At 60.4% G+C, this 55815-nt stretch carries 55 protein-coding genes and 1 tRNA gene; 32 read left to right on the top strand and 24 right to left on the bottom strand.

Features of this window, described 5'->3' with window-relative positions:
- Positions 1 to 44 precede the first annotated feature (44 nt).
- Together NAV32_RS09785 and NAV32_RS09780 are read left to right on the top strand one after the other, a co-directional pair.
- Positions 45 to 120: transfer RNA gene (locus tag NAV32_RS09785), tRNA-Glu, on the top strand.
- A 209-nt stretch (positions 121 to 329) separates the two neighbouring features.
- Positions 330 to 779: an acyl-CoA thioesterase gene (locus tag NAV32_RS09780; RefSeq protein WP_256052603.1), complete on the top strand. Its 450-nt coding sequence runs from the start codon at positions 330 to 332 to the stop codon at positions 777 to 779.
- A 262-nt stretch (positions 780 to 1041) separates the two neighbouring features.
- Here NAV32_RS09780 and NAV32_RS09775 read toward each other — a convergent pair whose 3' ends face one another.
- Positions 1042 to 1287 carry a hypothetical protein gene (locus NAV32_RS09775; RefSeq protein WP_256052602.1) on the bottom strand — a complete coding sequence of 82 codons (246 nt, stop codon included), beginning with the start codon at positions 1285 to 1287 and terminating at the stop codon, positions 1042 to 1044.
- 110 nt (positions 1288 to 1397) lie between these two features.
- Here NAV32_RS09775 and dinB point away from each other — a divergent pair, with 110 nt between their 5' ends.
- The 20 genes from dinB (at position 1398) to ligD (ending at position 23588) form a co-directional block, all read left to right on the top strand.
- Positions 1398 to 2453, top strand: coding sequence for a DNA polymerase IV (dinB, locus tag NAV32_RS09770; RefSeq protein WP_256052606.1), 1056 nt, complete (start codon positions 1398 to 1400; stop codon positions 2451 to 2453).
- 345 nt (positions 2454 to 2798) lie between these two features.
- Entirely contained in the window at positions 2799 to 3722 is a 924-nt protein-coding gene (pilM, locus tag NAV32_RS09765) for a type IV pilus biogenesis protein PilM (RefSeq protein ID WP_256052601.1), read from the top strand.
- Complete coding sequence (locus NAV32_RS09760) at positions 3722 to 4327, top strand: PilN domain-containing protein (protein WP_256052600.1); 606 nt, start codon at positions 3722 to 3724, stop codon at positions 4325 to 4327. Before pilM ends, NAV32_RS09760 begins: the two co-directional genes overlap by 1 nt.
- Entirely contained in the window at positions 4320 to 4982 is a 663-nt protein-coding gene (gene gspM, locus NAV32_RS09755) for a type II secretion system protein GspM (RefSeq protein WP_256052599.1), read from the top strand. Before NAV32_RS09760 ends, gspM begins: the two co-directional genes overlap by 8 nt.
- Positions 4975 to 5307 carry a general secretion pathway protein GspB gene (locus NAV32_RS09750; RefSeq protein ID WP_256052598.1) on the top strand — a complete coding sequence of 111 codons (333 nt, stop codon included), beginning with the start codon at positions 4975 to 4977 and terminating at the stop codon, positions 5305 to 5307. The genes gspM and NAV32_RS09750 overlap by 8 nt, the downstream gene beginning before the upstream one ends.
- Positions 5304 to 6995 carry a pilus (MSHA type) biogenesis protein MshL gene (gene mshL, locus NAV32_RS09745; protein WP_256052597.1) on the top strand — a complete coding sequence of 564 codons (1692 nt, stop codon included), beginning with the start codon at positions 5304 to 5306 and terminating at the stop codon, positions 6993 to 6995. The genes NAV32_RS09750 and mshL overlap by 4 nt, the downstream gene beginning before the upstream one ends.
- 8 nt (positions 6996 to 7003) lie before the next feature.
- Positions 7004 to 7936: an ExeA family protein gene (locus NAV32_RS09740; RefSeq protein WP_256052596.1), complete on the top strand. Its 933-nt coding sequence runs from the start codon at positions 7004 to 7006 to the stop codon at positions 7934 to 7936.
- Positions 7933 to 9321, top strand: a complete 1389-nt coding sequence (locus NAV32_RS09735; protein WP_256052595.1) for a tetratricopeptide repeat protein — start codon at positions 7933 to 7935, stop codon at positions 9319 to 9321. The genes NAV32_RS09740 and NAV32_RS09735 overlap by 4 nt, the downstream gene beginning before the upstream one ends.
- A complete protein-coding gene (locus NAV32_RS09730) occupies positions 9318 to 11042 on the top strand; it encodes a GspE/PulE family protein (protein ID WP_256052594.1) in 1725 nt (574 codons plus the stop codon). The genes NAV32_RS09735 and NAV32_RS09730 overlap by 4 nt, the downstream gene beginning before the upstream one ends.
- 199 nt (positions 11043 to 11241) lie before the next feature.
- Positions 11242 to 12477 (top strand): type II secretion system F family protein, encoded by a 1236-nt coding sequence (locus NAV32_RS09725; RefSeq protein WP_256052593.1) that lies wholly within the window; start codon positions 11242 to 11244, stop codon positions 12475 to 12477.
- A gap of 217 nt (positions 12478 to 12694) precedes the next feature.
- Positions 12695 to 13171, top strand: a complete 477-nt coding sequence (locus NAV32_RS17640) for a type II secretion system protein (RefSeq protein ID WP_272890226.1) — start codon at positions 12695 to 12697, stop codon at positions 13169 to 13171.
- Between the two features lie 21 nt (positions 13172 to 13192).
- On the top strand, positions 13193 to 13642 hold the full coding sequence (locus tag NAV32_RS09715) for a type II secretion system protein (RefSeq protein ID WP_256052592.1): 450 nt from the start codon (positions 13193 to 13195) through the stop codon (positions 13640 to 13642).
- A 141-nt stretch (positions 13643 to 13783) separates the two neighbouring features.
- Entirely contained in the window at positions 13784 to 14254 is a 471-nt protein-coding gene (locus tag NAV32_RS17635; protein ID WP_336604866.1) for a type II secretion system protein, read from the top strand.
- Between the two features lie 28 nt (positions 14255 to 14282).
- Complete coding sequence (locus tag NAV32_RS09705; RefSeq protein WP_256052591.1) at positions 14283 to 14795, top strand: prepilin-type N-terminal cleavage/methylation domain-containing protein; 513 nt, start codon at positions 14283 to 14285, stop codon at positions 14793 to 14795.
- Complete coding sequence (locus NAV32_RS09700) at positions 14792 to 15262, top strand: prepilin-type N-terminal cleavage/methylation domain-containing protein (RefSeq protein WP_256052590.1); 471 nt, start codon at positions 14792 to 14794, stop codon at positions 15260 to 15262. Before NAV32_RS09705 ends, NAV32_RS09700 begins: the two co-directional genes overlap by 4 nt.
- A complete protein-coding gene (locus NAV32_RS09695; RefSeq protein ID WP_256052589.1) occupies positions 15262 to 16140 on the top strand; it encodes a PulJ/GspJ family protein in 879 nt (292 codons plus the stop codon). The genes NAV32_RS09700 and NAV32_RS09695 overlap by 1 nt, the downstream gene beginning before the upstream one ends.
- 118 nt (positions 16141 to 16258) lie before the next feature.
- Positions 16259 to 16630 (top strand): pilus assembly protein MshP, encoded by a 372-nt coding sequence (locus tag NAV32_RS09690; RefSeq protein ID WP_256052588.1) that lies wholly within the window; start codon positions 16259 to 16261, stop codon positions 16628 to 16630.
- A 4-nt stretch (positions 16631 to 16634) separates the two neighbouring features.
- Positions 16635 to 19973 (top strand): DUF6701 domain-containing protein, encoded by a 3339-nt coding sequence (locus NAV32_RS09685; RefSeq protein WP_256052587.1) that lies wholly within the window; start codon positions 16635 to 16637, stop codon positions 19971 to 19973.
- Between the two features lie 207 nt (positions 19974 to 20180).
- Positions 20181 to 21044, top strand: a complete 864-nt coding sequence (locus NAV32_RS09680; protein ID WP_256052586.1) for a Ku protein — start codon at positions 20181 to 20183, stop codon at positions 21042 to 21044.
- Positions 21045 to 21059: 15 nt separating this feature from the next.
- Positions 21060 to 23588: a DNA ligase D gene (gene ligD, locus NAV32_RS09675; protein ID WP_256052585.1), complete on the top strand. Its 2529-nt coding sequence runs from the start codon at positions 21060 to 21062 to the stop codon at positions 23586 to 23588.
- Positions 23589 to 23864: 276 nt separating this feature from the next.
- On the opposite strand, the gene NAV32_RS09670 is transcribed toward ligD, so the two are convergent.
- The 8 genes from NAV32_RS09670 to NAV32_RS09635 all read right to left on the bottom strand — a co-directional run bounded on the left by NAV32_RS09670 (position 23865) and on the right by NAV32_RS09635 (position 29959).
- Positions 23865 to 24266: an META domain-containing protein gene (locus NAV32_RS09670; protein WP_256052584.1), complete on the bottom strand. Its 402-nt coding sequence runs from the start codon at positions 24264 to 24266 to the stop codon at positions 23865 to 23867.
- On the bottom strand, positions 24266 to 24700 hold the full coding sequence (locus NAV32_RS09665; protein ID WP_256052583.1) for a hypothetical protein: 435 nt from the start codon (positions 24698 to 24700) through the stop codon (positions 24266 to 24268). Before NAV32_RS09665 ends, NAV32_RS09670 begins: the two co-directional genes overlap by 1 nt.
- A 226-nt stretch (positions 24701 to 24926) precedes the next feature.
- Entirely contained in the window at positions 24927 to 25721 is a 795-nt protein-coding gene (locus tag NAV32_RS09660; protein ID WP_256052582.1) for a dienelactone hydrolase family protein, read from the bottom strand.
- A 135-nt stretch (positions 25722 to 25856) separates the two neighbouring features.
- Positions 25857 to 26453: a cytochrome c3 family protein gene (locus NAV32_RS09655; RefSeq protein WP_256052581.1), complete on the bottom strand. Its 597-nt coding sequence runs from the start codon at positions 26451 to 26453 to the stop codon at positions 25857 to 25859.
- A gap of 10 nt (positions 26454 to 26463) precedes the next feature.
- The gene (locus NAV32_RS09650; RefSeq protein WP_256052580.1) at positions 26464 to 26946 is read right to left on the bottom strand and encodes a nitrate reductase cytochrome c-type subunit; all 483 of its coding nucleotides are present in this window, start codon (positions 26944 to 26946) and stop codon (positions 26464 to 26466) included.
- A gap of 11 nt (positions 26947 to 26957) precedes the next feature.
- Positions 26958 to 29462, bottom strand: coding sequence for a nitrate reductase catalytic subunit NapA (gene napA / locus NAV32_RS09645; RefSeq protein ID WP_256052579.1), 2505 nt, complete (start codon positions 29460 to 29462; stop codon positions 26958 to 26960).
- Positions 29463 to 29723 carry a chaperone NapD gene (locus NAV32_RS09640; protein WP_256052578.1) on the bottom strand — a complete coding sequence of 87 codons (261 nt, stop codon included), beginning with the start codon at positions 29721 to 29723 and terminating at the stop codon, positions 29463 to 29465. It lies immediately after the preceding gene.
- A 65-nt stretch (positions 29724 to 29788) separates the two neighbouring features.
- Positions 29789 to 29959, bottom strand: a complete 171-nt coding sequence (locus NAV32_RS09635) for a periplasmic nitrate reductase, NapE protein (RefSeq protein WP_256052577.1) — start codon at positions 29957 to 29959, stop codon at positions 29789 to 29791.
- A 333-nt stretch (positions 29960 to 30292) separates the two neighbouring features.
- Here NAV32_RS09635 and NAV32_RS09630 point away from each other — a divergent pair, with 333 nt between their 5' ends.
- Complete coding sequence (locus tag NAV32_RS09630) at positions 30293 to 31480, top strand: MFS transporter (RefSeq protein WP_256052576.1); 1188 nt, start codon at positions 30293 to 30295, stop codon at positions 31478 to 31480.
- A 6-nt stretch (positions 31481 to 31486) separates the two neighbouring features.
- On the opposite strand, the gene NAV32_RS09625 is transcribed toward NAV32_RS09630, so the two are convergent.
- From NAV32_RS09625 to NAV32_RS09610, 4 genes are all read right to left on the bottom strand, one after another.
- Complete coding sequence (locus NAV32_RS09625) at positions 31487 to 31981, bottom strand: SprT family zinc-dependent metalloprotease (RefSeq protein ID WP_256052575.1); 495 nt, start codon at positions 31979 to 31981, stop codon at positions 31487 to 31489.
- A 68-nt stretch (positions 31982 to 32049) separates the two neighbouring features.
- Entirely contained in the window at positions 32050 to 32751 is a 702-nt protein-coding gene (locus NAV32_RS09620) for a Yip1 family protein (protein ID WP_256052574.1), read from the bottom strand.
- 156 nt (positions 32752 to 32907) lie between these two features.
- Entirely contained in the window at positions 32908 to 33507 is a 600-nt protein-coding gene (locus NAV32_RS09615) for a Yip1 family protein (protein ID WP_256052573.1), read from the bottom strand.
- A 135-nt stretch (positions 33508 to 33642) separates the two neighbouring features.
- Positions 33643 to 34275, bottom strand: a complete 633-nt coding sequence (locus NAV32_RS09610; RefSeq protein WP_256052572.1) for a DNA-J related domain-containing protein — start codon at positions 34273 to 34275, stop codon at positions 33643 to 33645.
- Between the two features lie 86 nt (positions 34276 to 34361).
- On the opposite strand from NAV32_RS09610, the gene ttcA reads away from it, so the two are divergent.
- Together ttcA and NAV32_RS09600 are read left to right on the top strand one after the other, a co-directional pair.
- On the top strand, positions 34362 to 35186 hold the full coding sequence (gene ttcA / locus NAV32_RS09605) for a tRNA 2-thiocytidine(32) synthetase TtcA (RefSeq protein ID WP_256052571.1): 825 nt from the start codon (positions 34362 to 34364) through the stop codon (positions 35184 to 35186).
- Between the two features lie 453 nt (positions 35187 to 35639).
- Positions 35640 to 36788 (top strand): 3-deoxy-7-phosphoheptulonate synthase, encoded by a 1149-nt coding sequence (locus NAV32_RS09600; protein ID WP_256052570.1) that lies wholly within the window; start codon positions 35640 to 35642, stop codon positions 36786 to 36788.
- Here the strand turns inward: NAV32_RS09600 and NAV32_RS09595 are convergent.
- The 3 genes from NAV32_RS09595 to NAV32_RS09585 form a co-directional block, all read right to left on the bottom strand.
- Entirely contained in the window at positions 36755 to 38200 is a 1446-nt protein-coding gene (locus tag NAV32_RS09595; RefSeq protein WP_256052569.1) for an SLC13 family permease, read from the bottom strand. The genes NAV32_RS09600 and NAV32_RS09595 overlap by 34 nt on opposite strands.
- 306 nt (positions 38201 to 38506) lie before the next feature.
- Positions 38507 to 39859 (bottom strand): class II 3-deoxy-7-phosphoheptulonate synthase, encoded by a 1353-nt coding sequence (locus NAV32_RS09590; protein ID WP_256052568.1) that lies wholly within the window; start codon positions 39857 to 39859, stop codon positions 38507 to 38509.
- A 162-nt stretch (positions 39860 to 40021) separates the two neighbouring features.
- Complete coding sequence (locus tag NAV32_RS09585) at positions 40022 to 40453, bottom strand: Hsp20/alpha crystallin family protein (RefSeq protein ID WP_256052567.1); 432 nt, start codon at positions 40451 to 40453, stop codon at positions 40022 to 40024.
- Positions 40454 to 40684: 231 nt separating this feature from the next.
- On the opposite strand from NAV32_RS09585, the gene NAV32_RS09580 reads away from it, so the two are divergent.
- The 3 genes from NAV32_RS09580 to NAV32_RS09570 all read left to right on the top strand — a co-directional run bounded on the left by NAV32_RS09580 (position 40685) and on the right by NAV32_RS09570 (position 45741).
- Complete coding sequence (locus NAV32_RS09580; protein WP_256052566.1) at positions 40685 to 41434, top strand: spermidine synthase; 750 nt, start codon at positions 40685 to 40687, stop codon at positions 41432 to 41434.
- A 138-nt stretch (positions 41435 to 41572) separates the two neighbouring features.
- Entirely contained in the window at positions 41573 to 43735 is a 2163-nt protein-coding gene (locus NAV32_RS09575) for a methyl-accepting chemotaxis protein (RefSeq protein WP_256052565.1), read from the top strand.
- A gap of 329 nt (positions 43736 to 44064) precedes the next feature.
- The gene (locus NAV32_RS09570) at positions 44065 to 45741 is read left to right on the top strand and encodes a DEAD/DEAH box helicase (RefSeq protein ID WP_272890224.1); all 1677 of its coding nucleotides are present in this window, start codon (positions 44065 to 44067) and stop codon (positions 45739 to 45741) included.
- Between the two features lie 154 nt (positions 45742 to 45895).
- On the opposite strand, the gene NAV32_RS09565 is transcribed toward NAV32_RS09570, so the two are convergent.
- Genes NAV32_RS09565 through mmsB form a run of 3 tightly spaced genes read right to left on the bottom strand, consistent with a single transcriptional unit; the run spans position 45896 to position 49011 of the window.
- Positions 45896 to 47047 carry an acyl-CoA dehydrogenase family protein gene (locus NAV32_RS09565; RefSeq protein WP_256052564.1) on the bottom strand — a complete coding sequence of 384 codons (1152 nt, stop codon included), beginning with the start codon at positions 47045 to 47047 and terminating at the stop codon, positions 45896 to 45898.
- 15 nt (positions 47048 to 47062) lie between these two features.
- Complete coding sequence (locus NAV32_RS09560) at positions 47063 to 48118, bottom strand: enoyl-CoA hydratase/isomerase family protein (RefSeq protein ID WP_256052563.1); 1056 nt, start codon at positions 48116 to 48118, stop codon at positions 47063 to 47065.
- A 2-nt stretch (positions 48119 to 48120) separates the two neighbouring features.
- On the bottom strand, positions 48121 to 49011 hold the full coding sequence (gene mmsB, locus NAV32_RS09555) for a 3-hydroxyisobutyrate dehydrogenase (protein WP_256052562.1): 891 nt from the start codon (positions 49009 to 49011) through the stop codon (positions 48121 to 48123).
- A gap of 202 nt (positions 49012 to 49213) precedes the next feature.
- On the opposite strand from mmsB, the gene NAV32_RS09550 reads away from it, so the two are divergent.
- Positions 49214 to 49981 carry an SDR family NAD(P)-dependent oxidoreductase gene (locus tag NAV32_RS09550; protein WP_256052561.1) on the top strand — a complete coding sequence of 256 codons (768 nt, stop codon included), beginning with the start codon at positions 49214 to 49216 and terminating at the stop codon, positions 49979 to 49981.
- 78 nt (positions 49982 to 50059) lie between these two features.
- On the opposite strand, the gene NAV32_RS09545 is transcribed toward NAV32_RS09550, so the two are convergent.
- Positions 50060 to 50332 (bottom strand): HU family DNA-binding protein, encoded by a 273-nt coding sequence (locus NAV32_RS09545; protein ID WP_256052560.1) that lies wholly within the window; start codon positions 50330 to 50332, stop codon positions 50060 to 50062.
- Between the two features lie 303 nt (positions 50333 to 50635).
- Between NAV32_RS09545 and NAV32_RS09540 the strand changes: the two genes are divergently transcribed.
- Genes NAV32_RS09540 through NAV32_RS09530 form a run of 3 tightly spaced genes read left to right on the top strand, consistent with a single transcriptional unit; the run spans position 50636 to position 51702 of the window.
- Entirely contained in the window at positions 50636 to 51070 is a 435-nt protein-coding gene (locus tag NAV32_RS09540) for a YeeE/YedE family protein (RefSeq protein WP_256052559.1), read from the top strand.
- A 4-nt stretch (positions 51071 to 51074) separates the two neighbouring features.
- Entirely contained in the window at positions 51075 to 51494 is a 420-nt protein-coding gene (locus tag NAV32_RS09535; protein ID WP_256052558.1) for a DUF6691 family protein, read from the top strand.
- Between the two features lie 16 nt (positions 51495 to 51510).
- Entirely contained in the window at positions 51511 to 51702 is a 192-nt protein-coding gene (locus tag NAV32_RS09530; protein ID WP_256052557.1) for a YgaP family membrane protein, read from the top strand.
- A 43-nt stretch (positions 51703 to 51745) separates the two neighbouring features.
- Here the strand turns inward: NAV32_RS09530 and NAV32_RS09525 are convergent, their stop codons facing one another.
- From NAV32_RS09525 to NAV32_RS09510, 4 genes are all read right to left on the bottom strand, one after another.
- Entirely contained in the window at positions 51746 to 52126 is a 381-nt protein-coding gene (locus NAV32_RS09525) for a rhodanese-like domain-containing protein (RefSeq protein ID WP_256052556.1), read from the bottom strand.
- Entirely contained in the window at positions 52123 to 53907 is a 1785-nt protein-coding gene (locus NAV32_RS09520; protein ID WP_256052555.1) for a SulP family inorganic anion transporter, read from the bottom strand. The genes NAV32_RS09525 and NAV32_RS09520 overlap by 4 nt, the downstream gene beginning before the upstream one ends.
- Positions 53908 to 53932: 25 nt before the next feature.
- Positions 53933 to 54796 (bottom strand): MBL fold metallo-hydrolase, encoded by an 864-nt coding sequence (locus NAV32_RS09515; protein ID WP_256052554.1) that lies wholly within the window; start codon positions 54794 to 54796, stop codon positions 53933 to 53935.
- A 120-nt stretch (positions 54797 to 54916) separates the two neighbouring features.
- Positions 54917 to 55750, bottom strand: a complete 834-nt coding sequence (locus tag NAV32_RS09510) for a TlpA family protein disulfide reductase (protein ID WP_256052553.1) — start codon at positions 55748 to 55750, stop codon at positions 54917 to 54919.
- Positions 55751 to 55815 lie beyond the last annotated feature (65 nt).

Genomic DNA, 55815 nt, shown 5'->3' with positions numbered 1-55815 from the left:
ACGGTGATTTGCAGCAATACGGCAAGTCATTCATCGAAGGTTTCGTCCCCTTCGTCTAGTGGCCTAGGACACCGCCCTTTCACGGCGGTAACAGGGGTTCGAGTCCCCTAGGGGACGCCATTTTGATTGCCCGTTTTGGGCACCCAAGGGTCATTTCTTATGAAATGGCCCTTTTTGTTTTGCGCTGAACAAAGCCTGCCGGAAACCTTTCTGGTGCGGTAGGTGACAAAGTTCGCGAATGATCCTTCATACATGACTGCGACCGATGCGGCATGCAAGATAGGTCCATCTGGCCGTAATCTCGACGGCGCATAGCAGGAGAGGGATGCATGATCTGGGATCAGCCTGACGCCTTTATCATCGACATCAGGGTCGAGGCCGAGCACATCGACGAACTTGGCCATGCCAACAATGCGGTCTATGTAACCTGGCTTGAGCAATGCGCCTGGCAGCACTCGCAAAGCCTGGGGCTGGGTCTGGAGGACTACCAGCGGCTGAACCGCGCGATGGCGGTGCTGAGGCACGAAATCGATTACCTGGCGGCCGGTTACCAAGGCGATCACCTGCAGCTCGGTACCTGGATTTCCCAGTCGGATCAGCGGTTGAAGATGAAGCGCAACTTTCAACTGATCAGGTCTGCCGACAAAGTGACGCTGTTGCGCGCGCAGACCACTTTCGTCTGCATAGAAATGACCAGTGGCAAACCGAAACGGATGCCGCCGGAGTTTCTTGATGGCTACGGCAAGGCGCTGGTCGAGCCCTATCCATTGCAGCTGTAAGGTGAGACGTTCGTGGCGGAAGGCTTCACGGCTGAAGCTCCCACTGGTTTCGGGTGTGCGCGGGCTTTCGGGGGAGCGACTTCAGTCGCGAATGTGCTGAAGGGGTTTCTGGCCTGAAGCGATAGCTGCTGCAACCTGAATGTTGCAGTTGGTCGTTGCGTTGGTTTTGCTTGTAGTCAAAAAAGCTTCACGACTGAAGTCGCTCCCACAGTGCTCGTGCAATGCCTGTGAAGCGGCTTCAGCCGCGAATACTGGGAAACCGCTAACCGCCGGCCTCGGGTCTTTTCATGTCGCTTTCCTTGCGCTTTTCGGCATCTTCACGCCACTGCTCCTGTTGCAGCTTTTTCATGTGCTCACGCTTGGCCTCTTCGCGGGCTTCGATGTGGGGGTTGGTGGCCTTGTTCTGTACGGGGCGTTCGGTTTGCATCTCCTTGCCCTGGGTCTGCGCGAGGCTGGCGGAGCAGAACAGTGCGGCAAGAATCAATGTTCCAGCGTTCAGGATTTTCATGTGAACCTCCGAATGTTCCGGCTGCGGCTGGGAAAACCGCTCGACATCAGTATTGATGACAGATTGCATTCCTGCTTCGTTCCTTGCCGGTCGGGGCTGCAGTGAGCGATTTGCTCCCGCGCAAGATCATCCACATCGATTGCGACTGCTTCTACGCCGCCATCGAGATGCGTGACGATCCCGGCCTTGCCAATCGGCCCATTGCAGTGGGCGGGCTGGCCGAGCGTCGTGGCGTCATCGCTACCTGCAATTACGAGGCGCGTGCCTATGGCGTGCGCTCGGCCATGGCGTCGGGGCATGCGCTCAAGCTCTGTCCCGATTTGCTGATCCTGCGGCCACGCATGGAGGCCTATCGCGAGGCGTCGCGGGAAATCCACGGTATCTTTCGTACCTACACCGACCTGATCGAGCCACTGTCTCTGGATGAGGCATTTCTCGACGTGAGTGATTGCGAGCATTTTTCCGGCAGTGCCACACGCATCGCCCAGGACATTCGCCGGCGCGTATGGCAGCAGTTGCGTATCACGGTCTCGGCGGGTGTGGCGCCGAACAAGTTTCTCGCCAAGATCGCCAGTGACTGGAACAAGCCCGACGGCCTGTTCGTGATCACGCCTGCTCAGGTCGATGATTTCGTCAGTGAACTGCCGGTTTCCAGGCTGCATGGCGTCGGACGTGTCACCGCCGAGAAACTGAACAAAAGGGGCATTCACACGTGTGCCGATCTGCGTACCTGGAAGCGCCTGGAACTGATTCGTGACTTCGGCTCTTTTGGTGAGCGCCTGTGGAGTCTGGCCTACGGCATTGATGAGCGACCGGTACAGGTCGACAGCAGGCGCCAGTCGGTGAGCGTCGAAAATACTTACGAGCGCGACTTGCCGGATCTGGCTGCCTGCCTCGAACGGCTCCCCGAGCTGCTTGAGCAGCTTGCCAAGCGGATGGCCCGCCTTGATGACAGTTATCGCCCCGGCAAGCCCTTCGTCAAACTCAAGTTCCATGACTTCACCCAGACCACCCTTGAGCAATCCGGGGCCGGGCCGGAGCTGGAGGATTACGCTGACCTGCTTGCAGTCGCCTTTGCCCGCGGCAAGCGCCCGGTGCGGCTGATTGGCGTGGGCGTTCGACTGGTCGATCTGCGCAGCGGTTTTGAGCAGCTGCGGCTGTTCTGATGCCGCTGGTCGTCTTTCACTGAAACCGTTTTCAACGGTGCCCTTTCTGGTATGCCTGTTGCTCATATGCATGCAGCGGATGCTGCAGTGCCGGATTTTGGTCACCTGAGAGCATGGGCAGCTGATGCAGGCGGCCTGCATCGACAAATATCCAAAGGATGGCGTTTGTAATTTGACGGTTTTGCTTGCTGGTTGTTTGCGTGCCAAATATTGGACTCTTGATGGCTTTTTGCTAGAGTTGCGCCCATTCGGTGGCTAAACGCCATTAATGTTTCTGGGGTACTCAGGCCGGAATACCTATTCAATCTTTGTGGTGATTGCCGTACCGGCTGGAGAAAGTCTTCGATGGGGTTGTTTTTCAAACGTCGCAAGCGTGTCGATGAAGGCCTGCTCGGTATCGAAACCGGACCGCAAGGCCTTGCTTTGGCGCATATCCAGCGCGGCCCTTCAGGTACCACGCCCCGGCTGCTGCGCTGCGAATATCTCGAAGGCGCACCAGAGACACAGGCCGAACTGCTTCGGCAGACTGTCATCGATCAGGGCTTGAGCGGCATGCCGGTCAATCTGCTGCTGCACCCCTCCGTTTATCAGATGTTTCTCCTGGAGTCCCCCGAGGTCCCCGCAGAAGAACTGCGTGATGCCATGCGCTGGCGCGTCAAGGACCTGATCAGTGAACCGCTCGACGAGGTTGTCGTCGACTGCTTCCTGCTCCCAGAAGACGCCTACCGTGGCCGTACCCGGATGGTGTATTGCGTGGTGCTGCGCAAGACCCGAATGAATGAACTGGCCGAGCTGATTCGCCACGCCAATCTGCGGCTGGCGAGCATCGATATCACCGAGATGGCTTTTCGCAACCTCGGGCTTCTGGTGGGCGCCGAAGCCACCAACCTTGCCTTGTTGCGCCTGCGTACCAGCGAAGGCCTGATCAGTGTGCAGAATGGTGCTGACCTTTATATGGCACGGCATATCGAAAGCGGCCTGGCACGTGCCGATCAGGATCGCTCCAGCATGTCCCTGGAGATCCAGCGTTCGCTCGATTATTACGAAAGCCAGCTGGGCAAGGGCTACATCAGCCGCCTGCTGCTGTTGCCAATGAAGCAGGACGGCGAGCGCACCCATCAGGCGCTGAGCAGTGGCCTGGCGGTCAACCTGCAGCGACTCGATCTGCGCGAACTGTTTCCCGGTCAGCCTGCCGCAGATCTGCCGGAGTCGGGCCAGGCCTTCTGCATCGGCGCAGTAGGCGCCGCCCTGCGTCAGGAAGCCGCTTGATGCAGAACATCAATCTTTACCAGCGTGAGCGGCGGCAGAAGGGTGGTCCGCGCCCGCGTCAGATGCTGCTGGTCGCCGTTCTGGCCGTCTTGTTAATGCTTGTTCACGGTGCCTGGCAGGGCTGGCAGCTGCATCTGGCTGGTCGCAGCGCAGAACTCGCCGAGCAGCAAGCCGTCCAGGCAGAGGCTGAGCTGAATGTGGCGAAGGCCGATTTCCGCGAGCCGATCCTGGACCCGCGCCTGCCGCAGCAACTGGCCGAACAGGAAGCCGAGAACCGTGAGCTGCGTCGTCTGGCCGATCATCTGAAACGCCTCGATGCACAGCGCAGCAACGGTTTTGCAGCACTGCTCCAGGGCTTGTCCGACCGCCATCCGCCTCAGGGACTCTGGCTGACCGGGATCCGGCTGCACGCCGGTGGCGACCAATTGGCATTGCAGGGCCTCACGCAGGACCAGGAGTTACTGCCGCTTTATCTGCGCAGCCTGGGCCAGAGCAGCGCCTTCAGCGGTCGCAACTTTGCCCGCTTCGACCTTCAGCGTGACGAGGATCAGCTGCTGCGCTTCCAGCTGTCTTCCAGAGCGGGCGAGGAGGGGAACAATGAATAAGCTGCTCCAACGCTGGCAGGCCTTGGCGCCTCGCGAACAATGGCTGAGTCTGGGCGTCGGCCTGGCGCTGTTGATCATGCTTTACATGTTGCTGCTTGCCGAGCCGCTGGGGCTGCGGATTGCTGCCGAGCAGAGCCGCCAGCAGCTTGCCGAAGCCCGTCGAATCGAGGCGCAAAACAGCCTGCAGGATATCCGCAGGCGCTTGGCTGCCGATCCCAACCTGAGCTATCGACAGGCGCTGAAAGCCGCTCAGGCCAGCCGCGAGGAACTGCATCAGCGCATCGATGTGGAAACCAGCACCCTGGTGTCGCCGGAAAAGATGAAGGCCCTGTTGCAGGACCTGCTGCGCAACCAGGCGAAGCTCAAGCTGGTCGCGTTGCAAAGTTCCAGCGCGCCCCTGGAGTTGCCGGGGGCCGCGCCAGCTACCCAGGAGCAGCAAGCCTCGCCAGTGGTGTTCTATCGCCATGGTGTGCAGTTGACCCTCGAAGGTGGTTATTTCGATCTGCTGACTTACCTCAAGGCCATCGAAGCCAGTGGCTGGCGCCTGCACTGGGACCGGCTGGATTATGAAGTGGGCGAAAATGGCCATGACCGGGCGCGTGTCACCCTCGATCTGCACACATTGAGTCGCGATGCGGGGTGGGTCGGTGTTTAAGTCATTCACATTTTTCCTGGCTCTGGCGGCCACCCTTGACGTGGCGTCCGCGTATGCCATCGACCCCACACAGCCGCCCGCTGGTCGCGTCAGTGCCGCCGCCGTCGGCGAATCTGCGGCGGTGCTGCGGCTGCAGGCAATCATGGTCACGTCCCAGAGCGCGCATGTCGTGATCAACGGTAAGCGCCTGAAAGTGGGCGACCGCATCGGTGAGGTTCGCATTCTCGCGATCCGCCCGCATTCCATTCTGATCGACCGTGAAGGCAAGCGCGAAGAGCTGCGCCTGAGCGCTCCCATCATCCAGACGAGCCGTACCCCGTCATGATATCGACCCTGATGCCGCGCTTCGGCGTATTGAGCCTGTTCTGCCTGCTGGCTGCCTGCCAGACCTTCGAGGATGGCGACAAGCGACTCTATGAACAAAGCAATCGCCTGTTCGAGGAGAGCCTGGAGCAGAGCCAACCCAAGGTCGCACCCCCGGCTGCGGTGCAGGCGGGCCTTATCCCGCCGCTGCAGACCTTCAGCGGCAGTGCGGCAAGCAGCCCGCGTTTCGACGTGGCAGTCAGTGACATGCCGGCCCGCGAATTCTTCCTGAGCCTGGCCGACAGCGCCGGGCAGAACCTGCTGGTGCATCCCGGCGTGACCGGTGACATCACCTTCAGCCTGCGCAATGTCACCCTGGAAGAAACCCTGGCCGCTGTGCGCGACAGTTATGGCTATGACTACCGCCGTACCGCCTATGGCTATCAGATCCAGCCGAACCAGGCGATTACCCGCACCTACGATCTCAACTACCTCAACCTCCAGCGCCAGGGCATGACCGATACTCGCGTCAGCTCGGGCCAAGTCACCAGCAGCGATAACACGGGCGTAGGCGCTGCCGGAACGACCACCAGCAGCACCTCTTCGACGGTCAATGCCAGCCAGTTGCTGACCAGCAGCACCGTGGACTTCTGGGCCGAAGTGAGGGCGGTGGTCGAGATGATGATCGGCAGCGATGAAGGTAGCCAGGTGGTAGTCAATCCGCAGGCGGGTCTTCTGGTCGTGCGTGCGTCCAGCGCTGATCAGCAGGCGGTGGAGCACTTCCTCGCCCAGGCGCAGCGCAATCTGCAGCGCCAGGTGATTCTGGAAACCAAGATTCTCGAAGTGAACCTCTCGGATGGCTTCCAGGCGGGGATCAACTGGAGTTTTCTGCAAGGCCAGAAGGGTATCGGTCTGGGCAGCTTTACCACCACCACCGGCAACAACGCGGCGGGTTTGCTTGAAAACGGCATCAACGGCGTCGGCGTGCAGAGCGGCCTGCCGCGTGGCGTGAATATCCCCGGTGTTCCGCTCGCCGGCCCCAATGGCGTGGGCGGTGTGTTCGGTGCCACCTTTGATTTCGGCAACTTCGAGGGCGTAGTGCAACTGCTGGAAACCCAGGGTGATGTGCGCGTGCTGTCCAGTCCGCGGATTTCCACGCTGAACAACCAGAAGGCGGTGATCAAGGTCGGCACTGATGAGTTCTTCGTCACCGACGTCTCCACCACCACCACCTCGCTGGCAGGCGGTACTACTGCGCCTGATCTGGACATCACGCTCACCCCGTTTTTCTCCGGCATCTCCCTGGATGTGACGCCGCAGATCGATGAAAACGATCAAGTCACCCTGCATGTGCGGCCTACCGTCAGCCGTGTGCAGGACCAGAACAAGAGCATTCAGCTGGGTGGCGCGGATAACGTCTTCAACCTGCCGCTGGCGCTGTCCACCACGCGCCAGTCCGACTCCATCGTTCGCGCCCGCAGCGGCCAGGTGGTGGTGATCGGCGGCCTGCTGGAAAACCGCAATACCAACAACGACGCCAACCTGCCTTGGGCCTCGAAGCTGCCGCTGGTGGGGCCGTTGTTCCAGCAGCAGCGCAAATCGCTGCAGCAGACAGAGCTGGTCATCCTCATGCGACCACAGGTGGTGAATGATCAGGTCTGGCTGGATGAGCTGCGCAAGAGCGCCGAATCCTTCCGGTCGACCAGGTAACGGACGGCATGTACGAGGCATTTTTCGGTCTGCGTGAAAAACCCTTCGCGCTTACGCCGAACACCGGCTTTCTGGTCCAGCTGGCGCCTTATCAGGCCTGCCTCAACCTGCTGCGTGTAGCGCTGGCCGAGGGTGAGGGCTTTATCAAGGTCACCGGTGAGGTCGGCACCGGCAAGACACTGCTCTGCCGCGCGCTGCTCAACGAGCTGGACACCGAGCAGTACCAGGTCGCCTGGTTGCCCAACCCGACCCTGACACCCATGTCGCTGCGTCAGGCGCTTGCCCATGAGTTGCACATTGCCGGTGTCGAGGATCTGGACAACCATGGCCTGCTCGCCGCGCTGCACACACGCCTGATCGAGCTGGCCGGGCAGGGCAAGAGCACCGTGCTGCTGATAGACGAAGCACAGGCGCTGCCCACTGCCACCCTTGAAGCGCTGCGACTGCTGACCAATCTTGAAACCGAACACAGCAAGCTGCTGCAGGTGGTGCTGTTTGGCCAGCCGGAACTGGATGCGACCCTGGCACGTGAGGACTTCCGCCAGTTGCGCCAGCGCATCACCTTTTCCTATTCCCTGCGTCCGCTGGATATCAGCGATGCCACGCGCTATCTGCAAGAGCGCCTGGCCGTGGCCGGCTACCGTGGCGAGCCGCTGTTCAAAGCCGCGGCGGTGCGCCTGCTGGTGCGTGGCAGCGGTGGCATTCCGCGCTTGCTCAACATCCTGGCCAACAAGTCGCTGATGGTGGCGTTCGGCGAAGGTCGGCGTCAGGTAAATGCCAGCCATGTTCGCCGCGCCCTGGACGATACCGAAGGCGCACGACCTTTCTGGCGTGTCGCCAGGGGCCGCTACGGCTGGCTGCTGGCCGGTGGTGCGCTGTCACTGGCCTTGCTGGTCGGTGCCTGGCCCTGGTTGCGCCAGTTCACGGAGATGCTGCCGTGAGCCTGGTCAACGACATGCTGCGCGATCTCGAAAACCGCCGTGCCGCGCCTGCCGAGCGCCAGCAACTGGGCGCTATCCATGCGGTGGACGAGGGCGGGGCGGCCCGCCGTCAGCGCAACGAGCGGTTGCGCCGCTGGTTACTGGTTCTGGCGGGTGTGCTGGCTGTTGCCGTTGTACTGGCACTCCTGGCCGCCCAGTTTTTTTCTTTCGCCAGACCCGAGCCTGAACCGGTGGCGGCCCTGGTTGAGCCAGTTGCCCCGATAGTCGAGGCGACTCCTGCGACCCACCTGCTGGACGTGTTGCCGCAGAACGATGGGCGACGTTTCGTGCTGCAGCTGTTGCTCGACCGTTCCATCAGCTACCAGCGCAGCGATGCCAGCGGCTCGGTCAGCTTTCGGCTGAGCGACGTGCAGCTTGCCGGCGAGGCCCGCAGCGGACGTATCGAGCGGGATGGGCAAAGTCTCTCCTGGCGTATCGAGGCGCAAGGCAAGGATGTGCAGGTGCTGCTGATCGGATTCGGTGAAGCGCTGAGCGTGAGTGACCGTCTCGAATCGGCGGGTGACCGCTGGCAGCTCTGGCTGGAGGTGCCCCTGGGGCAAAGCCGTGATGTGGCCGAGCAGGCGACTCAGTTTCCATTTGCCGAGCCGGTCGAGCTGGACGAAGCACAGCTGCCCGACTGGGTGACCCGCGAGGCGTCAGCGGCTGAAACCACTGAAAAAACCAGGACGGTGGAAGCCGCTCGTGTTGCCCCGACGCCCAGTGAACCAGTCGATCAGCCAGTCCGGGCGGCGGCCAAACAACTGAGCATCGGCAGCCACAAACCCGATTCGCTGACCGAGGCCCGCCAGGCGCTGGAAACTGGCGATCACCTGCAAGCCATTCGCCAGTTGCAGGCCTTGCATCAGGCCCAGCCGAATAATCCGCAAGTCAGCCTCTGGCTGGCGCGAGCCTATCTGGCTGCCGGCGATACGACCGCGCTGCTGGCCTGGCTGCCGGCGCAGCTGCAGGCGCGCCCGTTCGATGCACAGCTGCGCGAACTGCTTGCCCGTGGCCAGCTGCAGGTGGGAGAGCTGGCCGCTGCCGTCGCCACCCTGCAACAGCACGCGCCCGAGCTGCAGAGCGACACCGATTATCACGCCCTGCTTGCCGCCCTCTATCAGCAAGTCGGCGACTGGTCTGCCAGTGCCAACAGCTATCGACAACTGGTCGCGCTGCGGCCAGCCCAGGCGGCATGGCAGCTGGGATTGGCCATCGCCATGGAGCAGCTGGACCAACCCGCGCAGGCCGTTCGTCACTACCGTATGGCGCTGGGTGGGCAGGGCATCGACGAGAATGCGCGGCGTTTCGCCAGTGAACGCGCCGCCTTCCTGGGAGGAACCCCATGACGCAGGACAATCGCCAGCGCAAGATTCGCCTGGGCGACCTGCTGGTGCAGGCCGGGCTGATTACCGAAGAACAGTTGCAGCTTGCCCTGCAGGATCAGAAACGCACGGGTTCCAAGCTCGGTCGAACGGTGCTTGATCTGGGCTTCATCGATGAGGTGCGGCTGCTGACGGCATTGTCCGAGCAGCTGCAGATTCCTTTCGTCGAACTCAAGCACTACAAGTTCGACAACCAGCTGACCCAGAGTTTGCCCGAAGCCGTGGCACGGCGTTTCCGCGTCATCGTCCTGTCGCGCCACGCCGATGGCCTGCTGGTGGGCATGTCCGATCCGCTTGATCTGTTCGCCCAGGATGAAATGGAGCGCCTGCTGGGCAAGCGCGTCTATCCGGCGGTGGTGCGCGAGAGCGAATTGCTTGGTGCGCTGGATCAGCTCTACCGGCGTACCAGCGAAATCGCCTCGCTGGCCGGCGAGTTGGAAGGCGAGCTGCAGGACAGCGATTTCGATCTGTCGCGTCTGGGCGCCGAGAGCAACAGTGATGCGCCGGTGGTGCGCCTGCTGCAAACCCTGTTCGAGGATGCCGTGCAAATGAAGGCCTCGGACATTCACATCGAACCGGACGAAGGCCTGGTGCGTATCCGCCAGCGTATCGATGGCGTGCTCAACGAGCAGGTGATGAAGGAGCACCGCGTCGCCTCGGCGCTGGTCATGCGCCTGAAGATCATGTCCGGCCTGGATATCTCCGAAAAACGCCTGCCGCAGGATGGCCGTTTCAATATCCGCGTGAAAAACCGCAACCTCGACGTGCGGGTTTCCACCATGCCGGTGCAGTTCGGCGAGTCCGTGGTGATGCGTCTGCTCGACCAGAGCGGCGCCATGTTCCAGCTCGACGGCACCGGCATGCCACCCGCCATGCTGGAGCGCTTTCGCCGTCTGTTGCAGCGCCCGCACGGCATGGTGCTGGTTACCGGCCCCACCGGCTCGGGCAAGACCACCACGCTCTACGCCGGGCTTTCCGAGCTGAACAGCCCGGAAAAGAAGATCATCACCGTGGAAGACCCGGTGGAATACCGCCTGCCGCGAATCAATCAGGTGCAGGTCAACGCCAAGATCGAGCTGACCTTTGCCCGCGTGCTCCGCGCAGCCCTGCGTCAGGACCCGGACATCGTGCTGGTCGGCGAGATCCGCGATCAGGAAACCGCCGAGATCGGCCTGCGCGCGGCGCTTACCGGCCACCTGGTGCTCTCGACGTTGCACACCAACGACGCCCTGACCTCGGCCATGCGCCTGATCGACATGGGCGTTGAACCCTTCCTCGTGGCCACCGCGCTGAATGCCGTGCTGGCCCAGCGCCTGATCCGCCGTGTGTGCGAGAACTGCATCGGCGAACACCAGCCCGACCCACGCCAGATCGCCTGGCTTGAAAGCCTCTACGGCCAATCACTGGCCGAGGTGCATTTCAAACAGGGCAGTGGCTGTCACCGTTGTCATAACACCGGCTACAGCGGACGGATCGGCGTGTATGAGCTGCTCGAACTCGACGAGCCCATGATCGCGGCCCTGCGTCGTGGCGATCCCCAGGGCTTTGCCGAAACCGCGCGCCAGCAACCTCACTACCGCCCGCTGGCCGCCAGCGCACTGGACTACGCCATCGCTGGGGTTACCAGCGTCGAGGAAGTGCTCAAGGTCTGCGCCACCCTCGCTGATGACGAGGTGAGCGCGTGATCCGGACCCCGCACCAGCGGATTACCCCTCCGCAAACCTGGATTACGCCTTCGGCTAATCCAGGCTACGGGGCTGCTTTGCTTCTGTGGGAGGGGGCTTGCCCGCGAGCCTTTACCGGGGCATGCCGTAGGATGGAATCGCCGCAGGCGCTTCTGTCACATGTCGCGCACCAGGCCTTCAGCATGGAGGTACACGCCTGATGCCCGCCTTCCGCTACACAGGTCGCAACGCCCAGGGGGCCAAGGTTAACGGTGCTCTGGAAGGCGCCACGGCTGATTCCGTGGCGAGCGAGCTGCTGTCGCGGCAGATCACCCCGCTCACCATCGAAGCCGAGCAAGCCCAGGGTGGTGACGATGCGCTGGCCGCGCTGCGGCACAGGCTGCGCCGCAAGCGCATCGAACTGGATGAGCTGATCATTTACACCCGGCAGATGTACAGCCTGACCAAGGCCGGCGTACCGATCATCCGTGCCATCGGTGGCCTGGCCGAATCCAATCGCAACCTGTATTTCCGCGAAGTGCTGCAGGAGGTGCGCGCCAGTCTTGAAAGCGGCGTGTCCATGGCCGTGGCGCTTAATGCGCATCCCAAGGTCTTCAACAACCTGTTCGTCAGCATGATCAGTGTCGGCGAGAACACCGGCCAGCTCGATCAGGCCTTCAAGCAGCTTTCCGCCTACCTCGAGCTGGAACGCGAAACCCGCAAGCGCCTCAAGCAGGCCACCCGTTACCCGATCTTCGTTCTGGTCGCCATGGGCGTGGCGCTGGGCGTCATCAACCTGCTGGTGATCCCCGCGTTTGCCAAGGTCTTCGCCTCGTTCAACGCCGAACTGCCCTGGGCCACGCGGGTGCTCATCGGCACCTCCAACTTCATGCGCGACTGGTGGTGGCTGCTGCTGCTTGGCATCGTCGGCGGGCTTTACGCCTTTTTCAAATGGATCAAGACCGACAGCGGCGAGCTCAAGTGGGACCGCATCAAACTGCGCCTGCCCATCGTCGGCGGCATCTTCGAGCGCATTGCCCTGGCGCGCTTCACCCGTACCTTCGCCATGATGTACCGCGCCGGCGTGCCGCTGCTGCAGACCCTCTCGATCAACAGCGCCAGCGTCGGCAACCGTCATATCGGCGAGGCCATCCTCGGGATCCGCGAAAGCGTCGAGCGTGGCGAAGCCCTGACTCGCTCGGCCCACAACTCTGGTCTGTTCACCCCGCTGGTGCTGCAGATGATGGCCGTCGGCGAAGAAACCGGCGCCCTCGACGACCTCTTTATTGAAGTGGCCGATTTCTACGAGCAGGAAGTCGACTACGACCTCAAGCAACTGGCTGATGCCATCGAACCGATCCTCATCGTCTGCATGGGCGTGATGGTACTGATCCTGGCGCTGGGTGTGTTCCTGCCCATGTGGGAACTGGGCGGTGCGGCGCAGGGGAGGGGATGATAAATCGGGCGTTTTGGCTGGGCTTTTGCAGATCAGGAGTTTCGGCGCTGGTTCAGCCAAATTACTGACACTCAATGATGCTGGTCGAGAGAATAAACAAATTACCGGCGCCACACCGGGCTGGTTAAACAACACCGATGACTCATGGATGAGTCGTCGGGCACTTCAATAAGTTGCGGCCAGGGACAGGCTGCTTCGAGCACAAGAGGGGTGGCAAATGAGACTAAACAGCAAGGGTTTCACCATGATCGAGCTGGTGGTGGTGATCGCCATCCTCGGCGTTCTGGCGGCGGTGGCTTTGCCGCGGTTCATGGATGCAAACAAGGACGCGCATCGTGCCGCAGTGGCCGGTACGGCAGGAGCGCTGGGGGCCGGTGTAGCGCTGGTGCGTGGCCAGTGGGAGATAAACAAGTCCAAAGGCGTCGCCAGCAACCCGGTGGTTGGTTTTGGCAATGACAGGGTATTCGTCAATAACGAGGGTTGGCCAACTGGCCTGAGCGCAGCGGTGAGCTGCACCGAAGTCTGGCAGAACGTGTTACAGGCTTCCGCCCCGACGGTAGCTGCCAGCAGTGCTGTCTATGTGCCATCATTCGCTAGCCCGGTGTGTACATACACCTATCAGAACGATGGCAACAATGACCTGATTCGTTACGACACCAGTACCGGTGAAGTGACCTTTACCTTCGTTGAATGATTTAAAAAAGGAGCAACAACCATGAAGAAGCAACAGAGCGGTTTCACCATGATCGAGTTGATTATGGTTATTGTGATTTTGGGGATTTTGGCGGCGTTTGCGTTGCCGAGGTTTGCGGATTTTGGAGGGGATGCGCGTCGAGCTTCTCTAAATGGTGCTCTTGGCGCTGTTCAGTCTGCAAGCGCTATTGCTCATAGTGCTGCACTGGTTGCTAATCCGGTACAAACGGGGGCTACAGGGACGGTGACACTAGAAGGGCAAGTGATCAATTTAGTAAATGGTTATATTAGTGGTACCGCAGCTGACATCCGTGCCGCAGCTCAATTGAGCAACGAGTTTACGGTTACAGATACTGGTGGAGTAGTGACTGTCGCACAAGGAAACGTTTGTACGTTTACCTACACCCAGTCAGCGGCAGCAAATACGGCTCCTACTATTACGCAGGTATTGCCTGCGACCGGTGGCTGTTAACTAAAAAGAATTTAGAGCAGCCATGTAGGGCGGGTGCATCCCGCCAAAGCCTGAAACCCGCCGGCAATTCATGGCAGACGGGTTTTACCCGCTCTACATAGGATTGATTAAGGTATCTGGAGTTTTACAAGGACTGCTGAAGTGCAAGGAAGGCAAAGAGGCTTTACCCTGATCGAGTTGATCATGGTAATTGTGCTGTTGGGCATCCTGGCGGCCTTCGCACTGCCAAGATTTTCCGATTTCGGGCGCGATGCGCGCATTGCCGTGGTGCAAAACGCCATGGGCACTGCACGTTCCGCTGCCCTGTTGGCACGCTCTGCACAGCTGGCCGCAGGCATGGCACGTGATGCGCCGGTGGCCATGGAAGGCGCCACTGTCAGTATGCAAAATGGTTACCCCGCACCCTCGGTTGGCGGCATTATGATTGCTGCACGCCTGACCGAGGATTTTGAAGGGGAGCGACAAACTACAGCTGGATATGACCTTTTGCTGCTCAAGCTGAAAAAGGCACCAGATCCGGAAAAATGCTACTTCGTCTATGAAGCACCTCAACTCGACAGCGAACAGCCGCCCGCAATGCAACTCTGGGGTGACTCCTTTGAAGGGTGTTGAGTCTGATGTGCAACTCTATTGAGGCGAAATGAATAAAGAGCACGGCTTTACCATCGTCGAACTCATATTGGTGATTGTAATCATCGGCATCCTCGCCGCCGTGGTGGGCCCGCGTTTTTTTACCAGAAGCAACTTTGATGAGCGCTTCTATTTTGAAGAAGTGCTTTCGACTGTTCGCTATGCACAGAAATTGGCGGTAGCGAGCGGCTGCCGTATTAAAGTTAGCCAGAATTCAACGTCCGGAAGGCTTTTGCTGCATCGCGCTGATAATTGTGATGTTGCTAACCCGCAATATAACGGAGAGGTCATTGGTCCTGATGGGCAGTCCTACTCTGATGAACTTGACGAAGAAGATGCTGCTCAAGGTCCAAGCCCTTCTGCTATTAATTTCCCCTTTGTATTCAGCTCACTTGGCTGTATTTACGATAGCGATCGCAGATGCGCTACAGATACAGAAGCTACTCGCGTCAGAGTACAGGTAGGAAACCAGTTTACTTTCAAGGTCCACGCCGCCACCGGCTTTATCGAGGTCAGCCCATGACCCATAAACCCCGTAGGGTGGATGACGCTTCACCCATCCACCACCCGGCACGTACCACGCCCTACAAGCAACGCGGCATGACCCTCGTCGAGCTGGTCATCACCATCGTCATCATCGGCATCGCCGCCGCCGCACTCTTCTCCGCCATGGCCAGCATCACTGCACGATCTGCTGATCCGATGTTGCGTCAGCAGAGTTTGTATATCGCAGAGGCGTATCTGGAGACGTTGCTGGTTGTTGATCTGGGTAATAACCCTCCCTTGATCCCGGCTGTCGACGTTCCGCCCCTTGGTATTGATAATTCGCCGATTCCAGAGCTTGCCGGCTACCGGGTGACGGTGGTAGTCGAACCCGATGCTGAATTGGGTCCGCCAGGAAACCAGGTGGATGCCACGCGCATTGATGTCTCCGTCAAAGACCCTTCAGGGCAAACCCTGACCCTGACAGGCTACCGGACCGACTATTGATGAAAACGACCTCCTGCGGCGACTTCCGCAACAGCGGCTTTACCTTGGTCGAACTCATCATGGTTATCGCCCTGGCCGGCATCGTTGCGGTCATGATTTCCACCGTAATGTCCCGTCCCCTGCAAGGCTTCGCCGACCAAAGCCGCCGCGCCGAACTCACCGACCTGGCCGCCATGGCACTGAACCGAATGGCGCGGGATATTCGGCTGGCGGTGCCGAATTCGGTGCGCAATGAGGAAGTTTGCCCCGCATCTGGATGTCGAACTCTTGAGCTATTGGCAATTAGTGAAGGTGGTCGTTATCGGGCGAATCAATGGTCGGTGAACGGCGAGCGTTATGACCCGCCTCGCTGCCCCGATTCGAGTGGGTGCAGCATTCCGGTTCTTAGTCCGGGCATGAGTGGCGAAAGGGTTGGCGAGGCCCGCTGGTTGGTGATCTACAACACGGGACAGCTGATTGCAAATGACGACGCCCCTGCAGTGATTACGCCGAATAACGTTAAGTTTGAATTGGGCTGTACTTCAGAGGAGCCATGTTTGGAGCTAACTGGAGCTGAGGGCTTCTCATTTGAATACGCATCCCCCCAGCATCGTTTTTACCTGGTACGCGATGTGCTGGGTTACCGCTGTGAGAATCCTGGCACAGATACCAATGGCGACGGTCGGGGCCGCATTCTCCGTGGCGTATTCGATACGTTGTCAGGAGCGTACTCCTATACCGGTGCTGCGCTTGTTGTAGATTCCGTATCCGGTTGCTCATTCACATACACACCTGGCACCAACACCCGAAACGGCCTCGTTACCCTGCGTTTATCGCTAACCAAAGGCGGAGAAACCATCTCCCTCTTGCAACAGGTCCACGTAGACAATGCCCCCTAACTCTCAAATCCCCCGTAGGAGCGGGCCGCGCCCGCGAATCCGGACGATACAAAAGCTTCGCGGGCACAGCCCGCTCCTACAAGGCTGCAAACAACACGGCTTTGGCCTCGTCGCCGCAATGTTCCTGATCATCATCATCGCCGGCGCCATCGCCGCCATGTGGCGTATATCGACAACTCAAACTGCGACCAGTAGCCTGGCCATGCAACAGGCTCGTGCTTATCAGGCGGCGAGGGCGGGGTTGGAATGGGGTATTTATCAAGCGATCAAAAGTGAGAACTGCAATACGGAGTTCTCACCTGCCGGGATGGAAGGCTTTTGGGTGATAGTGACATGCCCAACTCCTTGGGTAGCAAGGGATGAAGGGGAAGAAATTAACTTCTATTCATTGAGTTCGACGGCACAATATTCGTCACCCGGCAATCCGGATTATGCCTATCGCAAGTTGGAAGCAGTGGTTGAGGTGCCAGATAGTGGCACGGGGGGATGATTAAATGCTGAGGAATCAACGGCTCTTAAAATATTTTGTGCTTCTAGCCGCAAATTTTTTTACCGGCTTGGTAGCCGCTGAACAATGCACGGCTATATTCCCTGGCGGCATACAGAGCCATTCGCCTTCCGGAGTTGTACAGATGGGCTACATGTCACGAGTGTTTGGTAGCGGTCCGATGCTGACTGCACCTACCGTGACGCATACCCATAGCTGGCAGGATCAGGTCGGCCTATGTGACGGTGTAAAGTGTACGGCGAGTGGAGCCCATGCCAGTACACAAAACGTTGAGTTTCTTACGGGAACCGAAGTTCCTGCAGTATTTGAACTATCTGCCAGCAACAATAATGTTTCCAATGGGTATCAGGCAGGGGCTCTTGCTTTACCTGTGGCTGATTATGGCACTGTATCGGTCGGGCAAGAGTCGACGGTCCGTTTTACGACTGTAGACAGTATCTATCGAACAAAAACCATAAAAACTAACTATAAGTCAGTTATTGAATTTCAGCCGGGCACCTACTGGGTCAATGGTAATCTTGACTGGACTGCACAGGACACACGCATCCGCCGTTTGAATGGCTCTAATGGTCGAGTGACTCTATATGTTTCAGGCAATGTAAATATAAGCCAGCTCCATTTTGAAGGGTTTTCTGAAGGACAAATCAGAATTTATGCAAAAGGAAGTGTGACGGCAGGCAATGATTTTATTTTTCCAGGTGAAATACATGCTGGGGGGCGGGTTGGCTTCGGAGAGAGAGCAAAAATCACAGGAGGTATCTACTCCGGTAATTTTTCTACAGGCAACGGTGCCGTCGTTCGTTATACCCGCCAGAATCATGATCATAGAATGGGGGCTCTCAACCCGGCTTATAACTCAACATTTGAATTAACCCCTGGTAATTACTGGATAGATGGCGGCTTCGATGCAAGCGTCGCATCCAAATTCCGCAAAGTCGGCGGTAGCGGTGTGGTACGTCTATTTGTGCGAGGTAATGTCAATGTCCAGCACGGTGCTTCTTTCGAGGGCTTTGCGGGGGGGGACTTGGTCATGTATTCGACTGGCAAGATCACCCTAACCAGCCAGACAGACTTGCCTGCCTTTGTCTACGCGGTTGGCGACGTGGAAATAAATTTCAGTCAAGGAGCAAGTTACAGAGGCGGTATTACCGGGCGTAACGTTTATCTTGGTCAGAATAGTATCGTCCGATACCTTGATCCGGTTGATCTTGGTCCTTTGTGCGAGTCAGGAGAAGCAGCTGCGAAAATTGATCACTTCGAGTTTGTTGTCGGCCCCGGTGCTCATACTTGCAAACCCCATACGGTCACGCTCAAGGCATGCACCAACGCAGCACCTGGAGTGTGTGAGCTTTATCCCGGTGATGTAGCGGTCAGTCTGGCTTCTGGTGGCTGGATTGGGGGCGGCAATAAGCAGTTGGTCAATGGAATTGGTGTTTTTCAGCTACAGGGGCTGCAACTCCAAATGACGCTCGAGCTCTTGGACTCTTTACCTGTCTCGGTGAATCAGACGCTATGCCAGATTGGTAATGCAACGCTGTCATCTGCATGCGTGCTGAATTTTTCCCAGAGCGGCTTCATCTTCGATGTGCCCCATATGCTGGCCAATCAGGAGGTAGAGAATATTTCACTCAGCGCCGTGACTGACCTTGGTGAGGAAGGCAGTCCTAGGTGCGAGCCAGCGTTCACCAATGTGCAGCGCAACATTAAGTTCTGGAGCGAGTTCATAAGCCCTTCCGGGGGTGAACTGACAATCAATTCCGAGAGAGTCAGGGTGAATGACGAGGGAGTTGCGCAGAGCTTTGCTGCAGCTGAGCCGCTGTCGCTGTATTTCGATGGTGATGGAGTTGCCCGTATCAATGTGAATTATCGTGAAGCCGGGAAAATGCAGCTGAATGCTCGCTACGCTGGTAGTAGCAATGATGATGACAGTGGCCTGATGATCGGCAGTGATGAATTCGTTTCTACACCTGCAGGTTTTTGCATAATGCCAGAGGAGATCTGCCTTTCAGGAGATAGTGACTGCTCGGCGTTCCGCCAAGTAGGACAGTCTTTTAATGCAATCATTAGGCCAGTTGCATGGAGCTCAGGCGGCAATATCTGTCTCGGTAAGACTACACGTAATTATCGACAGAGTAATCTGATTCTTGAGCCAATAGTGGTAGCACCGGATGGGGGTAATAGTGGACAAGTATTGGAGCCGGTTTCTCGCAGCTATGATCACGTCCCTTCCGGTGTCGCAGTCGACTGGAGTGGCAAGGTTAGCCAAGCCGTTTCGTTCTCTGAGGTAGGAGTATTTCGTCTGCAAGTGGCACCGCCAGATATGGAGTACTTTGATGTAACGGTGCCTTCCAGTGCCTCGGAACCTATCGGTCGTTTCTATCCGACCCATTTGAAGGTCGAAGGAGCCGGAGGGCTGACGGCTGGCTGCGGGCCGTTCAGTTATCAGGATCAGCCGATTGATATTGTTACTCCGTTGTCCTTGACCATCACGGGTTATGGCCGTACTGCAGGCGGCGGTGAGTACGTCACCGAGAATTACGACTATGACGGCTTCTGGGGATTCAAAGACCGCCCCGTTGAAGTTTGGATGGCGGAAGATCGTGACTTAGATATATATCGTCTTACTTTGGATGATGACGTCATTGAAAGTGGTCAGAACAATTCTGATGGTAAGCGTACCTACACCTGGACTGCTAAGCAGCTGAGCTATGAGCGTAGCTCTCTGCCAACTGTTGATGATCTTCCCTTTTATATACGTCAGAGCTTCTCTGCGGCAGAGTTGACCGACGACAAGGATGACGTTTGCTACGATCTTGGAGCGGGTTGCCAGGGCTTCGAGCGGACTATTACGAACAGCGAAATCCGCCTCGGTCGGGTTCGTAGTGAAAACAAGATCGAACCTGCGGAGAAACAAACTAAAGTACCGTTGGTGCTGGAGCATTGGTACGGTAATGGATGGGTGCCGCAAGAAGACGAATGCACTGAGTTAATAGTGCCCGCTGAGAATGAAGATCCTATTTTATATAGTGATGGTGTTACTGCAGCAAGTGTTAGTTCTTGGATGGATAATAAGGAAGTTGCCGTGACGGTAACTGAGCCGCTTGAGCCGGAAGGCAGCGTTTGGTTAAGGCGTTTCCTCGAACAAGCTAGTTCGCCGACTACGTGGCTCTGCCAGAAGCGTTCGATGGAAGAAGCACCTCTGGGTGGTGTGTGTAGCTATTTGGACGATGCTGGTCCAGCTGAGATTCGCAGCTCTGTCACCTTCGGCATCTACCAAGGCCCCAAGCCCTTGATCTTCCGCCGCGAGCTTTACCGGGGAATGTGAGGCGTTGCCGCTTGCCGGCTGATGCTAAGCACAGCTACACCATCACTGATGGTTCGGCTGCGCGAGTGGCCAGACAAAACCTCCTCTGCGCCATACCGATCAGCCCCTCAATAAAACCTTTCTCGCCCACCCATGGTCGACTGCTTGAGCGGGCGTTGCAGTTTTTCCACCAGAGCGACGCCTGCGTAACCTCAGGAGTCGCCCCCCATGCCCCGAGCCATCTGGAAAGGCGCCATCAGTTTCGGTCTGGTCCATATTCCGGTCGCGCTGGTTTCTGCCACCTCATCCCAGGGTGTGGATTTCGACTGGCTGGACAAGCGCAGCATGGAGCCGGTCGGCTACAAGCGGGTGAACAAGATCACCGGCAAGGAAGTCGACAAGGAAAATATCGTCAAGGGTGTTGCCTACGAGAAGGGCCGCTATGTGGTGCTCAGCGAGGAAGAGATTCGTGCGGCCCACCCGGAATCGACCCAGACAATCGATATCTTCGCCTTCGTCGACAGCCAGCAGATACCCTTGCAGAACATAGACACGCCGTATTACCTGACTCCCGACAACCGGGGCGAGAAGGTTTACGCGCTATTGCGCGAGGCGCTGAACGGCACGGACAAGGTTGCTCTGGCCCATGTGGTGTTGCGCACCCGTCAGCACCTGGCGGCGCTGTTCCCGCTGGGTTCGGCACTGGTGCTGGTGATGCTGCGCTGGCCCAGCGACGTGCGCGGCCTGGATTCGCTGGAGCTGGGGCCAGCGGTGACTGAACCCAAGTTGGCCAAGAGCGAGCTGGATATGGCCAAGCGCCTGATCAAGGATATGAGCGACGAATGGCGGCCCGAGGATTACCAGGACAGTTTTCAGGCGCGCATCCTCGAGCTGGTGGAGCAGAAGGCCAAGGCCGGCAAGATCGAAGAAGTGGAGCGGGTCGAAGGCGAGGAGGAGCGGCGCAGCGCCGATGTCATCGATCTCACCGAACTGCTCAAGCGCAGCCTCGCAGGCAAGCCCGAGGCCAAGCCGAAGAAGCCTGCGGGTAAGGGTTCTGCTCCTCGCAAGCCGGCCAAGACTGCACGCAAATAATCCGGGAGCGTGACCATGGCCAGGGTGCAGAGCGAATACAACCGAAAGCGCAATTTCGAACGCACCAGCGAGCCGCCCGAACGGCCCGGCAAGCGGCGCAGCAAGGCCGGCGCGCTGCGCTTCGTGGTGCAGAAGCATGATGCCCGGCGACTGCATTACGACTTCCGTCTGGAGCTGGACGGCACGCTGAAGAGCTGGGCGGTACCCAAGGGTCCGAGCCTGGACCCGCGCGACAAGCGCCTGGCCGTGCACGTCGAAGATCACCCGCTGGATTACGCCGGCTTCGAGGGCAGCATCCCCGAGGGCAGCTACGGTGCCGGAGACGTGATCGTCTGGGATCAGGGCATCTGGCAGCCGCAGGGCGACCCGGCGGCGGGCTATGCGGCGGGCAAGCTCAAGTTCACCCTGATCGGCGAGAAGCTGGCGGGCGATTGGACGCTGGTGCGGACTCGCCTGCCCGGTAGCAGCGACAAGCAGCAGTGGTTGCTGATCAAGGAACGCGACGATATCGCCCGACCCAGCAACGAGTACAACATCGTCGAGGCGCAGCCGCAGAGCGTGATCAGTGGTGCGCTGCTTGGCGGGCCGAGCAAGACGCCCAAGCGCAAGACAGCGAACAGGCCGAAGACAGCAACCGTCGCCTCCGAGGTGTTTCCCGCTAGCCTGGCACCGCAGTTGGCAACACTGGTCGACCGCCCGCCTGAGGGGGACTGGCTGTACGAAGTGAAGCTGGACGGCTATCGCATCCTCACTCGCATTGCGGACGGCGAAGTGCGGCTGTTCACCCGCAATGGCCACGACTGGACCCAGCGTTTGCCGCTGCAGGCCAAGGCGCTGGACAAGCTGGGCCTGCAGGACAGCTGGCTGGATGGCGAGGTGGTGGCGCTCAGCGACGAGGGACTGCCGGACTTCCAGCAATTGCAGAACGCCTTCGAGATCGGTCGCAGCCATGACCTCGTCTATTTCCTGTTCGACGCGCCATTTATCAATGGTGAAGACCTGCGTCAGACTCCGCTGGAAACGCGCCGGGACCGGCTCAAGTCGCTGCTGGGCAGCGCGCGCAACAGCCCGCTGCGTTTCTCGGAAGCATTTACGGCGAACCACAGGGACATCGTCGAAAGCGCCTGTGCCATGTCGCTGGAAGGGGTGATCGGCAAGCGCTCCGGCAGCCTCTATGTGCCTCGCCGCAGTCCGGACTGGATCAAGCTCAAGTGCCGCCTGCGTCAGGAGTTCGTCATTGTCGGTCATACCAGGCCGCAAGGTAGCCGCAGCGACTTTGGCGCGCTGCTGCTGGCGGTGAATGGGGAGGATGGTCTGCGTTACGCCGGGCGGGTCGGGACGGGTTTCGGCGAAGCGGCGTTAAAGGATATCCACCAGCGCTTGCGCAAGCTGGCGCGCGGTGACTCGCCGTTAGCGGGCAAGCTGACTGCGGCTCAGGCGCGTGGCGTGAGCTGGGTGGAGCCTAAGCTGGTAGGCGAGGTCGAGTTCGCCGAATGGACGCGCGAAGGTATCGTGCGCCAGGCCAGTTTCATCGCCCTGCGTAGCGACAAACCGGCCACGCAGATTGTCCGCGAGCGACCCAGCATGGCCTCAGTGACAGCGCCCGGGAAGAGTGGCGCCAAGGCGGCGGGCAAGAAAACGACCGACAAGCCTGTGGTCGCCGGTGTGACGATCAGCAATCCGCAGCGGGTGATCGATCCCGAGAGCGGCACCACCAAGCTGGAGCTGGCCGAGTTCTACGCGTCCATTGCCGACTGGCTGCTGCCGTTTTTGAACAATCGCCCGGTAGCCTTGCTGCGGGCGCCGGAAGGCGTCGGCGGTGAACAGTTCTTTCAGAAGCACGCCGAGCGCCTGGCGATCCCCAACATCAAGCACCTGGACCCGAAGCTGGACCCCGGCCATGCGCGGCTGATGGAAATCGACAGCCTGCAAGCACTGGTCGGCGCCGCGCAGATGGGCTGCATCGAGTTCCACACCTGGGGAGCCACCAGCGAGCGCATCGAGACGCCGGACCACTTTGTGCTCGACCTCGATCCGGACCCGGCGCTGCCCTGGCGCAGCATGCTGGAGGCGACCCAGCTGACCCTGACCGTGCTTGACGAGCTGGGCCTGCAGGGTTTCCTCAAGACCAGCGGCGGCAAGGGCATTCATATCATCGTGCCGTTAGCGAGGCGCGCTGACTGGGACACGGTCAAGGCCTTTACCAAGGCGCTCGCCCAGTTCATGACCGGGCAGCTGCCGGAGCGCTTCACCGCGACGTCCGGGCCGAAGAACCGGATCGGCAAGATATTTATCGATTACCTGCGCAACGCGCGTGGCGCCAGCACGGTAGCTGCGTACTCGGTACGAGCACGCCCGGGGCTGCCGGTCTCGGTGCCCATCGGTCGGGACGAGCTGGATGGCTTGCGCAGCGCCGGGCAATGGACGGTCGGCAATCTATACCAGCGCCTGGATGGACTGAAGCAGGACCCTTGGGAGGGTTATGCCAACCGTCAGCGCCTGACCCGTGCCATGTGGCGCAGACTGGGTGCGCAAGCGCCGTAAGCCATAGGTCCGCTGAAAAACCAAGGGCCGCTGAGCGGCCCTTGCGTCGGGATAAAAGAGGGGTTGCCTCGGCCTGCCTGTACCGAGGTCCCCAAAACTGGTTGCCTGATGCGATGCATCGCTTGTGCCAGTTTCGGGAATGATCCGTTCGCAGCTCCGCAGGCCAGGGCTGGCGCGGCTTACGTTATTGGTCAGGAGTGTCAGACGGTTTGCATGTGGGTGGTTTCTTGCCTGCAGATAGTGCAGTGCCACCCGGCATGCGCGCCTTTGGAACAGTCAGTTCTGTTCTGGCCAGACCCGAATCGGGGCGCCTTCGGCAGGCCAGAAGCGCAGCTGGTCAATGTTGGAAATGTCCCAGCGTTCGATCTGCGAGAGTAGCTGAAGGAAGTGCTGTTCCTGCTTCATGAGGTGTTCGGCGCACATTTTGCGGGTGCTGCCGATCTGGCTGAAGCGGATCTGCTGGCCGTCGAGCTGGTAACTGGCGAACCAGTGGTTGCAGCCCGCATTGCCGTAGGCGCGGTCCTGACTGAAGGTCAGCGAGACGGGATTTCGGCCCACCACGGGTTCGTCGCCAATCCACTCGGTGATGTAGGTGACGTCATATTCCAGCTTCTGTGAATCGATGGCGCAGCCGCTGACGAACAAGGCGGCCAGGGTGGTCAGCAGGATTTTTTTCATTACTGGGTTCCTTTGCAGGCCGGGCACAGGTGGCGACCGGCGTCGTTCGTCCAGCCGAGTTCGGCAATGCGAGCTTCGGCGGCCGGGGCGCGAGCGGCCTCGCCCGACTTGGCGTCTACCGCGAATTCGAAATCCAGCTGCTTGCCGCAGCCGTCGCAATCGACTTGCCAGTTGTGTATCGCCAGCTCGCGGAATACCGGCCCGCTGGCCATGGCCGTCCACTGACCGGGTGGATTGATCAGGTGACGAACCTTGTCCACGGTCAGTCGCTGCGACAGGTCGCGGCTGCCCTTGAGGGTGACGATCAGGATATCGCCACTGCGAATCGAGCCGCCGTTACCCGTGACCTGGTAGCGGCCCGGCGCCAGGGCGCGGCATTCGGTAAGCGTGTGTGCGGGGTTGAGCAGGGTGTAGCGGAAATCGTGTTCGGCCATGACTCGCGTTCGACTGGAAAGGTTGCGGTGGCGGCAATGCTAGCACGGCCACGCCAAGCCCTCGCGTAAGCATCATGATGGAAGCGCCGGCGGCGATTCCATCCTACGAGATTGCACGGCGTCCCATATTTTGTAGCCTGTATTAGCCGAAGGCGTAATAGGGGTTTCCGAAGGCGTTATCCGGGTTTCGAAGACGGCGGAATCCGGCGAATGAAGTGTGCGTGGTTTATGGCCGCAGATTGTTGAAGGTTTCATCGAGGAAGCGTTGCATGTTGGCCCAGGAGCGCTCATCCGCCTGCTTGTCATAGGCCACGTCGACGCCTTTTTCCTGGAATTTGTCCGCGCCGGGGTTGGTAAAGCCGTGTTTGGCGCCGGGTTGGCTGACGAATTGATAGTCGGCACCGGCTGCGACCATTTCCGCGTTCAGGGCGGCGACGTCTTCAAGGCTGATCATGCTGTCTGCGCTGCCATGTTCGACCAGCACGCGGGCCTTGACGCTGCCGGGCGCGGCACGGGTCTGTGTGGCGAGGGCACCGTGGAAGCTGACCACGCCATCCAGCGGTACACCCTGACGCGCCATGTCCAGCACGACCTTGCCGCCGAAGCAGTAGCCAACTGCGGCGAGTTTGGCCGCATCGGTCTGCTGCTGTTGCTTGAGCAAATCAACCCCGGCATTGAAGCGGGCCTTGGCGGCGTCAGCATCGGCGAGCGCGGCCTGCATGAAGCTCATGGCGTCCTTGGGGTGATCGGTATTTTTGCCTTCACCGTACATGTCTATGGCCAGGGCGCTGTATCCCAGTTCGGCCAGGTTGTGGGCGCGCTGCTTGGCGTAGTCATTCAGGCCCCACCATTCGTGTACCACCACGATGCCGGGACGTGGCCCTTCGATGGCATCGTCGTAGGCGTAATAGCCGACCATTTCGGTGCCGTCAGCGGCTGTATAGGGAATTTCCCGGGTCTGGATTTCAGCATGAGCGACGAAGCTGGTGGCCATGAGCAGGCCGAGCAGGCGGTAACGCATCGGGGGTTCTCCTTTATTGTTTTGAACACAGCGAGGACAAGCGATGGAGGAGGGTCGCTATTCGGATCGACATGCAAAGGCTGAAGAAATTCGGCCCACCGGGTTGTGGAGGGCCGAACTTGATCGATCAATAACTTACCAGCCCGGTACGCCGTGCATATCCGGCAGCCGGTGGGCGATGCCTTTGTGGCAGTCGATACAGGTGGCTTCACCATTGGCCAGCGCGGTGGAGTGAAACTGTGAAGCGCGGGTGGCCTGGCGGGTAAAGTCCATGTACTCGAAATTGTGGCAGTTGCGGCATTCGAGTGAGTCGTTTGCTTTCAGGCGTCGCCACTCACGTTCGGCCATTTCCCGGCGCAGGCCGAGAAACTTTTCCCGCGTACTGATGGTGCCGAAGATCTTGCCCCAGACTTCCTTGGAAGCCTGCATCTTGCGGGCGATCTTGTCGGTCCATTCATGGGGTACATGGCAGTCAGGGCAGGTGGCCCGAACGCCTGAGCGGTTGGTGTAGTGGATGGTGTCCTTGATTTCCATATAGACGTTGTCTTCCATCTCGTGACAGGAGATGCAGAAGGCCTCGGTATTGGTGACCTCCAGGGCGGTGTTGAAGCCGCCCCAGAAGATGATGCCGGCGATGAATCCGCCAAGCGTCAGTGCGCCCAGGCTGTAGTGCACGCTGGGTCGGCGCAGAACGTTCCAGTAGCGCTTGAGAAACGCGAGTATCGACTTCATTCAGGCGTCCTCACTGTTGGTTCTGGGTATTTTCGTGATAGAGCAACTCGTCGATGTTCTCGAAGTCGTTCTTCACCAGCGGTTTCACGTCGTGCTGCACCACATGGCACTGGGTGCAGAAATACCGGCGCGGGGCGACCGCTCCGAGCGTCTGGCTGTCACGGTCGGTGAAGTGAGTAATGCTGATCATGGGCGCCTGTGTGCGCGCGCTGTTGGCGCGGCTGTGGCAGGTCAGGCAGCGGTTGCTGTTCGTGTCGACCTGGTAGCCGCGAATAGCGTGCGGGATGGTCGGTGGTTGTTCGGGATAGTTGCGTTCGCGTTTGAGGTCCTTGTTTTCTTCATCCCTCAGGGGCGGTGGCGTGAATTCCTGGGTGATGCTGCCACCCACCCGCCGCCCGTCTGGCGCGGGTGCGTCGAGCGGGTAGTCGGGTTCGGCAGCGATGGCCAGGCCGCACACGGCGAGGAGTGTCAACGTCAGTACACGAAATTTCATGATGGCTCTCCTCAGGCGATGCTGACCACTTCGATCTTCACGGCGCATTTTTTGTAGTCGGTTTGCTTGGAGATCGGGTCGGTAGCGTCGAGGGTGACCTTGTTGATCAGTTTGTTGGCGTCGAAGAAGGGCACGAAGATCAGGCCTTTCGGCGGCTTGTTGCGGCCCCGGGTTTCGATCCGCGCCTGCATCTCACCGCGACGGCTGATGACCTTGACGACGCTGCCACGCCGCGCATTGAGATCACGCGCATCGTCCGGGTGCATGTACACCAGCGCATCAGGAACCGCACGGTGCAGCTCGTCGACGCGCTGGGTCATGCTGCCGGTATGCCAGTGCTCCAGCACGCGCCCGGTGCTGAGCCAGAAGGGGTATTCGGCATCGGGTACTTCGGCAGGCACTTCGTAGGGCAGGGCGAAGATGATCGCCTTCTTGTCCGGGTAGCCGTAGAACTGCACACCGGTGCCTTTTTCCACGTAGGGGTCGTAACCCTCGCGGTAGCGCCAGAGGGTTTCCTTGCCGTCGACCACAGGCCAGCGCAGGCCGCGCTCCTGGTGATAGACGTCGAAGTCGGCCAGGTCATGGGCATGCCCGCGACCAAATTCTGCGTACTCCTCGAACAGCCCTTTTTGCACGTAGAAGCCGTAATCCTCGGATTCCTGGTTGCGGTAGCCTTCGGCGATGTCGGAGGTGGGGAAGCGATCGACCTGGCCGTTCTTGAACAGCACCTCGAACAGGGTCTTGCCCTTGAGCTCCGGCTTTTTGGCCAGCAGTTCGGCAGGCCAGACTTCGTCGGTGGTAAAGCGCTTGGAGAATTCCATCAGCTGCCACAGGTCGGAGCGGGCCTCACCTGGGGGGCTGACCAGCTGATGCCAGAAGTGCGTGCGGCGCTCGGCGTTGCCGTAGGCGCCTTCCTTTTCCACCCACATGGCTGCGGGCAGGATCAGGTCGGCGGCCTGGGCGGAAACCGTCGGGTAGACGTCGGAAACGATGATGAACGTTTCCGGGTTGCGCCAGCCCGGCAGGATTTCCTTCATCACGTTGGGGCCGGCCTGCATGTTGTTGGTGACCTGGGTCCAATAGACCTTGAGGCCGCCATCTTTCAGTTCACGGCTTTGCTGCACGGCGTGGAAGCCTGGTTTTTCCTGAATGGTGCCTTCAGGCAATTTCCAGATCTTCTCGGTGATGGCGCGGTGCTTGGGATTGTTCACCACCATGTCCGCCGGCAGACGATGGGAGAAGGTGCCTACTTCCCGCGCGGTGCCGCACGCCGAAGGTTGGCCGGTGAGCGAGAAGGGGCTGTTGCCCGGTTCGCTGATTTTTCCGGTGAGCAGGTGGATGTTGTAAATCATGTTGTTCGCCCAGACACCGCGGGTGTGCTGGTTGAAACCCATGGTCCAGAAGGACATCACCTTGACCTTCGGGTCGGCATACAGCTCGGCCAGTGCCTTGAGGCGTTCGGCAGGCACGCCCGATTCCTCGGCAGCATGCTCCAGGGTGTAGGGCTTGAGGAACTCGGCATAGTCCTCGAAGCTGATGTCGGTCCAGCTGCCCGCCACCGCGGCGTTTTCCGCCTTCAGTTCGAGCGGATCGGTCGGGCGCAGGCCGTAGCCGATGTTCGTAGCGCCCTTGGCGAAGCGGGTGTGGTTCTTGATGAAGTCCTGGTTGACCGCGCCACTCTGGATGATGTGGTTGGCGATGTAGTTGAGGATCACCAGGTCGGTTTGCGGCTTGAACGTCATCGGGATATCGGCGAGTTCGTAGCTGCGGTGCTCGAATGTCGACATGACGGCGACCTTGACGTGCGGTGCAGTCAGGCGGCGGTCGGTGACGCGGGTCCAGAGCACCGGGTGCATCTCGGCCATGTTCGAGCCCCAGAGCACAAAGGCGTCGGCGGCTTCGATGTCGTCGTAGCAGCCCATGGGTTCGTCCATGCCAAAGGTGCGCATGAAGCCGACCGCCGCCGAGGCCATGCAGTGGCGCGCGTTGGGGTCCAGGTTGTTGGAGCGGAAGCCGGCCTTCATCAGCTTGTTGGCCGCGTAGCCTTCCCAGATGGTCCACTGGCCGGAGCCGAACATGCCCACCGCACTGGGACCGCTCTCCTTGAGCGCCGCCTTGTATTTTTCTTCCATGATGTCGAAGGCCTGCTCCCAGCTCACCGGCTGGAATTCGCCCTGCTTGTCGAACTTGCCGTCCTTCATGCGCAGCAGCGGCTGCGTCAGGCGGTCAGTGCCGTACATGATCTTCGACAGGAAGTAGCCCTTGACGCAGTTGATGCCACGGTTGACCTCGGCTTTCACGTCGCCGTGGGTGGCGACGACGCGATCACCGCTGGTGGCGACCATGACGCCGCAGCCCGTGCCGCAGAAGCGGCAGGGCGCCTTGTGCCACTTGAGGTTGGTGGCCTGTGGGTCGGTAATCAGGTTGGTGGCGCTGGTGGCGATGGGAATGCCGGCTACGGTGGCTGCGATAGCGGCGGCGTTGGCCTTGGCGAATTGACGACGGGTAAGGCTCATTCAGGCTTCTCCTTCGAGAGTGAGGAGTTCGTGGTAGATCAGGGCAGCGTTGAGTACGCCGGGCAGTTGCTGGATGTGGTCGATGGTGCCCAGAATCCGGCTTTCATGCTCGGCTTCAAGGACCACGACGACTTTTCCCGCAGCGCTTTCCTGATGCAATTCAAGTCCGGGCAGCAGCGCCAGGTTTCGTTTTACAGCGTCAAGGAGTTCAGGCCGGCAATGCACCAGCAGGCTCGCAATATGCAGGGCTTCATTATTCATTTTGGTTGTCAGGCTCCGCCTAATTACGGCAAATGGCGTTCGCGTCGCGTTCGAGCAGGTCGAAGTCAGTTCAGTGGGCCGGGTGGGCCGAGAAAGGTCAGCTGGCTGATCCAGACGATGAAGCCGTAGCCGCCGACCAGTGCAATGCTCAGCAGCGGAAACAGGAAAACCAAAAGGAACAGGAAAAGGCGGGTTTCCTGGCTTTTGCTGGAAGGCGCATCGGTGGAGTTGGGCACTGCGTTCACCTTGTTGTTTTGCTGTTGTACGGGGAGTCTAGGTAGTGCTGGCGGGTTAGGCAAAGCCATTTACAGCTAAGTGGCTGATGTTGTTGGTTTATAGGCATTTTAATGTTTCAGTTTGATTGACCCGGTCAGGGGGCTGGTGTTCCGTCGGTGTTAGCGCCTGTGAAGGGGCGAATGGGCGCAGGCGGAATCCAGAGCAGGACGTCAAGGTGGCGAAATTGCCAACTCACAGGAGTATCCTTGCAGTCTATTGATCTTTCGTCGCGATTCGCAGCGAAAACCCATACGCATTTCCGAGACCCTTAGGTCGCATTTCGGGGCCATTTCATGCTTGCCGACAGCACTACCTTCACCCATTTGAAGCGCGGCACAAGCGCTTATCGCCGCGCCACGCTGGCGCTGTTCTGTGCCGGCTTCGCCACCTTTGCCATGCTGTATTGCGTGCAGCCGCTATTGCCGCTGCTGGCATCGCATTTTTCCGTGTCGGCGGCCAGCAGCAGTCTGGCGTTGTCCCTGACCACGCTGTCGCTTGCGGTCTGCCTGCTGGTGTCCGGGGCGCTTGCCGAAAGCTGGGGTCGCAAGCCGGTGATGGTCGCAGCACTGGCGTTGGCCAGTCTGCTGGGCCTTGCCTGCGTGCTGGTTGAGTCCTGGAATCTGCTGCTGGTTCTGCGGGCATTGCTGGGGCTGGCGCTCAGCGGTCTGCCTGCGCTGGCCATGGCCTACGTGGGTGAGGAGTTCGACCCCGAGTCGCTCCCGGCTGCGATGGGGCTGTATATCGGCGGCACGGCACTGGGAGGGTTGCTGGGCCGATTGCTGTCCGGCCTGCTAAGTGACATGGGCGGCTGGCAAATGGCGCTTGGCGGTATTGCCGGGTTGGGTCTGCTGGCGCTGGGATTGTTCGTCTGGCTGTTGCCACCGTCGCGCCACTTCAAGGCTCAGACGCTGTCGCTGGGTGGGCTGCTGCAGAATTTCCGACAGCATCTGGGCAACCCTGTACTGCGCAATCTGTTCTTGCAGGCTTTCCTGTTGATGGGTGGTTTCGTTGCGCTGTTCAACTACATCGGCTTTCGTCTGGCGGGCGCGCCCTTTGGCTTGTCGTCCACGGTGATCGGTTTGCTGTTCACCGTTTATCTGGCGGGGATTTTCAGCGCCGGATGGGCTGGGCGACTGGTGCCTCGCTTCGGCGCCAAAGCAGTGATGCAGGGTGGGATCGGGCTGATGCTGCTCGGTGTGGCGCTATGCTCGATGCCCTGGTTGGTCGCCATCATCGCCGGGCTGGCGCTGTTTACTCTGGGCTTCTTCGCCGCGCATGCGGTGGCCAGCGGGCAGGTTGGCCAGCATGCCAAAGGCGCCAAGGCTCAGGCTTCCGCACTGTACCTGTGCGCGTACTATCTGGGCTCCAGTGTGGTGGGTTATGCGGCAGGTTATGTCTGGGAGCATGCGGGTTGGCTGCCGCTCATGGCGGTGTTGGCGGCATTGTTCGTGCTGGCTGCCTGGCGAGTACGCCGCCTGTAACGCGATTTACTCCATCCGCTGCTGGCCGCTGAACACCAGCGTGGCGCGGCAGTTGCGGCAGAAGTAGCGGCGGCCCTTGCGCACCAGCGCATGGCGTTGGCCGGTGAAGGGGAAATCCCGCTCGGGACATGCACAGCGATAGATATAGCGGCTGGCCTGGCGACGGGCGACTTCGTAGCTGTGACAGCGGTCAGGCATCAGTTCGTAGACGCCGCGCATGATCAGTTGCCACTCTTCGCCGTGCGGGCGGATTCGGCCACCGTAGAGTTGATGCGCTACGAGATGGGCGACCTCGTGGGCCACGGTCTGCTGCAGAAAGTGCTCCGTGTTCGCCCGGTAGAGCTGATCGTTGAAGCGCAGCAGGTTCTGGTCGAGATGTGCCACGCCTGCTTTCTGCCCACGCAGCTTGAGGCTCACTTCGGGCCGCTTGAAGCGTTGCTTGAAGAAGGCCTCAGCCAGTAGGTAGCAGGCTTCGACACGGGCATTGAGTCGCTCGGGCATCGGGCACTCCAGTTGCAGAGCGCCGCATTATGCCAAAGCTTGGGTCGAGGTGTTCGTCAGGGTGGTGTTCACTCGTTCGGGCGTTCGTTGAAGCGGCGCTCGTTGTCCAGGCCTCCCGGTGCTTCCTGCGGGCGGTTTTCCTCAAAGCCATGGCTCTGGCTCTGCACGGTGTCGCGTTGGTAGGTCGGCTGCAGCGCCATCATCCAGAACAGGATCATAGGTACTTTCAGATTCACCAGCACCAGCAGCCCGACGGCCCAGGTGCTGGCGCCGTAGAGAAAGGTATTGCGGTTGTCGATGCGCATGAAGGTCGGCAGGCCGACGAACAGCAGATACGTGGAATACGCACCCGCGGCAACCAGCACCGTGATGGCGATCCAGCGGCTTGGATAGAGCGCGCCGAGTCCGGCCAGGAAGAAGGGCGTGATGATGTAGGCAATGAAACCCACGCATTGGTTGAGGGTAGGGCGAGCCTCGAAGCTGCGCGACATCCAGCGCAGGAAGAACCCCATGATGAAGGTGCCGAGAATAATCGTGAGGTAGATCAACACGCTGAGTTGAACGGCGCTTCGGGTGTCGAGCCAGACTCGCTCGTCCTCCACCAGACTCCAGCCCACGTAGCGAGTACCAATGAACATGCAGATCGCCGGCAGCAATGCCCAGAGGAAAAGGTGCAGGAGGTAGTTGGAGCTGTTGCGTTCCTCGTCTCGACGGATGTCGGTCCAGGCCTGGTCGGGGCGGGTCATCAGGGTCAAAAAATGGGGGATCATGGGAGTCTCCATCTGCCTCGGGTGGCTTTGCCACGGCGTGACGCCCTGGCTGGCGTTACGCTTTAGAACGGCAGATGGACCAAGGGTTTCCCCAGCGTCGGGATATACCGCAAATGAAAAGGGCCGCCTGATGGCGGCCCTCCTGTCTACTACCGGTTAGCGAACGTAGACCGGTCCCACACCCATCCCCCACATGATCACCGACAGCGCGATGATCGCCACCAGCACCACAAGTCCTACGGCCAGTACCGAGCTGGAGAACAGGAAGCCTTCGTCCGAAGGGATGTTCATGAATGTCGGCAGGCCGACATAGAGCAGGTAAGCCGTGTAGCAGATCGCCGCCGTGCCGACGAGCATGCCCAGCCAGAGCACCGGATAAATCGCGGCCAGCCCCCCGATAAACAGCGGCGTTGCCGTATAGGCGGCAAACATGATGCATTGGGTAAGCGTCGGACTGGCATCGTAGGTGCGCGACATCCAGTGAATGAAGGCCCCCATGACCGCGACGCCGGCCAGCATCGCCAGGTAGGACAGCACGGTGAGTTGCAGCGCGCTGGCTTCGGTGAGCATCACGGGTTCTCCGCCGCCGATACTCCAGCCGAATCGGGTAGTACCGATGAAGGCGGCAATGGGCGGAATCGCAGCCAGTACCAGTACTTCCCAGAGGTGCAGGCGTCCAACGCCGCGTTCTTCTCCGGTTATTTCCTGCCATTCCTGGCTGGGATGAGCGAACAGTCCCCAAACGTGATTGATCATGCCTGCGTCTCCTCGATTTTGGAGAGTCGCTTCGCCTGGCTTGCGCCAGCGTGATGGCGTGCGACCTTATGACGCAGTATAGGAGCGGTATCGCCTGCTGTGCCGGGCTGGTTAGAGCATTTGGGAGCTATCCGGTCAGCGGTAATAGCGCTGCAATATTTCCATCGCCAGGTTGATTGACTGGATTCGCGTCGTGCTGCCGCCACGGTCGGGGTGATGAATGCTGACCAACTGGCGATAGCGTCGCTTGATGGCGTTCAGCGTCAGTGATGAATCGTCTTCCTGCTGCAGATCGAACAACTCCAGCGCCGCACGCTTCTGGTCGGGAGTCCAGGCCTCGCGGGCTTCGCCCTGATGATCGCCACGCATGCGCGACCAGAAGCTGGCCAGCAGACGTTCCACTTCCTCTTCATCGGTGTCGCGCAGATGATTCATGTCAAGGTAGTACGCCCGCAGCGGGTCAGGCTCGCAGACCGCGTCGGCTGCCGCGACATAGGGCTGCAACTGGATGCACAGGGGAGATATCTGCAGGCTGTGGCTGGTCTGCTGCCAGAGGTGGTCACGCAACCGATAGAGCGCGTTGAACACCAGGAAATGGGTGCGAAACAGCACCAGCTTGTCGAACAGCGGCAGGTGCGGAATGTGTGTGCTGTGACGGGCCTTGAGCTGTTGGATCAGCTGGTATTCGCTGCAACCCTCCGGTTGCTCGCGCAGCAGTACGAAAATCTGCTCGGCCAGATCCATCTCGGGTGCGAGTTCGTTGTTCATGCGGCAAGCCTAGCAAGGATGGACTGGGGCGATGCGCGCTTTGCGCGTAAAATGTGCGCCTTTCGTATTTCAACCGGACACCAGACATGGGCAACCTCTCGGTCAACCAGAACAAACTGCAGAAGCGCCTGCGCCGCCTGGCCGGCGAAGCGGTCACCGACTTCAACATGATCGAGGAGGGCGACAAAGTGATGGTCTGCCTGTCCGGCGGCAAGGACAGCTACACCATGCTCGACATCCTGCTGTACCTGCAGAAGGTCGCGCCCATCCGGTTCGAGATCGTCGCGGTGAACATGGATCAGAAACAGCCGGGCTTTCCCGAGCATGTGCTGCCCGAGTATCTCAAGAGCCTGGGTGTCGAGTACCACATCGTCGAGAAGGACACCTACTCGGTGGTCAAGGAGAAGATCCCCGAGGGCAAGACCACCTGCTCGCTGTGCTCGCGCCTGCGCCGCGGCACGCTCTATACCTTCGCCGACGAGATCGGTGCGACCAAGATGGCCCTCGGTCATCATCGTGATGACATCCTGGAAACCTTCTTCCTCAACATGTTTTACGGCGGCACGCTCAAGGCCATGCCGCCCAAGCTGCTCTCCGATGACGGTCGCAACGTGGTGATTCGTCCGCTGGCCTATTGCAGCGAGGTCGATATCGAGGCCTATTCGCAGCTGAAGGAATTCCCGATCATCCCCTGCAACCTCTGCGGTTCGCAGGAGAACCTGCAGCGCCAGGTGGTCAAGGACATGCTTCGCGAATGGGAGCGCAAATCACCGGGTCGCACCGAGATCATGTTCCGCGCCTTGCAGCACGTGGTGCCCTCACAACTGGCTGACCGTAACCTGTTCGACTTCAAGAGCCTGCGTATCGACAACGACGCTACGCCGCGCTTTGTGGATGTGATGAGCCTGTAGAGCGGGTTGCAACCCGCCGCCGCGCTGGAGTATGGTTCGGCACATCTTTCGGAGAACAGCATGTCCTTCAGTCTCGCTTCCCAGTCCATTGCCAACCGCGGCGCCCTGAGCGCCGTGCCGTTGCGTGGCCAGGTGGTCGCGGCTGATGGTTATTACTTTGGGTATTGGTTTAGCCGCAGGCGCGTCTGATACCCCACAGGCGCCCTAGCAAGCAGGGTCGCCACCAAACGTTTTTTCAAACCCCGGTCGGCCACCCGACCGGGGTTTTTGTTTTTTTGGCCAGAAAATCTGCATCACGAGGAATACAACATGACCACCTATTACCGCACCGACCGTTATTACCGCTACGACTGGCGATTTAGCCGCTTCACTGCCGCCCCGACACCGCCTGAACGAACACACGATTAGCGCCGTCGCGGGATTGCCCGCGATGGCCGAAGGAACCGCCAGATCATGAATGCTCCCGCCACTACCCAGAACACCACTGTCCAGCTTGACCGCGCCGAAGTATCGGCCACCTTTTCCATCGCGGCTCGCCGCAGTGCGCAGCCATTGCCCAGCCCCGCCTTGCTGCGCCAGCGCCTGCCGCTGAGTGCCACGCTCGCCGAACGTATCCATGCTGACCGCAACGCCATCCGCGACGTGCTCGATGGCCATGACCCACGGCTGTTGGTGGTGGTCGGTCCCTGTTCCCTGCATGACCCGGTTTGCGCGCTGGAATACGCCCAGCGCCTGGCCGCACTCGTACCGCAGGTCGAGGACCAGTTGCTGCTGGTGATGCGTACCTATGTTGAAAAGCCGCGCACCACGGTCGGCTGGAAAGGGCTGCTCTATGATCCGCAGCTGGACGGCAGCGGCGACATGGCAGAAGGGCTGCGCCTGTCGCGTCGGCTTATGCTGGATATTCTCGATACCGGCCTGCCCATCGCCAGCGAACTGCTGCAGCCGTTGGCGACAGGCTACTTCGACGATCTGCTCGGCTGGGCGGCCATTGGTGCGCGTACCAGCGAATCGCAAATTCATCGCGAGATGGTCAGCGGACTGGAACTGCCGGTGGGCTTCAAGAACGGTACGGATGGCGGCCTGGGCATTGCCTGCGATGCGATGCGTTCGGCGGCGCATCCGCACCGGCATTTCGGTATCGACGACCTGGGCCATCCTGCATTGCTGGAAACAGCGGGCAATTCCGATACGCATCTGGTGCTACGCGGTGGGCACGCTGGGCCGAACCATGATGCTGCAAGCGTTGCAGCCGCTCGTGCCGCGTTGGAAAAGCAGGGCATCACTGCACGGATCATGATCGACTGCAGTCATGCCAACAGCGGCAAGAATCCGCTGCGCCAGCCGCAGGTATTGCATGAAGTCATCGAGCAGCGATTGGCAGGCGACAGCAGCCTGCGCGGGGTGATGCTTGAAAGCCACCTGTTCGACGGCTGTCAGCCGCTGGGTGGTGAGCTGCGCTACGGCGTTTCCATCACCGATGGCTGCCTGGGCTGGAGCGGCACCGAGCAATTATTGCGCGATGCCGCCGAACGTCTGCGGAGCCAGCAGACCCCGCAGAGACTGAGTCAGTTGGCCCAGAGCCAGCCGACCATCAGGTAGCAAAGGACAGTTACCAGGATCACGCCAAAGATGTTCAGGGCGAAGCCGGCCCTGATCATCGACTGGATGCGCATCTGCCCGGTGCCGAACACGATGGCGTTCGGTGGAGTCGCCACCGGCATCATGAAGGCGCAGCTGGCGGCGATGGCAGCCGGGATGGCGAGCATTTCCGGCGGCAGGCCCTGAGCCACGGCCAGAGCGCCGAGCAGCGGCAGGAAGGCGGCGGCGGTGGCCGTATTGGAGGTGATCTCGGTGAGGAAGGTGATCACCAATGCCACCAGGCCGATCATCAGGATCAACGGCAGCGTACCGAAGCCCTGCAGGTTCTGGGCAATCCACTGGGCGAGCCCGGATGCGCCGATCACGCCGGCCAGCGACAGGCCGCCGCCGAACAGCAGCAGCACGCCCCACGGGACCTTGTTGGCGGTTTCCCAGTTCATCAGGAACACCTGTTTCTGCATGTCCACGGGGATGAGGAACAGGCTCAGCGCCGCCGCGATGGCAATGCTGGTGTCGTTGACGCCATTGATGTGTTGCGCCAGAAACGGCTGGAAGATCCATGCTGCCGCGGCCAGGCTGAATACCACGGCGACCATTTTCTCGGCCTTGGACATGGGGCCGAGCGCGGTCATTTCCTGCTCCAGCATGGTACGGCTGTCTCCGCCGGATAGTTTGAAGCCGCCAAGGGTCAGCCACCACCAGATAAACAGCAGCATGCCGACGCTGACCGGAACCCCCAGTAGCATCCACTGCCCGAAGCCGATGTGTACGTCGTAGTTGTCACGCAGGAAGGCAGCGAGCAGGGCGTTGGGCGGTGTACCGATCAGGGTTGCGATGCCGCCGACGCTGGCAGAGTAGGCGATGCCCAGCAACAGAGCAGTGGCAAAGCGGGCGCCCTCTTTCTCTTCGCTGCCTTCGACGAGCAGGGCGATCACGGAGATGCCGATGGGCAGCATCATGATGCTGGTCGCGGTGTTGCTCACCCACATGCTGATGAATGCCGTAGCGATCATGAAGCCGGCAATTTGCTTGCTGGGCGCGTTGCCGACAGCCAGCAGCGTCGCCAGGGCGATGCGCTTGTGCAGGTTCCAGCGCTGCATGGCCAGGCCCAGCAGGAAACCGCCGAAGAACAGGAAGATCGTCGGGTTGGCATAGGGCGCGGTCGCCTTGGCGAGCGTATCGATACCCAGCAGGGGGATCAGCAGAATGGGCAGCAGCGAGGTGGCCGGAATCGGGATGGCCTCGGTGGCCCACCAGACCGCCATCAGACCGGCCATGCCGACTGTCAGCCAGGCTATTTCGGAAAGCCCGGCAGGCGGGGAAGTGAGCAGGCATAGCAGCAGGATCAATGGCCCCAGCAGCAGGCCGATGAATGCCGCACGAGCGGCCCCTGTGTTCTGTGAATCGGTCATGCGGGAGTTTTTCCTCTGTTCGGTAACCCGGTTGCGAGAGGGTGTAATGGGGGTCCGGGCGCAAAATGCGGCGCGAAGTTTACCAGCGCTTCGTAAGTAGGCGAATTAATAGTGATGCATATTATTAGCAGGCTATGCGATGTGTCGGTCCAACTTTTGTGGGGTGGGAGTCCTGCGTTACAGGTGCCGGCTGGCCGCCCGTCGCGGGTACGGGAGGCCTGTGGCTGAGCGGGTTCGCTTTCGACAGCTCAGGTCGATGGACCCGTCCTGGCCGGTGGCAACTGACTGGCGGCAAACAGTCGGTTTCTATTCGCTCGGGCGCAGCTGCTTTAACGTCTCGGCAATCATGAAGGCCAGCTCCAGCGACTGATCGGCATTCAGGCGTGGGTCGCAATGGGTGTGGTAGCGATCACCCAGTCCGTCTTCAGTGATGGCGCGCGAGCCGCCGATGCACTCGGTGACGTTCTGCCCGGTCATCTCGATATGAATGCCGCCCGGATAGCTGCCTTCGGCGCGATGCACGTCGAAGAACTGCCGCACTTCGGTCAGTACCCGCTCGAAGGGACGGGTCTTGTAACCGCTGGAAGCCTTCATGGTGTTGCCATGCATGGGGTCGGAACTCCACAGCACATGGCGTCCTTCTGTCTGGACGGCGCGAATCAGCTGCGGCAGGCCGGCCTCCACCTTGTCTGCGCCCATGCGCACGATCAGGTTCAGACGACCTGGATCATTCTTCGGGTTGAGGATGTCGATCAGGCGGATCAGCTCTTGACTGTCCATGCTCGGACCGACCTTGACCCCGATGGGGTTGCCCACCCCACGCAGAAACTCCACATGAGCGCCATCGAGCTGGCGGGTGCGGTCACCGATCCAGAGCATGTGCGCCGAACAGTCGTACCAGTCACCGCTGAGGCTGTCCTCACGCACGAACGCCTGCTCGTAGTTGAGCAGCAGGGCTTCATGGGCGGTGAAGAAACTGGTTTCGCGCAACTGCGGCATGTTGTCCATACCACAGGCGCGCATGAACTTCAGCGCCTGGTCAATACGCGCACCCAACTGGTGATATTTCTCCGCCATCTGCGAGTTGGCGATGAAATCCAGATTCCACTGGTGCACCTGATGCAGATCGGCAAAACCACCCTGGGCGAAGGCGCGCAACAGGTTCAGGCTGGCAGTGGACTGATGGTAGGCCTGCAGCAGACGCTCGGGGTCCGGGACGCGGCTTTTCTCGTCGAACTCGATGCCATTGACGATATCACCACGGTAGGCGGGCAGCGTGACGCCCGCAATGGTCTCGTCACCTGCCGAGCGCGGCTTGGCAAACTGCCCGGCCATACGACCAACCTTGACCACCGGGCAACTGGCAGCGAAGGTCATGACGATGGCCATCTGCAACAGCACTTTGAAGGTGTCTCGAATTTTGGTGGCGGAGAATTCGGCGAAACTCTCCGCACAATCGCCCCCCTGCAATAGAAAGGCGCGGCCCTGTGTCACTTCGGCGAATTGCCGGCGCAGTTCGCGTGCCTCACCGGCGAACACCAGAGGCGGTAGGCCGGCCAGGGTCTGCTCGACACGCCCGAGGTGCTCGATATTGGGGTAGACAGGTTGTTGCTGAATGGGTTTTCCCCTCCAGCTTGAAGGGCTCCACGTCGGGTTCATTAACGGATTTCCAGGGAAAAAGTCCGGTGATTTTACCTGACATGGATGAAGCTGCGCTGTCTGCGGCCCATGTGCATCGAGGGCGAGGAGGGCAGAACTGAACGTTCTGCCCCCTTGGGTTGAGGATGTGACTGATGCGGCGCTGCCTCCTGGCTGGCAGTCTCAGTCGATGGTCAGCCGATGCGAGGCGCTGCTCTGCTTTTTCGGCAGAGTCAGTTTTAGCACGCCATCTTCGTAGCGGGCCTTGGCCTGGCTTGAGTCGATTTCCGAGGGCAACTGGAAGCTGCGAGAGACGGAGCCGTAATAGCGCTCCGAGCGCAAGGTTTTTTCTCCATTCTTTTGCTCATCGAGTTGCCGGACCTCGGCGCTCAGGCTGACCTGGTTGCCTTCGATGGAAATCTGGATGTTCTCCTTGCTGACACCCGGAAGCTCAGCTTCGAGGTTATATCCGGTGTCTGTTTCCTTTACGTCGATGCGGATCTGCGAGGGGCTGGGCAGCGCATCGCCATGCAACGGTTGAATGAAGTAGCCGGGAGATGCGAACTCCTTGAAAAAATCATCGAACAGATTTCCGCGAGTCATCAGGGATTTCATGGCGTTACCTCCAGTGGAATGGTGGTGCCTGTTCGGCGCTGTGTTTGTCACCACCTCCAATATGTGCTCACCGATACGGATTTCAAGTTATCAGCAAGCTGATTTTTTTTCTGGGTCAGATCCCGCGGAACACGCCTGGCTGGCGTGCTCGGGTAATATGCGATGTTTTCCCGAACCCGTCGTAGTGATGGTCACATGGGCCGCCAACAGGTTCCGTCAGGAGTGGGCGTAGTGGACAGGCAGGAAGTAGTGCTGGCCGAGGTGCGCGATGAGTTCGGTCTGATTCGCGTGCTGGAGGTGGGTGATTACCGGTTTCTCGAATTTGGTGCGGCAGTCGAGCAGAGCTGCGTATTCACAGCTGCGCCGAGCTGGCTGGAGTACGACTACACCCGCGCGATGCTGATGGGCGGGCTGCTCCATTCCGGACCTGAGACTGCGCTTTTTCTTGGCCTGGGCGCGGGGACGTTGACGCAGGCATGCCTTGAATTTCTGCCGCTGGATGACGTCGAGGCCATCGAGCTGCGCCCGGCGGTGCCGGAGCTGGCGATGCGTTATCTGGGGTTGCAGAACGATGCGCGCCTTTATATTCGCATCGGTGATGCGGTGGAGTTGCTGGAGACGGCAGAGTCGGCGGATCTGATTTTCGTCGACCTGTATACCGATGTCGGTCCGGCGGCGGCTCATCTGGCCTGGACGTTTCTCAAGCGCTGTCAGGAAAAACTCAGTCCGGGGGGCTGGCTGGTCATCAATCAATGGGGCACCGAGGATGACAAGCCGCTGGGCGCGGCGCTGCTTCGGGGACTGTTTCACCGGCATTACTGGGAGTGTCCGGTAAAGGAGGGCAATGTGGTGCTGTTCGTGCCGGCGGACCTGGAGCAGGTGCTGGATCTGGACGGGTTGCGGCAGCGCGCCGCTGAGCTTGCCCCGCGTCTGGGCTATTCGCTTGACTCATTGATTGCGGCGCTGAGACCGGCAAGCTGATTGACCCGTTTTGGTGCGCATTTGCGAGTGTCTGCCGCTTTTAGTGCGCAATCAGCCGGCTGGCTGGCGTAAAAGAGGCCGTGGAAGCTGGTCTGGTAATTGCAATTTGCCATGGTAGTCCTCTTTCAAGGAGCCGCCGTGAGCAATCTTCAAAGCCCTCTGATGCAACTGTCCTCCCGCGAACGTCGCTGGCTGCCCTGGCTGGGCGGTACGGGCAAGCTGGCCATGGGCTGGTCTTGCTGGCTGAATCGCCAGAGCGTCCCGATGGTGGAGGAAGTGTTCGAGGGAATCGCCCAGTCACGGGCGCGCATCCTGCAGAACTGGGTGGCGACGCACTGGGAGCAGTTGGACGATCTGGCTGCTGGTCTTGGAGCGGATGCCCTGCATGTGGACGCCGGGTTGCTCGAAGCCAGGCGTGCGCAGATGGTCGACCCTTCCGAACTGTTCGTGATCGACCCACAGGGCCGTGTGGTCGCTTCGACCCATATGGCCCACGTTGGACTGCAGGATCTGGACAGGCGCGCCGTCGACGAAGGCTTGCGCAAGCCGTTTCTGCACGGGCCGTACCCTGATGCGCTGACGCAGAAGCTGGGGGCGACGAGTTCGCGCTTTCATGATGCCGTGACGCTGATGTTTTACCAGCCGATAGAAGTCGCCGGGAAAGTCATTGGCTGTATCTGTGCCCGCGTGCCGAACGATGTGCTGGGCGATCTGATCCAGCGCGAAGCCGGGCACATTTATTCCGAGTCGGGCGACAACTATCTGTTCATGGTCGAATCGCGTTTCGACAGCAGCATCCAGCCCGGTACCGCCCTGTCGCGCTCGCGCTTCGAGGATTCGACATTCAGCCACGGTGACAACCTCAAGGCCGGTATTCGCACGGCCTGGGGTACGGTGCGGGTGCGACAACATACCGAACTGGAGCTGCGCTTCACTGATCCCGCCACCGGACAGCTGCATCCGGGCGTGCGTGAAACCATCGCCAGGGGTGCCAATTTGTTCGTTACCTATCCGGGGTATGCCGATTACCGCCATATCCCGGTGGTCGGCAAGGGCATGACCTTTCAGATGCAGGGCTCGCCGGATCGCTGGGGCATGATGTGCGAAGCCGATCTGGAAGAGGTTTACCGTCGCCGCTCGCTGAGCGTCGGGTTGATGAAGACCTATCTGCTGATCGTTACCACCCTGTTCATCATCGGTGGGCTGCTGCAGGCATTCAGCGGCCTGTCGCAGCCGCTGCTTTATCTGAGCAACGCCCTGTTGCTGCTGCTGGGCGCCTGGGCCTTTTCCGCCTTCGGTCCGCGACGGCTGGCCGCGCGGATGCAGAACATGACAGAAGTCATCCGCACCCTGGCCGAGGGCGAGGGCAACCTTCGCCAGCGCATCGACAGTGCGAGCATGCCGCGTGACGAGAGTGGCGACATGGGCCGCTGGATCAATAGTTTCATCGACAGCCTGGACACTGTGGTCGGGCAGGTCATTCATGTGTCCCGGCATGTGCGTCAGGACAACCAGCTGATGCTTGAACGCAGCGGCGAGGCGGGCCAGACCACCAGTGACGTCGCCGAGTCGGTCCATCAACTTTTGCTGCTGGTGGAAGAGCAGCTCGGCGAAATCCAGCAGGCGTCGATGACCGCCGAGGACATGAAGGCCGCCATGGACGAAGTTGTCGCCCGTGCCCGCGAGCGCTTCGATATCGTACGCGGCGGCACCGAGTCGATTCGCGACGTGGTGCAGCGCTCCACCCGGAGTGTGCAGTCGCTCGATAACCGGATGGGCGAGATTGACGAGATCATCGGGTTGATCAGCGATATCACGACCCAGACTAACCTGCTGGCCCTGAATGCCGCCATTGAGGCGGCGCGTGCCGGCGAGCATGGCCGCGGATTTGCCGTAGTGGCCGGCGAGGTGCGTTCGCTGGCTCAGCGCACTGCCAAAGCGGCGGAGGACATTCGTTGCAAGGTGGAAAGCCTGCAACAGGAAACCCGTCAGGCGGTATCGTTCATGGAAAGCGGCGTGCGCGACGTGGACAGCAGCCTGCGCCTGACCGAAGAGGCCTCGTCTGAGAACGTGCATCTGCATCAGACAGTCGAGCGCATGTTCGACATCATCAAGCAGCTCAACGAACGCAGCCTGCACTACGGTCAGACCATCCGGGGTGTCGACCAGGCCTCCAGTGAAATGGGCCAGACCCTCGGTGTGCTGCAGGACAGCGCCGAGCGTGTGCGGCACACCACCGGCAAGCTGCATCAGCTGGTGGGGCGTTTCAGTGTCAGTGCAGTCAATCGCGACGCCGCCTGAGTCAGAACCGTAGAGAGCCAGCAGGGAGTGGCGACCCTGCTGGTCCGTCTGTGCGGCGAAGACCACGCCAGACACTATGCAAAATACGCGCACAGGTTCGCATAATTCCGGTATAGTACGCGCCGGCTGAAACCCAGCCTGCGTTCAGGTACTGCAACACACGAAGCCCTGCTTCGGCTGCTATCCGCTATTGCGGCTATCCTTGACGATTCATCATTCATTCGTTTTCGCAAACCCCGCCGACCAAGGCTGCCAGGGTGACCCTCGGGTTTTACATGGCATGCGCAGCTTCGGAACATGGGTCTTTGCGGAGCATCAGGAAAAGACCCATGACCCAGGAAATCGGCGGCTTTGCCGCACTCGGTATTCATCCCTCTGTACTCGCTGCTGTCGCTGCGGTGGGCTACGAAGAGCCATCGGCGATCCAGACTCAGGCCATTCCGGTAATTCTCGGCGGCCACGACATGATCGGCCAGGCCCAGACCGGTACCGGCAAGACTGCAGCCTTCGCGCTGCCACTGCTGTCGAAGATCGACCCGGCCCGTCGCGAAGTGCAGGTGCTGGTTCTCGCGCCGACCCGCGAGCTGGCGCTGCAGGTTGCCACCGCATTCGAAACCTATTCCAAGCAGATGTCGACTGTCAGCGTTGTTGCCATCTACGGCGGTGCGCCCATGGGGCCGCAGCTCAAGGCCATCCGTCAGGGCGCGCAGATCGTCGTGGCTACGCCGGGCCGTCTGGTCGATCACCTCAGCCGTAACGGTGCGCTGCTGTCGACCGTGCAGTTCCTGGTGCTCGACGAAGCAGACGAAATGCTCAAGCTGGGTTTCATGGATGACCTGGAAGTCATCTTCGAAGCCATGCCGGCGAGCCGTCAGACCGTACTGTTCTCCGCCACGCTGCCGCACTCGATCCGTGCCATTGCCGAGAAGCACCTGCGCGAGCCGCAGCACGTCAAGATCGCTACCAAGACACAGACCGTGGCCCGTATCGAGCAGGCACACCTGATGGTCCATGCCGACCAGAAGATCTCGGCGGTGCTGCGCCTGCTGGAAGTCGAGGATTTCGACGCGCTGATCGCCTTCGTGCGTACCAAGCAGGCCACTCTTGATCTGGCCGCTGCGCTGGAAGCCAAGGGCTACAAGGCTGCTGCGCTGAACGGTGACATTGCCCAGAACCAGCGTGAGCGTGTGATCGAATCGCTGAAGGATGGCCGCCTGGACATCGTTGTCGCCACCGACGTGGCCGCACGCGGTCTGGATGTGTCGCGCATCACCCACGTATTCAACGTGGACATGCCTTACGACCCGGAATCCTACGTGCACCGTATCGGCCGTACTGGCCGTGCCGGTCGTGAAGGCCGTGCGTTGTTGCTGGTCACGCCGCGTGAGCGCCGCATGTTGCAGGTCATCGAGCGCGTCACTGGGCAGAAGGTTGCCGAAGCCCGCCTGCCCAATGCACAGCAAGTACTTGATGCACGCATCAAGAAGCTGACCAACAGCCTCGCGCCGCTGGTGGCCGATGCCGAAGCCAGCCATGGCGAGCTGCTCGACAAACTGGTTGCCGATAGTGGCTGCAGCCTGCGTGCCCTGGCTGCAGCACTGCTGCGCAAGGCAACCAATGGCCAGGCGCTGACCTTGGCTGAAGTGGAAAAAGAGCAGCCGCTGGTGCCGAACAGCAGCCCACGCGAGCGTACCGAGCGCTCCAGCTCCGACCGTCCCGAGCGCAGCGGTGACCGCGAGCGTCGCGCGCCGATCCCGCTGGGTGAAGGCCGTGCTCGTTGCCGCACGCCGCTGGGCGCCCGCGACGGCATTGCTGCACGCAACCTGCTTGGCGCCATCCTCAATGAGGGTGGTCTGGCCCGCGAAGCCATCGGTCGCATTCAGGTGCGCGACAGCTTCAGCCTGGTCGAGCTTCCGGAAGAGGGCCTGGAAGGCCTGCTCGGCAAGCTCAAGGACACTCGCGTAGGTGGCAAGCAGCTCAAGCTGCGCCGGTATCGCGAAGATTAAAACCCGCCGTCTTGGCTAGGTTTTAAGAGCGTCAAAGCGAAGGGCGGACTGTAAAGTCCGCCCTTTTTGCGTTCGTGGATGTCGATTTTTGCATCCGCCGCAGCGCCGCTCCGTGGTGATTCATCCAGCATCCGCCACCTTCACATCTGCACAATTACAGGTCGTATTTGCTCAGCTCACGGGCGATCAGCAACCGCTGGATCTCGCTGGTGCCTTCGTAGATCTGGGTGATGCGCGCATCACGGTAGTAACGCTCAACGGGGTAGTCCTCCAGATAGCCGTAGCCGCCGTGGATCTGTATGGCCCTGGAGCAGACGTATTCGGCTGTTTCGGAAGCGAACAGCTTGGCCTGGGATGCTTCGGACAGGCAGGGCAACTCGGCGCTGCGCAAGCGTGCGGCATGCAGAATCAGCAGCCGCGCGGCGTTGAGCCGGGTATGCATGTCGGCAAGCATGTTGGACACGCTCTGATGTTCGATGATGGGTTTGTCGAACTGGACGCGCTCACGGGCGTAACCCAGCGCCGTCTCGAATGCCGCACGGGCAATGCCCAGCGCCTGGGCGCCGATGCCGATGCGGCCGCCCTCCAGGTTCGACAGGGCGATGGCCAGGCCCTTGCCGCGAGGTCCGAGCAGGTTTGCTGCGGGGATGCGGCAGTTGTTCAGGGTCACCGCGCATGTATCTGAAGCGCGTAGGCCCATCTTTTTCTCCAGACGATCAACGCAGAAGCCGGGGTTGTCGGTGGGTACCAGAAAGGCCGACAGGCCCTTCTTGCCCAGTTCGGGGTCGGTGACGGCGAAAACGATGGCGATCTTTGCGCGTTTAGCGTTGCTGACGAACTGCTTGGCGCCGTTGATCACCCATTCGCCGTTTTCCAGCACGGCGCGAGTGCGCAGGTTGTGCGCCTCGGAACCGGCCTGGGGTTCGGTCAGGGCGAAGCAGCCGATGGCGCGACCCGTGGCGAGCGCGGGCAGCCACAGGTCTTGCTGTTCGGTGGTGCCGTATTTGAGGATCGGCGCGCAGCCGACCGAACTGTGCACGCTCATCAGCGCACCGAGGGCCCCATCACCGGCAGAGATTTCCTCGACAGCCAGCGCATAGGCGACGTAATCGACGTAGCTGCCGCCCCAGCGCTCGGGCACGATCATGCCGAGCAGTCCGAGTTCGCCCATTTGCGCCACGCTCTGGTCGTCGATCCAGCCGGCTTTGGCCCAGGCCTGGGCGTTGGGCGCAACCTCGGCTCGGGCGAAATCGCGCGCCAGGTCGCGGATCATGCGCTGCTCTTCGGTGAGTTCGAGGTCGTGCATGGGGCGCTCCTGGGTTCAGATGCCGGCGAAGAAAGCGGCGATACGCTGTGGTGTCACTTCGGCGAGCGTAGGCGGATTCCAGCGCGGGTTCTTGTCCTTGTCGACGATCAGCGCACGCACGCCTTCGATGATGTCGCCATGATCGAACCATTGATGGTCCAGGTGCAGCTCCATGGCGAAGCACTCGGCAAGGGACAGCTCGCGCCCGCGTCGGAGCATTTCCAGGGTGACGCTGACGGCCAGTGGAGAACGGCTGTCGATGGTGTTCAGGGTTTCGACAGCCCAGTTGCGGTACTCGGGTCGCTGTTCCGCTGCAAGGGACTCACGGATCGCCGGGATGCTGGCGTGGGAGAAGTGCTGCTCGATGGCCGGCTCCAGAACTTTGAACGATGCTTCCGGCAGTTCACGGGTCGCCAGCGAGGCGAGCAGTCCGGTGAGGGTTTCGCGAGCCGGGAGGTGCCAGTCTTGCAGGTCGAGTTGCTGCTGAAGTTCGGCGAAGCGCTCATGGGGCACACAGTGGTCGGCAAGCCCGGCGTACAGGGCATCGGCGGCGTCCACATGATTGCCGGTCACGCCCATGTAAATACCCAGATTGTTCGGCAGGCGTGACAGAAAATAGCTGCCGCCGACGTCAGGGAAATAGCCGATGCCGACTTCCGGCATGCCCATGCGCGTGCGCTCGGAAATCACCCGCAGCGAGGCGCCCTGGACCAGGCCCATGCCGCCGCCGAGGACGTAGCCATTCATCAACGCCAGCAGTGGCTTGCTGTAGGCGTGGATGTACTGGTCCAGCGCGTATTCCTGCTCGAAGAACGCCCAGCGCAGGTTGTCGTCGTTCTTGTGGCTGTCGTACAGCATGCGAATGTCACCGCCGGCACAGAAGGCTTTTTCACCGGCGGCACGCAGGATCACGGCGACAATCTCCGGCTCGTCAGCCCAGGCCTGTAACTGGCGATGAAGGATGTGCACCATCGGCAGCGTCACGGCGTTCAGCCCGGCGGGGCGGTTGAGGGTGAGGTAGCCGACGTGGTTGCGAACTTCGATCAGTACTGGTGCTTCGGTTTGGGACATGCTCAGTGTTCCTGACGGTAGAGTTTGATGATTGCAGAGAAGTCCAGTGCTCCGTTGCCCTGCAGGCTGAAGGCCTGGTAGAGCTGCTGCGCGAGTGCACCGAGGATAACCGGCTGGCGCACCTGTTTGGCTGCTTCGCTGGCCAGGCCCAGGTCCTTGAGCATCAGATCGCTGCCGAAACCGCCGCTGTAGCCGCGTGAGGCCGGGCTGTTTTCCACAACGTCAGGGAAGGGGTTGTAGATTTCCGAACTCCAGCAGCGCCCGCTGGACGCATTGATCACACCTGCCAGCACGTTGGCGTCCATGCCCAGGGCGACGCCCAGCGACATGGCTTCGGCCACGCCGATCATGGAAATGCCCAGCAGCAGGTTGTTGGCGACTTTTGCCACCTGGCCGTTGCCGCTATCACCGCAATGGACAATGTTTGTGCCCATCGCCGCGAGAATCGGCTCGGCCTGATGAAAGTCCGCCTCACTGCCGCCAACCATAAAGGTCAGGGTGCCGGCTGCCGCGCCCGCTGTACCGCCGGATACGGGTGCATCAAGCATCGGGTTGCCTTGTCTGGCCGCCGCCGCGGCGACTTCGCGGGCGGTCATGGGGTCGATGGTGGATGAGTCGATCAGCAGCACACCCGGCGGAACATGGGCCAGTAGTCCGTCATTGTCGAGATAGACCTGTCGTACCTGTGCGCCCGCCGGCAGCATGGTGATGATCAGGTCGACGCCCGACTGGGCGATGGCAGCCGGGGACTCGCTTTGCTGCGCGCCGGCTTCCAGCAGACCGGCAAGTGCTGTGGTGGAAAGGTCGTAGACGCTGAGTCGATGCCCGGCCTTGAGCAGGTTGCGAGCCATGGGCCCGCCCATGTTGCCGAGTCCGATAAAGCCGATATGCATGGATATTTCCTGTTTTTTTCAGGGTGTGTCGTTGTTCTGAGCCTAGCAGGCCGCAGAGTAGCGGGTCGCCGGGAAGCGGAAGTCTCTCGATGGCGGGTGACTGGGGCGAAACCACTCGAAATTTTCGCCCTGACGGCGGACCATAGCCTGCCGACAGACAACTGCGATGCCTCTACGGGCATCGACATTCGAGAGGATATGCATGAACAGCAAGGTCGTTTTCATCACTGGCGCCACGTCCGGATTTGGCCGTGCAACGGCACGCCGTTTTGCCGAGGCCGGATGGTCGCTGGTGCTGACGGGCCGCCGTTTCGAGCGGTTGGAAGTGCTGAAACTGGAGCTTGAAACCAAAGTGCCGGTGCACATTGCCAGCCTTGACGTACGCCGTATCGAAGCGGTGAAAGAGGTGATTGCACAGTTGCCCGGGGATTTTCGTCAGGTGACCTGTCTGGTCAATAACGCTGGCCTGGCATTAGCGCCGGAACCGGCGCAGCAGACCGACCTGAACGATTGGCACACCATGATCGACACCAATATCACCGGGCTGGTCAATGTCACCCATACGCTGTTGCCAACGCTGATCGAAACCGGCAAGGGCGCCAGCATCATCAATATCGGCTCGGTCGCAGGCTGCTGGCCCTATCCGGGTAGCCATGTCTATGGCGCGAGCAAGGCGTTCGTGCAGCAGTTCAGCTACAACCTGCGCTGCGACTTGGTAGCAACCGGCGTGCGGGTTACCGATATCGCGCCTGGGCTGGCGGAGACGGAGTTCACCCTGGTGCGCAACAAGGGCGATCAGGCTGCATCCGATGCGCTGTACAGGACCACTACTCCACTGACTGCAGAAGATATCGCCGAGCAGATTTTCTATGTCGCCAGCTTGCCGGCGCATATCAATATCAATCGGCTGGAAATCATGCCGTCGCGGCAGGCTTGGGCGGGTTTTGCGGTTGATCGCGACAAGACGTGACGCGACAAGAGGGGAGGCGGGGAGAGGGTGTGGGTCAGGCCCTGCGCTCATGTGAGCGGCAGCGCCTGACCCGCGGAATCAGTTCACTGCATCCTTGAGTGTCTTGCCTGGCTTGAAGCCCGGCAGCTTTGCGGCGGCAATCTTGATGGTGGCGCCAGTCTGCGGGTTGCGACCGTCGCGCGCGGCGCGCTCCTTGACGGCAAATGTGCCGAAGCCGACCAGCGTAACGCTGTCACCATTCTGCAGGGTGTTGGTGACGCTTTCGGTAAAGGCATCGAGTACGCGGGTAGCGGTGGTTTTCGGAATATCCGCAGAGGCGGCAATCGCTTCAATCAACTCGGCTTTGTTCACAGGTATGGCTCCAGATTGGATGGGGTGGTCAGTATAAGCAGCGTCTTGCTTCATCGCCTGCGGCAAATTCCCTCTTTTGCAAAAAATAACGACTCCAGCCTCTGATATCTGTGGCGCGTGCGAGGGCTGCAAGCGCGATAGAACGGATGCGCTTCAGCTCTGGACAGTCCATCCCGGTGCGGGTTCAGCGGTTACCGAAAACAGCCTTTTTGATTTTCAGCCTGCTGTGGGGTTACGAAATATACAGGGTGGGGTATATTTGCATTGCAAATCATACGGGTTGTTTTGCGAAGAGGCGCGCTGATGACGATTGACTGGATGAATTTCACCCCCTGGACCGCGTTGGCCGGTGGTGTCCTGATCGGCCTTTCTGCCGGTTTTTTCGCTGCATGCAATGGCCGTATCGCCGGTATCAGCGGCCTGCTGGCCAGCCTTGTGGAGAAGGGTGCCGAAGGGCGACTCGAAAAGGGCTTGTTCATTCTGGGCGTGCTGCTGACGCCGCTGCTCTGGTCATTTTTCGCTGACCTGCCCACAGCCACTTTTGATAATGGCTGGCTGTCGCTGCTGCTTGCCGGGTTGCTGGTTGGCGTTGGTACTCGGTACGGCGCGGGTTGTACCAGTGGCCATGGTGTCTGTGGTCTTTCCCGGCTTTCGCCGCGTTCACTGGTGGCTACCCTGGCGTTCATGGCGGCAGGGTTTGCCACGGTGTTCGTTCTGCGTCACGTCATTGGAGGTTGAGTAGATGCGTCAGTTGACTGCCTTGATTGCCGGATTGGTGTTTGGCGTTGGCCTGCTGCTGTCCGGCATGGCCAACCCGGCAAAGGTTAAGGGTTTTCTTGATCTGGCCGGCGCCTGGGACCCTTCGCTGGCGCTGGTGATGGCCGGCGCCATAGGTGCTGCCATTCTGCCCATGAGCTGGGCGAAGCGTCAGTCACGTTCACTGCTGGATGCGCCCATGCGGCTTCCGCAGAGGCGCGATATCGATCGGCGCCTGATCGGCGGCGGACTGTTGTTCGGTATCGGCTGGGGCATCGCTGGCATTTGTCCCGGCCCTGCAGTGGCCATGCTGCTCAGCGGGTACTGGCAGGTTCCGCTGTTCGTGATTGCCCTGGTCGCCGGCATGTTTCTGTTCTCCGCGCTGGAGTCCCGGCGCGCACCATGACCTGGAGGTCAGTCAGATGAAAAGCAATATCGGAACCCTTGATCGCACCCTGCGGATCATCGTTGGCCTGATCCTGATCGGACTGTCGCTGGCGGGCGTTATCGGCGTCTGGGGCTGGATCGGCCTGCTGCCCATCGCCACCGGCGTCTTCCGTTTCTGTCCGGCGTATCGCCTGCTGGGGATCAGCAGCTGCAAGCTGCGTAACTGACAAGTGGGTTTCGGCAGCCGGGCTTGATCCGGCTGCCAATGGCTCAGTCGAAACTGGGCATCTGTGGGTGAACAACCGGCAGACCGTTCTCGACCCAGGCATCGAAGCCCCCGGCTATCGAGCAGACTGCGAAATAGCCCATTTCCTTCAGTGAGGCCGCTGCCAGGGCGGCACGACCGCTGGTCTTGCAATAGAGGACGATCCGCGTGTCGCGCGGGTTGAGTTCCGGCATTGCGGCAAGCCTGAACTCAAGCAGGCCGCGCGGAATGTTCAGGGCACCACCGATATGGCCGGCGCGGTATTCGTCGGCCTCACGTACATCAATCAGCACATCTGCTTCATTGATGGCTGCCGGCGCATTTGCCGGTGTGATTTCAGTGATCTGCGAGCGGGCCTGCTCGACGAGGTCATGTGCGCTTTTCATGAGTCCCTCTCTTGAGATGGTGTCTGCGAAGGCTGGCACGCTGCGCTCTCAAGTGCCAGGCGTGTGGTATCGGGATCAAGGGCTTTCAGCGCATCGAACTGGCTGAAAAATACCTGCCCACCGAACTGCTGAAGAAAGTCCGAGTTCTTCAGCCTGTCCATCACAGGTCCCTTTACTTCCGAAAGATGCAACTGAACGCCACTGTCCCGCAGCCGTTCGCTGATGGTTTCCAGGCTTTCCAGGGCGCTGGTGTCGATCAGATTGATGCCGGGACACATCAGCACCAGATGTTCGGCTGCCGGATGCTGGCTGATCAGTTTGGCAATGCGGTCCTCGAGAAAGCGCGCATTGGGGAAATACAGGCTCTCATCCACACGTACCGACAGCACCTTGCGGCTTTCGAACACGGCGTAGCGCTCGACATTGCGAAAGTGCTCGCTGCCCGGTACCTGTCCGACCACGGCCACGTGGGGCTGACTGGTGCGCCAGAGAAACAGCAGCAGCGACAGGCCAGCACCGAGCAGAATGCCTGCTTCGACCCCGATCAGCAGTACGCCGAGCATGCTTACCGCCATGGCCGCACCATCCTGACGGGAATAGCGCCAGGTACGCCCTAGCACGCCGAGGTCCACCAGGCTCAGCACGGCAATGATGATGGTTGCGGCCAGTACGGCGTGCGGCAGGTCATGCAGCAGCGGCGTGAAGAACAGCGCGGTAATGGCGATGCCGACAGCAGCAATAGCTCCGGCCATGGGCGTTTGTGCGCCGGCATCGAAGTTCACCACAGAGCGGGAGAAGCCTCCGGTGACCGGCAGGCCGCCACTGAGCGCCGCTGCAATATTGGCGCTGCCCAGTGCGATCAGTTCCTGGTTGGGCTCGATGCGCTCGCGGCGTTTGGCGGCCAGGGTCTGGCCCACCGATACCGATTCGACGAAACCCACAAGGCTGAGCAGCAGGGCAGCGGGCAGCAATTGCTGGAGCAGGTCGAGGTCCAGTGTCGGCAAACTGATGGATGGCAGGCCCTGGGGCACGATACCCACGACCTGCACGCCGGCAGTGGTCAGATCCAGTGCGCTGACGAGCATTATCGAGGCCAGCAACGCCACGATCGGGCCGATCTTGCCGAGACTGTCGGCATACCGTGGCGCCAGCCCCAGCGCGCCCAGCCAGCTGCTCAGATGACGTCGCGACAGATAGAGAAACAGCAGGCTGGCTCCACCGATGGCGAGTGTCGGCAGGTGTGTCTGTGGCAGCCCCTGCAGCAGCCTGAACAACAGCACCGCGGCATTATCGCCTTCCACGCGAATGCCAAGGATATGCTTGAGCTGGCTCAGGGCGATGAGTATGGCCGAGGCGCTGATAAAACCGGAAATCACCGGATGGCTGAGGAAGTTTGCCAAAAAGCCCAGGCGCAACAGCGCCATCGCCAGCAGCAGAACCCCGGACAGCAAGGCCAGCACCAGTGCTGCTCCGGCATATTCAGCACTGCCGGCGACAAACAGCGGCCCCAGCGCAGCGGCTGTCATCAACGAGATCACCGCCACCGGGCCGACCGATAGCGTGCGACTGGTGCCGAACAGGGTGTAGGCGATCAGCGGCAAAATGCTGGCATACAACCCGGTGATTGCCGGCAGCCCCGCCAGCAAGGCGTAGGCGAGGCTCTGCGGGATCAGCATCAGGGTGACGATCACCGCCGCCAGGCTGTCGCGGCTTGCCGCGTGGCGGTCATAGGTCACGGCCCATTGCAGGCAGGGCAGGTAGTGTGCCAGTCGGGATTTCATCGAAGGAGGGGATTCGCTGTCATGGTTACAGCCGGTTAAGTGGGATCTTCAGGTATTGCACGCCGTTGGCTTCGGCTGGTGGCAGCTCACCTGCGCGCATGTTGACCTGCACCGAAGGCAGGATCAGCGCCGGCATGTCGAGTGTGGCATCGCGGGCAGTGCGCATGGCGACGAATTCGTCTTCGCTGATGCCGTTATGGATATGGATATTGTCCCGCCGTGATGCGCCTATCGTGGTTTCGTAATGATGTTCATCGCGTCCGGGTGCGAGGTAATCGTGGCACAGAAACACGCGTGTTTCGTCCGGCAATTCGAACAGTTTGCGGATCGATCGATACAGGGTGCGCGCATCGCCTCCGGGAAAGTCGCAGCGCGCGGTGCCGTAATCGGGCATGAACAGGGTGTCGCCGACGAAGAGCGCGTCGCCGATCAGGTAACTCATGCAGGCCGGCGTATGGCCGGGTGTATGGATGGCGCGCGCTGGCAGATTGCCGACCTGAAAGGCTTCACCATCGCTGAAGAGTTGGTCGAATTGGCTGCCATCGGTGGCGAAACCATCTTCTGCATGGAACAGTGTGCCGAAGACTTCCTGCACCTGGGTGATGTGGTTGCCGATGGCGAGCGTGCCGCCAAGCCGTTCCTGGAGCCAAGGTGCGGCGCTGAGGTGATCGGCGTGTACGTGGGTTTCGAGAATCCACTGTACGCTCAGGTCGTGCTGACAGACATGCGCGGCCAGTCTCTCGGCGCTGTGCAATGCGGTCCGACCGGATGCCGGATCGTAGTCCAGCACCGTGTCGATCAGCGCGCACTGACGGGTAGCCGGATCGCTGACCACATAACTCCAGGTTGAAGTGTTGGGGTCGAAAAAGGCTTCGATGCAGGCTTTCATCTGGCTGGGCTCCTGTGTCTGTCCATACCCTTAGGGGTATTTTGGGAATGCTAGCCCAGCGGCGCGTTGAAGACTACCAATGAGTTGTTATTTGGCTTCTATGCTTAGTTTTTTTGGTTATTAGCGCGGTTGTTGACCATGAACGAGTGGGGCGGGTTGCAGGGCTTTCAGAGCCTGAGACAGGCTGGCGCGCGACAGTTCACCCAGATGGGCGCCCACTTGCCGGCCTTGAGCATCATAGAACAGCGTTGTCGGCAGGGCCTGTGAACCGACGTGCTGGCCGAGCCGGCCGCCGCTGTCGATCAGCAGATTGCGCAGATCGAGGCCGCTGCCCTGCAGGAAGCGTTCAATTTCACCTTCCCCCTCGCCCTGGTTGACGAACAGGAAGACAAATTCATCGTGGTTTTCCTGGGCTTCAGCCAGTACCGGCATTTCCCGTCGGCAGGGCGGACACCAGGTGGCCCAGAGGTTGATCACCAACGGCTTGCCGGTGTAGTCCTCCAGGTTGACCGGTGCACCTGAAATGTCACGCAGCGCCATTTCCGGCAGGCGCGTGCCCTGTTCGAAGGCGTGCCAGCCAAGGTTGGTAAAACCCCAGCTGAGCACGCCCACGGCCAGCGCAGCGGCCAATGGCTTGCGCAGATCAGCGTTGCGCCAGAGCAGCCAGCCACCGGCCAGCAGCGCAGCGAGGATGCCGGGCCAGGGGATAAAGCCGCCGTCACGGATATCCAGCATGCCCCACCAGTTGTCGCTGAATGCCTCGAAATACACCGCCACGAAGGCCAGTCGCGCCACCACCAGAGCCAGCAGTAGAAGACGAAACACCTGCCGCTCGGGATTTTGCTGGCGCCGCCGCCCCACCCACCAGCCAGTCAGCATCGCCAGAAGCAGGCTGACCACCAGCAACAGCTGCGGTATGCCAAGCACCAGTGGGCCAATATTCAGGGTGAGCATCGTCGTGTTCCTTCATGGCTGCCTGTCGGGACGGACGGGCACTTTACCTTGCACGAGACGGTGGC

Origin of the sequence: Stutzerimonas stutzeri (assembly GCF_024448695.1) — a bacterium.
GTDB classification, from domain to species: Bacteria; Pseudomonadota; Gammaproteobacteria; order Pseudomonadales; family Pseudomonadaceae; genus Stutzerimonas; species Stutzerimonas stutzeri_T.
This window is presented reverse-complemented; position numbering and strand designations above follow the sequence as displayed.

Coding starts and splice junctions, on each gene's coding strand:
- NAV32_RS09780 (WP_256052603.1), top strand. CDS start 330: ATGATCTGGGATCAGCCTGACGCCTTTATCATCGACATCAGGGTCGAG.
- NAV32_RS09775 (WP_256052602.1), bottom strand. CDS start 1,287: ATGAAAATCCTGAACGCTGGAACATTGATTCTTGCCGCACTGTTCTGC.
- pilM (WP_256052601.1), top strand. CDS start 2,799: ATGGGGTTGTTTTTCAAACGTCGCAAGCGTGTCGATGAAGGCCTGCTC.
- NAV32_RS09760 (WP_256052600.1), top strand. CDS start 3,722: ATGCAGAACATCAATCTTTACCAGCGTGAGCGGCGGCAGAAGGGTGGT.
- gspM (WP_256052599.1), top strand. CDS start 4,320: ATGAATAAGCTGCTCCAACGCTGGCAGGCCTTGGCGCCTCGCGAACAA.
- mshL (WP_256052597.1), top strand. CDS start 5,304: ATGATATCGACCCTGATGCCGCGCTTCGGCGTATTGAGCCTGTTCTGC.
- NAV32_RS09740 (WP_256052596.1), top strand. CDS start 7,004: ATGTACGAGGCATTTTTCGGTCTGCGTGAAAAACCCTTCGCGCTTACG.
- NAV32_RS09730 (WP_256052594.1), top strand. CDS start 9,318: ATGACGCAGGACAATCGCCAGCGCAAGATTCGCCTGGGCGACCTGCTG.
- NAV32_RS09725 (WP_256052593.1), top strand. CDS start 11,242: ATGCCCGCCTTCCGCTACACAGGTCGCAACGCCCAGGGGGCCAAGGTT.
- NAV32_RS17640 (WP_272890226.1), top strand. CDS start 12,695: ATGAGACTAAACAGCAAGGGTTTCACCATGATCGAGCTGGTGGTGGTG.
- NAV32_RS09715 (WP_256052592.1), top strand. CDS start 13,193: ATGAAGAAGCAACAGAGCGGTTTCACCATGATCGAGTTGATTATGGTT.
- NAV32_RS09705 (WP_256052591.1), top strand. CDS start 14,283: ATGAATAAAGAGCACGGCTTTACCATCGTCGAACTCATATTGGTGATT.
- NAV32_RS09700 (WP_256052590.1), top strand. CDS start 14,792: ATGACCCATAAACCCCGTAGGGTGGATGACGCTTCACCCATCCACCAC.
- NAV32_RS09695 (WP_256052589.1), top strand. CDS start 15,262: ATGAAAACGACCTCCTGCGGCGACTTCCGCAACAGCGGCTTTACCTTG.
- NAV32_RS09690 (WP_256052588.1), top strand. CDS start 16,259: ATGTTCCTGATCATCATCATCGCCGGCGCCATCGCCGCCATGTGGCGT.
- NAV32_RS09685 (WP_256052587.1), top strand. CDS start 16,635: ATGCTGAGGAATCAACGGCTCTTAAAATATTTTGTGCTTCTAGCCGCA.
- NAV32_RS09680 (WP_256052586.1), top strand. CDS start 20,181: ATGCCCCGAGCCATCTGGAAAGGCGCCATCAGTTTCGGTCTGGTCCAT.
- ligD (WP_256052585.1), top strand. CDS start 21,060: ATGGCCAGGGTGCAGAGCGAATACAACCGAAAGCGCAATTTCGAACGC.
- NAV32_RS09670 (WP_256052584.1), bottom strand. CDS start 24,266: ATGAAAAAAATCCTGCTGACCACCCTGGCCGCCTTGTTCGTCAGCGGC.
- NAV32_RS09665 (WP_256052583.1), bottom strand. CDS start 24,700: ATGGCCGAACACGATTTCCGCTACACCCTGCTCAACCCCGCACACACG.
- NAV32_RS09660 (WP_256052582.1), bottom strand. CDS start 25,721: ATGCGTTACCGCCTGCTCGGCCTGCTCATGGCCACCAGCTTCGTCGCT.
- NAV32_RS09655 (WP_256052581.1), bottom strand. CDS start 26,453: ATGAAGTCGATACTCGCGTTTCTCAAGCGCTACTGGAACGTTCTGCGC.
- NAV32_RS09650 (WP_256052580.1), bottom strand. CDS start 26,946: ATGAAATTTCGTGTACTGACGTTGACACTCCTCGCCGTGTGCGGCCTG.
- napA (WP_256052579.1), bottom strand. CDS start 29,462: ATGAGCCTTACCCGTCGTCAATTCGCCAAGGCCAACGCCGCCGCTATC.
- NAV32_RS09640 (WP_256052578.1), bottom strand. CDS start 29,723: ATGAATAATGAAGCCCTGCATATTGCGAGCCTGCTGGTGCATTGCCGG.
- NAV32_RS09630 (WP_256052576.1), top strand. CDS start 30,293: ATGCTTGCCGACAGCACTACCTTCACCCATTTGAAGCGCGGCACAAGC.
- NAV32_RS09625 (WP_256052575.1), bottom strand. CDS start 31,981: ATGCCCGAGCGACTCAATGCCCGTGTCGAAGCCTGCTACCTACTGGCT.
- NAV32_RS09620 (WP_256052574.1), bottom strand. CDS start 32,751: ATGATCCCCCATTTTTTGACCCTGATGACCCGCCCCGACCAGGCCTGG.
- NAV32_RS09615 (WP_256052573.1), bottom strand. CDS start 33,507: ATGATCAATCACGTTTGGGGACTGTTCGCTCATCCCAGCCAGGAATGG.
- NAV32_RS09610 (WP_256052572.1), bottom strand. CDS start 34,275: ATGAACAACGAACTCGCACCCGAGATGGATCTGGCCGAGCAGATTTTC.
- ttcA (WP_256052571.1), top strand. CDS start 34,362: ATGGGCAACCTCTCGGTCAACCAGAACAAACTGCAGAAGCGCCTGCGC.
- NAV32_RS09600 (WP_256052570.1), top strand. CDS start 35,640: ATGAATGCTCCCGCCACTACCCAGAACACCACTGTCCAGCTTGACCGC.
- NAV32_RS09595 (WP_256052569.1), bottom strand. CDS start 38,200: ATGACCGATTCACAGAACACAGGGGCCGCTCGTGCGGCATTCATCGGC.
- NAV32_RS09590 (WP_256052568.1), bottom strand. CDS start 39,859: ATGAACCCGACGTGGAGCCCTTCAAGCTGGAGGGGAAAACCCATTCAG.
- NAV32_RS09585 (WP_256052567.1), bottom strand. CDS start 40,453: ATGAAATCCCTGATGACTCGCGGAAATCTGTTCGATGATTTTTTCAAG.
- NAV32_RS09570 (WP_272890224.1), top strand. CDS start 44,065: ATGACCCAGGAAATCGGCGGCTTTGCCGCACTCGGTATTCATCCCTCT.
- NAV32_RS09565 (WP_256052564.1), bottom strand. CDS start 47,047: ATGCACGACCTCGAACTCACCGAAGAGCAGCGCATGATCCGCGACCTG.
- NAV32_RS09560 (WP_256052563.1), bottom strand. CDS start 48,118: ATGTCCCAAACCGAAGCACCAGTACTGATCGAAGTTCGCAACCACGTC.
- mmsB (WP_256052562.1), bottom strand. CDS start 49,011: ATGCATATCGGCTTTATCGGACTCGGCAACATGGGCGGGCCCATGGCT.
- NAV32_RS09550 (WP_256052561.1), top strand. CDS start 49,214: ATGAACAGCAAGGTCGTTTTCATCACTGGCGCCACGTCCGGATTTGGC.
- NAV32_RS09540 (WP_256052559.1), top strand. CDS start 50,636: ATGACGATTGACTGGATGAATTTCACCCCCTGGACCGCGTTGGCCGGT.
- NAV32_RS09535 (WP_256052558.1), top strand. CDS start 51,075: ATGCGTCAGTTGACTGCCTTGATTGCCGGATTGGTGTTTGGCGTTGGC.
- NAV32_RS09530 (WP_256052557.1), top strand. CDS start 51,511: ATGAAAAGCAATATCGGAACCCTTGATCGCACCCTGCGGATCATCGTT.
- NAV32_RS09525 (WP_256052556.1), bottom strand. CDS start 52,126: ATGAAAAGCGCACATGACCTCGTCGAGCAGGCCCGCTCGCAGATCACT.
- NAV32_RS09520 (WP_256052555.1), bottom strand. CDS start 53,907: ATGAAATCCCGACTGGCACACTACCTGCCCTGCCTGCAATGGGCCGTG.
- NAV32_RS09515 (WP_256052554.1), bottom strand. CDS start 54,796: ATGAAAGCCTGCATCGAAGCCTTTTTCGACCCCAACACTTCAACCTGG.
- NAV32_RS09510 (WP_256052553.1), bottom strand. CDS start 55,750: ATGCTCACCCTGAATATTGGCCCACTGGTGCTTGGCATACCGCAGCTG.